This window comes from Methanotorris igneus Kol 5, from assembly GCF_000214415.1.
GTDB classification, from domain to species: domain Archaea; phylum AGJL01; class Methanococci; order Methanococcales; family Methanococcaceae; genus Methanotorris; species Methanotorris igneus.
The window spans coordinates 1,555,177-1,612,847 of the sequence record NC_015562.1 but is presented as its reverse complement, the minus strand read 5'-3'; the positions used below and the strand labels follow the sequence as shown (position 1 = coordinate 1,612,847).

General features: G+C 32.4%; 51 protein-coding genes and 3 pseudogenes (2 of these 54 only partly in view). 21 read left to right on the top strand and 33 right to left on the bottom strand.

Annotated elements, in window-relative coordinates:
• The 8 genes from METIG_RS07930 to trmY form a co-directional block, all read left to right on the top strand.
• Positions 1 to 530: the 3' portion of a ribosome biogenesis/translation initiation ATPase RLI gene (locus METIG_RS07930; RefSeq protein WP_013799697.1), read on the top strand. Its footprint begins 1,237 nt before the window's first position; only the last 530 of its 1,767 coding nucleotides appear in the window; its start codon lies off the left edge, out of view; its stop codon occupies positions 528 to 530.
• Between the two features lie 192 nt (positions 531 to 722).
• Entirely contained in the window at positions 723 to 2,054 is a 1,332-nt protein-coding gene (gene gatA, locus METIG_RS07925) for an Asp-tRNA(Asn)/Glu-tRNA(Gln) amidotransferase subunit GatA (RefSeq protein ID WP_281033983.1), read from the top strand.
• A gap of 36 nt (positions 2,055 to 2,090) precedes the next feature.
• Complete coding sequence (locus METIG_RS07920; protein WP_013799695.1) at positions 2,091 to 3,200, top strand: AAA family ATPase; 1,110 nt, start codon at positions 2,091 to 2,093, stop codon at positions 3,198 to 3,200.
• Positions 3,200 to 3,886 (top strand): DUF3226 domain-containing protein, encoded by a 687-nt coding sequence (locus METIG_RS07915; RefSeq protein ID WP_013799694.1) that lies wholly within the window; start codon positions 3,200 to 3,202, stop codon positions 3,884 to 3,886. Before METIG_RS07920 ends, METIG_RS07915 begins: the two co-directional genes overlap by 1 nt.
• A gap of 77 nt (positions 3,887 to 3,963) precedes the next feature.
• Positions 3,964 to 4,521: a helix-turn-helix domain-containing protein gene (locus tag METIG_RS07910; protein ID WP_013799693.1), complete on the top strand. Its 558-nt coding sequence runs from the start codon at positions 3,964 to 3,966 to the stop codon at positions 4,519 to 4,521.
• A gap of 9 nt (positions 4,522 to 4,530) precedes the next feature.
• Positions 4,531 to 5,163: an AzlC family ABC transporter permease gene (locus METIG_RS07905; RefSeq protein ID WP_013799692.1), complete on the top strand. Its 633-nt coding sequence runs from the start codon at positions 4,531 to 4,533 to the stop codon at positions 5,161 to 5,163.
• A gap of 13 nt (positions 5,164 to 5,176) precedes the next feature.
• Positions 5,177 to 5,488 (top strand): AzlD domain-containing protein, encoded by a 312-nt coding sequence (locus METIG_RS07900; protein WP_013799691.1) that lies wholly within the window; start codon positions 5,177 to 5,179, stop codon positions 5,486 to 5,488.
• 4 nt (positions 5,489 to 5,492) lie between these two features.
• Positions 5,493 to 6,113 (top strand): tRNA (pseudouridine(54)-N(1))-methyltransferase TrmY, encoded by a 621-nt coding sequence (gene trmY / locus METIG_RS07895; RefSeq protein ID WP_048055709.1) that lies wholly within the window; start codon positions 5,493 to 5,495, stop codon positions 6,111 to 6,113.
• Positions 6,114 to 6,254: 141 nt separating this feature from the next.
• Here trmY and METIG_RS07890 read toward each other — a convergent pair whose 3' ends face one another.
• From METIG_RS07890 to METIG_RS07880, 3 genes are all read right to left on the bottom strand, one after another.
• A complete protein-coding gene (locus METIG_RS07890) occupies positions 6,255 to 7,457 on the bottom strand; it encodes a COG1361 S-layer family protein (RefSeq protein WP_013799689.1) in 1,203 nt (400 codons plus the stop codon).
• Between the two features lie 185 nt (positions 7,458 to 7,642).
• The gene (locus METIG_RS07885) at positions 7,643 to 8,923 is read right to left on the bottom strand and encodes an RNA-guided endonuclease InsQ/TnpB family protein (RefSeq protein WP_013799688.1); all 1,281 of its coding nucleotides are present in this window, start codon (positions 8,921 to 8,923) and stop codon (positions 7,643 to 7,645) included.
• Positions 8,913 to 9,542, bottom strand: coding sequence for an IS607 family transposase (locus tag METIG_RS07880; RefSeq protein WP_013799687.1), 630 nt, complete (start codon positions 9,540 to 9,542; stop codon positions 8,913 to 8,915). The genes METIG_RS07885 and METIG_RS07880 overlap by 11 nt, the downstream gene beginning before the upstream one ends.
• Positions 9,543 to 9,848: 306 nt before the next feature.
• On the opposite strand from METIG_RS07880, the gene METIG_RS07875 reads away from it, so the two are divergent.
• Entirely contained in the window at positions 9,849 to 11,039 is a 1,191-nt protein-coding gene (locus METIG_RS07875) for an ABC transporter permease (RefSeq protein WP_013799686.1), read from the top strand.
• The gene (locus tag METIG_RS07870; RefSeq protein WP_013799685.1) at positions 11,039 to 11,716 is read left to right on the top strand and encodes an ABC transporter ATP-binding protein; all 678 of its coding nucleotides are present in this window, start codon (positions 11,039 to 11,041) and stop codon (positions 11,714 to 11,716) included. Before METIG_RS07875 ends, METIG_RS07870 begins: the two co-directional genes overlap by 1 nt.
• A 2-nt stretch (positions 11,717 to 11,718) precedes the next feature.
• Here the strand turns inward: METIG_RS07870 and METIG_RS07865 are convergent, their stop codons facing one another.
• The gene (locus METIG_RS07865; protein ID WP_013799684.1) at positions 11,719 to 12,939 is read right to left on the bottom strand and encodes a U32 family peptidase; all 1,221 of its coding nucleotides are present in this window, start codon (positions 12,937 to 12,939) and stop codon (positions 11,719 to 11,721) included.
• 353 nt (positions 12,940 to 13,292) lie between these two features.
• Here METIG_RS07865 and METIG_RS07860 point away from each other — a divergent pair, with 353 nt between their 5' ends.
• The 5 genes from METIG_RS07860 to METIG_RS07840 all read left to right on the top strand — a co-directional run bounded on the left by METIG_RS07860 (position 13,293) and on the right by METIG_RS07840 (position 17,664).
• Entirely contained in the window at positions 13,293 to 14,156 is an 864-nt protein-coding gene (locus METIG_RS07860; RefSeq protein WP_013799683.1) for a phosphoadenosine phosphosulfate reductase domain-containing protein, read from the top strand.
• Complete coding sequence (locus METIG_RS07855; protein WP_013799682.1) at positions 14,146 to 14,370, top strand: KEOPS complex subunit Pcc1; 225 nt, start codon at positions 14,146 to 14,148, stop codon at positions 14,368 to 14,370. Before METIG_RS07860 ends, METIG_RS07855 begins: the two co-directional genes overlap by 11 nt.
• A 113-nt stretch (positions 14,371 to 14,483) precedes the next feature.
• Entirely contained in the window at positions 14,484 to 15,074 is a 591-nt protein-coding gene (locus METIG_RS07850; protein ID WP_013799681.1) for a TIGR00267 family protein, read from the top strand.
• An 89-nt stretch (positions 15,075 to 15,163) separates the two neighbouring features.
• Entirely contained in the window at positions 15,164 to 15,667 is a 504-nt protein-coding gene (locus tag METIG_RS07845) for a DUF2115 domain-containing protein (RefSeq protein ID WP_013799680.1), read from the top strand.
• Positions 15,668 to 16,332: 665 nt separating this feature from the next.
• Positions 16,333 to 17,664 (top strand): NAD(P)/FAD-dependent oxidoreductase, encoded by a 1,332-nt coding sequence (locus tag METIG_RS07840; RefSeq protein ID WP_013799679.1) that lies wholly within the window; start codon positions 16,333 to 16,335, stop codon positions 17,662 to 17,664.
• 374 nt (positions 17,665 to 18,038) lie between these two features.
• Here METIG_RS07840 and rpsJ read toward each other — a convergent pair whose 3' ends face one another.
• The 20 genes from rpsJ to dcd all read right to left on the bottom strand — a co-directional run bounded on the left by rpsJ (position 18,039) and on the right by dcd (position 43,216).
• On the bottom strand, positions 18,039 to 18,344 hold the full coding sequence (rpsJ, locus tag METIG_RS07835) for a 30S ribosomal protein S10 (protein WP_013799678.1): 306 nt from the start codon (positions 18,342 to 18,344) through the stop codon (positions 18,039 to 18,041).
• 82 nt (positions 18,345 to 18,426) lie between these two features.
• Positions 18,427 to 19,713: a translation elongation factor EF-1 subunit alpha gene (gene tuf, locus METIG_RS07830; RefSeq protein ID WP_013799677.1), complete on the bottom strand. Its 1,287-nt coding sequence runs from the start codon at positions 19,711 to 19,713 to the stop codon at positions 18,427 to 18,429.
• A gap of 483 nt (positions 19,714 to 20,196) precedes the next feature.
• Positions 20,197 to 22,380, bottom strand: coding sequence for an elongation factor EF-2 (locus tag METIG_RS07825; protein ID WP_013799676.1), 2,184 nt, complete (start codon positions 22,378 to 22,380; stop codon positions 20,197 to 20,199).
• Between the two features lie 159 nt (positions 22,381 to 22,539).
• A complete protein-coding gene (locus METIG_RS07820; protein ID WP_013799675.1) occupies positions 22,540 to 23,112 on the bottom strand; it encodes a 30S ribosomal protein S7 in 573 nt (190 codons plus the stop codon).
• Between the two features lie 12 nt (positions 23,113 to 23,124).
• Positions 23,125 to 23,571 (bottom strand): 30S ribosomal protein S12, encoded by a 447-nt coding sequence (locus tag METIG_RS07815; RefSeq protein WP_013799674.1) that lies wholly within the window; start codon positions 23,569 to 23,571, stop codon positions 23,125 to 23,127.
• Positions 23,572 to 23,719: 148 nt separating this feature from the next.
• Positions 23,720 to 24,310: a NusA-like transcription termination signal-binding factor gene (locus tag METIG_RS07810; RefSeq protein ID WP_013799673.1), complete on the bottom strand. Its 591-nt coding sequence runs from the start codon at positions 24,308 to 24,310 to the stop codon at positions 23,720 to 23,722.
• Complete coding sequence (locus tag METIG_RS07805) at positions 24,310 to 24,627, bottom strand: 50S ribosomal protein L30e (protein ID WP_013799672.1); 318 nt, start codon at positions 24,625 to 24,627, stop codon at positions 24,310 to 24,312. Before METIG_RS07805 ends, METIG_RS07810 begins: the two co-directional genes overlap by 1 nt.
• A gap of 219 nt (positions 24,628 to 24,846) precedes the next feature.
• Entirely contained in the window at positions 24,847 to 27,441 is a 2,595-nt protein-coding gene (locus tag METIG_RS07800; protein WP_013799671.1) for a DNA-directed RNA polymerase subunit A'', read from the bottom strand.
• A gap of 40 nt (positions 27,442 to 27,481) precedes the next feature.
• The gene (rpoA1, locus tag METIG_RS07795) at positions 27,482 to 30,151 is read right to left on the bottom strand and encodes a DNA-directed RNA polymerase subunit A' (protein WP_048055594.1); all 2,670 of its coding nucleotides are present in this window, start codon (positions 30,149 to 30,151) and stop codon (positions 27,482 to 27,484) included.
• 100 nt (positions 30,152 to 30,251) lie between these two features.
• Positions 30,252 to 32,093, bottom strand: coding sequence for a DNA-directed RNA polymerase subunit B (rpoB, locus tag METIG_RS07790; protein ID WP_013799669.1), 1,842 nt, complete (start codon positions 32,091 to 32,093; stop codon positions 30,252 to 30,254).
• Positions 32,094 to 32,187: 94 nt separating this feature from the next.
• The gene (locus METIG_RS07785) at positions 32,188 to 33,699 is read right to left on the bottom strand and encodes a DNA-directed RNA polymerase subunit B'' (protein WP_013799668.1); all 1,512 of its coding nucleotides are present in this window, start codon (positions 33,697 to 33,699) and stop codon (positions 32,188 to 32,190) included.
• A gap of 96 nt (positions 33,700 to 33,795) precedes the next feature.
• A complete protein-coding gene (locus tag METIG_RS07780) occupies positions 33,796 to 34,029 on the bottom strand; it encodes a DNA-directed RNA polymerase subunit H (protein ID WP_013799667.1) in 234 nt (77 codons plus the stop codon).
• 192 nt (positions 34,030 to 34,221) lie between these two features.
• Complete coding sequence (gene trpA, locus METIG_RS07775) at positions 34,222 to 35,076, bottom strand: tryptophan synthase subunit alpha (protein ID WP_013799666.1); 855 nt, start codon at positions 35,074 to 35,076, stop codon at positions 34,222 to 34,224.
• A 47-nt stretch (positions 35,077 to 35,123) separates the two neighbouring features.
• Positions 35,124 to 36,329, bottom strand: coding sequence for a tryptophan synthase subunit beta (gene trpB / locus METIG_RS07770; protein WP_013799665.1), 1,206 nt, complete (start codon positions 36,327 to 36,329; stop codon positions 35,124 to 35,126).
• A 418-nt stretch (positions 36,330 to 36,747) separates the two neighbouring features.
• A complete protein-coding gene (locus METIG_RS07765) occupies positions 36,748 to 37,503 on the bottom strand; it encodes an ABC transporter ATP-binding protein (protein ID WP_013799664.1) in 756 nt (251 codons plus the stop codon).
• 11 nt (positions 37,504 to 37,514) lie between these two features.
• Entirely contained in the window at positions 37,515 to 38,561 is a 1,047-nt protein-coding gene (locus METIG_RS07760; protein WP_013799663.1) for a FecCD family ABC transporter permease, read from the bottom strand.
• 136 nt (positions 38,562 to 38,697) lie between these two features.
• Positions 38,698 to 39,744: a methyltransferase gene (locus METIG_RS07755; protein WP_013799662.1), complete on the bottom strand. Its 1,047-nt coding sequence runs from the start codon at positions 39,742 to 39,744 to the stop codon at positions 38,698 to 38,700.
• Positions 39,745 to 39,771: 27 nt separating this feature from the next.
• The gene (locus tag METIG_RS07750; RefSeq protein ID WP_013799661.1) at positions 39,772 to 40,920 is read right to left on the bottom strand and encodes an iron ABC transporter substrate-binding protein; all 1,149 of its coding nucleotides are present in this window, start codon (positions 40,918 to 40,920) and stop codon (positions 39,772 to 39,774) included.
• Positions 40,921 to 41,132: 212 nt separating this feature from the next.
• A complete protein-coding gene (locus METIG_RS07745) occupies positions 41,133 to 42,509 on the bottom strand; it encodes a PFL family protein (protein WP_013799660.1) in 1,377 nt (458 codons plus the stop codon).
• 95 nt (positions 42,510 to 42,604) lie between these two features.
• Complete coding sequence (gene dcd, locus METIG_RS07740; protein ID WP_013799659.1) at positions 42,605 to 43,216, bottom strand: dCTP deaminase; 612 nt, start codon at positions 43,214 to 43,216, stop codon at positions 42,605 to 42,607.
• Between the two features lie 242 nt (positions 43,217 to 43,458).
• On the opposite strand from dcd, the gene METIG_RS07735 reads away from it, so the two are divergent.
• From METIG_RS07735 to METIG_RS09655, 4 genes and pseudogenes are all read left to right on the top strand, one after another.
• Complete coding sequence (locus tag METIG_RS07735; RefSeq protein WP_013799658.1) at positions 43,459 to 44,910, top strand: flippase; 1,452 nt, start codon at positions 43,459 to 43,461, stop codon at positions 44,908 to 44,910.
• Entirely contained in the window at positions 44,904 to 45,560 is a 657-nt protein-coding gene (locus tag METIG_RS07730) for a class I SAM-dependent methyltransferase (RefSeq protein WP_013799657.1), read from the top strand. Before METIG_RS07735 ends, METIG_RS07730 begins: the two co-directional genes overlap by 7 nt.
• A gap of 12 nt (positions 45,561 to 45,572) precedes the next feature.
• A complete protein-coding gene (locus METIG_RS07725) occupies positions 45,573 to 46,643 on the top strand; it encodes a glycosyltransferase family 2 protein (protein ID WP_013799656.1) in 1,071 nt (356 codons plus the stop codon).
• Between the two features lie 238 nt (positions 46,644 to 46,881).
• Positions 46,882 to 47,036: pseudogene (locus tag METIG_RS09655) on the top strand (IS6 family transposase); the annotation flags it as partial.
• A 71-nt stretch (positions 47,037 to 47,107) separates the two neighbouring features.
• Here the strand turns inward: METIG_RS09655 and METIG_RS07720 are convergent.
• Positions 47,108 to 47,473 carry a DUF1616 domain-containing protein gene (locus METIG_RS07720; protein ID WP_013799655.1) on the bottom strand — a complete coding sequence of 122 codons (366 nt, stop codon included), beginning with the start codon at positions 47,471 to 47,473 and terminating at the stop codon, positions 47,108 to 47,110.
• 26 nt (positions 47,474 to 47,499) lie between these two features.
• Between METIG_RS07720 and METIG_RS07715 the strand changes: the two genes are divergently transcribed.
• Positions 47,500 to 49,257 (top strand): hypothetical protein, encoded by a 1,758-nt coding sequence (locus tag METIG_RS07715; protein ID WP_013799654.1) that lies wholly within the window; start codon positions 47,500 to 47,502, stop codon positions 49,255 to 49,257.
• Positions 49,258 to 49,259: 2 nt separating this feature from the next.
• Here METIG_RS07715 and METIG_RS09765 read toward each other — a convergent pair.
• A pseudogene (locus tag METIG_RS09765) lies at positions 49,260 to 49,376 on the bottom strand (glycosyltransferase family 4 protein); the annotation flags it as partial.
• Between the two features lie 262 nt (positions 49,377 to 49,638).
• Here METIG_RS09765 and METIG_RS07710 point away from each other — a divergent pair.
• Positions 49,639 to 49,986: pseudogene (locus METIG_RS07710) on the top strand (IS701 family transposase); the annotation flags it as partial.
• Positions 49,987 to 50,242: 256 nt separating this feature from the next.
• On the opposite strand, the gene METIG_RS07705 reads toward METIG_RS07710, so the two are convergent.
• The 7 genes in view from METIG_RS07705 to METIG_RS07675 are tightly spaced (at most 22 nt apart) and all read right to left on the bottom strand, a layout consistent with a single transcriptional unit that may run on beyond the window.
• A complete protein-coding gene (locus METIG_RS07705; protein WP_013799652.1) occupies positions 50,243 to 51,400 on the bottom strand; it encodes a glycosyltransferase family 9 protein in 1,158 nt (385 codons plus the stop codon).
• A 9-nt stretch (positions 51,401 to 51,409) separates the two neighbouring features.
• Positions 51,410 to 52,534 (bottom strand): glycosyltransferase family 4 protein, encoded by a 1,125-nt coding sequence (locus METIG_RS07700; RefSeq protein ID WP_013799651.1) that lies wholly within the window; start codon positions 52,532 to 52,534, stop codon positions 51,410 to 51,412.
• Between the two features lie 18 nt (positions 52,535 to 52,552).
• Positions 52,553 to 53,626 (bottom strand): glycosyltransferase family 4 protein, encoded by a 1,074-nt coding sequence (locus METIG_RS07695; protein ID WP_013799650.1) that lies wholly within the window; start codon positions 53,624 to 53,626, stop codon positions 52,553 to 52,555.
• A 4-nt stretch (positions 53,627 to 53,630) separates the two neighbouring features.
• Entirely contained in the window at positions 53,631 to 54,329 is a 699-nt protein-coding gene (locus METIG_RS07690; RefSeq protein ID WP_013799649.1) for a glycosyltransferase family 2 protein, read from the bottom strand.
• Positions 54,330 to 54,351: 22 nt separating this feature from the next.
• Positions 54,352 to 55,386: a GDP-mannose 4,6-dehydratase gene (gene gmd / locus METIG_RS07685; protein ID WP_013799648.1), complete on the bottom strand. Its 1,035-nt coding sequence runs from the start codon at positions 55,384 to 55,386 to the stop codon at positions 54,352 to 54,354.
• A gap of 17 nt (positions 55,387 to 55,403) precedes the next feature.
• Positions 55,404 to 56,318 (bottom strand): ADP-glyceromanno-heptose 6-epimerase, encoded by a 915-nt coding sequence (gene rfaD, locus METIG_RS07680; protein WP_013799647.1) that lies wholly within the window; start codon positions 56,316 to 56,318, stop codon positions 55,404 to 55,406.
• A 20-nt stretch (positions 56,319 to 56,338) separates the two neighbouring features.
• A protein-coding gene (locus tag METIG_RS07675) for a hypothetical protein (protein WP_048055593.1) crosses the window boundary here: on the bottom strand, positions 56,339 to 57,671 show its 3' portion. The gene runs 77 nt beyond the window's last position; 1,333 of the gene's 1,410 nt are visible here — the last part of the coding sequence; its start codon lies off the right edge, out of view — the gene reads right to left on this strand; its stop codon occupies positions 56,339 to 56,341.

Genomic DNA, 57,671 nt, shown 5'->3' with positions numbered 1-57,671 from the left:
GAACAGTTGAGGAGCTTTTATCATCAATAACGAACATAAACTCATCCTACTACAAATCAGAGATAATTAAGCCATTACAACTGGAGAAATTGTTGGATATGAACGTTAAAGATTTGTCTGGTGGGGAATTGCAGAGGGTTGCTATTGCGGCATGTTTGAGCAAAGATGCAGATGTTTATTTAATTGACGAGCCATCAGCATTCTTGGATGTTGAGCAAAGGTTGAGCGTATCCAAAGTTATAAGGAGAATGGCGGATGAGAAGGAAGCGGCAATGTTTGTCGTTGACCATGACATATTATTCCAAGATTACATATCAGATAGATTCATAGTATTCAGTGGAGAACCAGGAAGATACGGAAAAGGTTCATCACCAATGAATAAGAGAGATGGGGCAAATATCTTCCTAAAAGAGATGGGAATAACATTCAGAAGAGACCCGGATACAGGAAGGCCAAGGGCAAATAAGGAAGGAAGTCAAAGAGATTTATACCAAAAAGAAATTGGAGAGTACTACTATGTTGATGAATAAAAATAAAAAAGACAAGTTTAAATTTATGAAAAATATTTATATCATATAAGAACCCAAAAGTAATTAATTTGCTTTTCGATAAATTTTTATGCTCAATATTTATTTAATAGTTTTTGTATAGTTTTGTGTGGAAATTTAATGTAATAAAAATTTAAACAAAGGTTTTGGTATGATTATCATTTTTAAACGCACATAAGCACAAATCTTAACAAAAATGGTGATTGCATGATTGTTGAAAGAGTTCAGGAGTATTTGGAAAAAATTGAAAAAATGAAGGATATCAATGCATACATTGAAGTTAACAAAGAGAGAGTCTTAAAAGAGGCAGAAGAATTAGAAAAAAATGAAAAATTAAAAGATAAACCATTATACGGTAAAATTATTGCAGTTAAGGCCAATATCAACGTTAAGGGCTATACTATCTCATGTGCATCAAAAACACTTGAAAATTATATAGCCCCTTATGATGCAACAGTCATTAAAAAGTTAAAGGCAAATGGGGCCTTAATAATTGGAATGACAAATATGGATGAATTTGCATGTGGAAGTAGTGGAGAAACATCATATTACGGCCCAACAAAAAACCCAAAGGCAGAAGATAGAATCCCAGGGGGAAGTAGTTCAGGAAGTGCTGCCGCTGTTGCCGCTGACCTCTGTGACATGGCACTTGGAAGCGATACTGGGGGAAGTATTAGAAATCCTGCCTCACATTGTGGAGTTGTTGGATTTAAGCCATCTTATGGAGTTGTTAGTAGGCAGGGGCTTTGTGATTTAGCAATGAGTTTTGATCAAATAGGGCCTATAACAAAGAACGCTGAAGATGCCTTATTATTAACAAATATAATAAAAGGGAAAGATCCAAGTGATTCAACAACAGTAGAAACACCAAAATTTGAAAAGGAAGATATCAGCAACTACAAGGTTGGTGTCGTTAAGGAATTTATGGAAGTTGCCGATGATAAGATTAGGGATAAGATAGAGAAAGGCATTGAAGTATTTGGAGATTTGGGTTGCGAAATCGTTGAGTTGAGTTATAAGTATGTTGATTTAGCATTGCCAACCTACTACTTAATTAACTATGTGGAGTTTTTCTCTGCAACAAGAAAGTATGATGGGAGAAGGTATGGTTACAGAATAGAAGAAGTTTGTGGAGAAGAGGTTTTGAGGAGAATATTGATTGGAAAACACATCAGTGAAAAAGAATACAGTGGTAAATACTACAAAAGAGCACTGCAAGCAAGAAATGTTATGAGAAAGGAGATGATGAGAATCCTCAAAGATGTTGATGTTATAGTTGGCCCAACAGTTCCAAAATTACCACACAAATTAGGAGAAAAATTGAGTCCAATGGAAATGTATGCTTACGATGTTTTAACAGTCCCAACAAACATCTGTGGAATCTGTGCTGGAGTTGTGCCATGCGGGGATGTAAATGGTATTCCAGTTGGATTGCAAATTCAGGCAAAGCCATTTGAAGACCAAAAAGTATTAAGTGCGATGATTGCATTTGAGAAGGCATTATAAACTATAATTTTTCTTTTTGTTATTGGGGTGATGTAAATGTTTAAAAAAGTTATAATTAACTCATTTAGGAGTATAAATAATCTTGAAATTGATGATTTAAAAAAAGTTAATTTATTTGTTGGTAAAAACAATTGCGGTAAGACATCAGTTCTTGAAGGGATTTATTTACTAAGTAATCCTATGTCGATTTTAAATTTAGTTAATATTAGAAATTTTAGGAAAATGTATATAGATTCAGAAGTTTTTAACAACGCATTATTGACAATTTTTAATAATATGGATACTGACATTCCAGTTAAGATTGAAGGTTTTATAAATTCATATAAGAAAAAAGAACTTACTATAAATTACATAGATGAAAGTAAGATTAGATACGATGAGAATATTGGTGGTTTTCCAATTGGAGGATTACATTTAAATTACATAACATTTGAAGGTTCTAATATAACCGATGAAAAATGTTATGAAGTGTCTATTTGGGAAAGGGGAGAAAGATTAAAAAATAAGATTGTAATTAAAGAAAATAATAGTATAGAATCTGTTGTTCCTTTTCCTGTGGGAGTTAGAATTTCTCAAATAGCTAGCTTAACAAAAGAACAAAAATCAGTATATTTATCACCAAAGATGGATATGAATGATATAGCAGGGTGGTTAAATAAACTTCAAATTTCAAAAGAAATTGGCGAAATAATAGAAATATTACAAGAAATAGAACCATCTATAAAAGATTTGAGAATTGGGGCAGACGGCATTATATATTGTGATGTAGGTGTTAAAAAACTTATACCAATAAATGTAATGGGTGATGGAATTCTAAAATTATTGATTATTTTATCAGCAATATATAATGCAAAGGGTGGGTTCGTATTTATCGATGAAATAGAAAATGGTTTGCATTATTCGTCATTAGAAATTTTATGGAAGGGGATTTTTGAAGCATCAAAGAAATTTAACGTTCAGATATTTGCAACAACACATTCATGGGAATGTATAGAAGCATTTAGCAATGTTCATGAGAATGATGCAGAAGAAGGGGTTGATATAAGGTTGTATAGAATAGAGAGATATGAAAATGAGTTGAAAGCTATTGATTATGATAGAGAAACAATTAAAGAAGCGATTAAAATGAAGTGGGAGATGAGGTAATGGAGAAAATAACGAAAGGAAAGATACTTATTGTTGAAGGGGAAGACGAAAAAAGATTTTTCAAAGAATTTTTAAATTTTTTAGGTATATCCGATGTTCAAATTTTAAAATACGATGGAAAAAATAACCTTAAAAACAGATTGAAAGTTTGGGTCAGAGATTCTAATTTTAGAAATGTGAATATTTTTGGAATTATTATTGATGCAGATAACAATTCACACACATCTTTTCAAAGTGTTTGTGATATTCTAAGAAATGTGGGTTTAAAGCCACCACAAAAAATGTATGTTTTTTCTGATGGATATCCAAGAATTGGGGTTTATATCATGCCAGGTAATTTTGAAAATGGAATGTTAGAAGATTTGTGTATAAGGACTGTTAAAAATTGTCCTTTAATTCAGTGTGTTGATAACTTAATTGAGTGTGCTAAAAATTTATATAATAATGGCTCTGTTAAGAGGTTCTTTGAAAGTTATGAGTACTTTAAGCAGAGAGGATTTTACAGAAACAATTTTTCGAATTCCAATGGGATAATTAGAAATATCGCAAAAGCAAAAGCGTTAGCATATTTATCAATTATGCCAGAGATTGTTTATTCTGTTGGTGTTGGAGCAGAAAAAGGTTATTGGAACTTTGAATCAGAAGAACTTAATGAATTAAGAAGATTTTTAGAATATTTTAGATAAAACTATTTTTTACATTCAACAACAAAAAGGAAAACTTTATATATTCTTTGTTCTATATTACGAACAATAATAACAAAATGTGTGATATAATGAACAACAACATCTCAAAAATTATTGGAGAGAAGATATCAAAATTAAGAAAAGAGAAAAGAATATCATTATCCAAACTTGCAGAACTTGCTAAAATCTCAAAATCAACGTTATCAAGCATAGAATCTGGAAATGCAAATCCAACAATTTCAACGCTATGGGCAATAGCAGATGCATTAAATGTTTCTTTTGGAGAGTTACTACCAAAAGAATTTAATGAAGTCGATGAATTTGGGATAACTATTAAACTAATAGAGCAATCAGAAGGAAAACCAAAAATTGAGGTTTATTTAATGAAATTAAAGCCAAATAGTGTTAGAGAAGCAAAACCGCACAAAAAAGGAGTTATTGAGAAAGTTTTGGTTATTAAGGGAAAGATGGTTGTTGGCTCTAAAAGTTCTCCAAAATGTTTGAAGGTTGGGGAAGAGATTGAATTTTGTGGAGATGTTCCACATATCTATAAGGCATTGGATGAGGAGGTTTCAGCAATTGTTGTGGTGATTTATCCTCCAATGGAAATTGTGAAAATTAAAAGTTTATTTTAGGTTGGGAATATGTTTAAAAGAGGGTTAATTGGGAGTTTTCCAATTGCTATTGGTTATTTACCAGTTGCCATTACTTTTGGTGTCTCTGCATTGGCTTTGGGGTTTAGTAAGGTTGAGATATTGCTCATGTCATGCTTAATATTCGCAGGGGCGAGTCAGTTTGCTTTAATTTCTCTATTACCTTATTCAGTTATTGATGCGGTATCTGTTGCCTTAATTTTAAACTTAAGACATATAATTTATGGCTATCTCATTTCCCAGAAGTTTGAGTTAAAAAAGCAGTTTATAACTGCATTTGGGTTGACAGATGAGGTTTTTGCCTCTTCCATAGTCTCAAAGGAAAAGGATGAAAAATATATATTAGGTTTGGAGGTTGGGAGTTATTTGTCATGGATTTTGGGGACATTGGTGGGAATTTTTGGAGGAGATATTTTATTATCCAATGAAATTATCGCCCCTTCTTTGTTATTTTCATTAACGGCATTGTATTTCATCTTATTAATCCCAAATATTAAAAAATTAGGTTCATCGGCAATAGTTGGAGGAGTTGTTGCATTGGTGTTTTATTATTTTGGTTATCCATCAATTGGTATATTGGTTGCGGGCATTTTAAGCCCGTTGGTAGTGTTAAAAATAAAATAAGATTTGGGATAACATGAAACATTATTTAGCAATATTGGTTGTCTCAATTGGGACATATTTAATGAGATTGTTGCCAATAATATTTAATAAAAGATTTAAAAAATTAAAAGGTGTTAATGAATTTTTTGCCTATTCATCATCTGCCATTATTTCTGCACTTTTTGTTACTTCGTTAGTGTCTTTTCCAATTAAGTTGGAAAGTTTAAGTATAAGTATAATTGCTTTAATATTTGTATTCCTATCATATAAAAAATGGGAAAATTTTGGAATTTCAATATTAATTGGAGTGATTGTTCATTTAATACTAAATGTAATTTTGAGGTGAAATGTTGAGAGAATTTATTTTTAAGGCAAATAAAACAATAACCTCCTCAAACATAAATTTAAAAGACCTTCCAGGAAGTTGTGGGAGGTTAGATTTGGTTTGTAGATGTGTAAGTAGCGCGTTCTTTTTGTCCCATGACATTAGGAGAGATGTTATTTTCTATGCCGTTTTTTATGGAGAGCCAAATCCACCAGTGGCATTGAAGTTTGTTGGAAATGAATTAAAAAAAGTTTCCCCAGATGAGAGAAATATAGCCATATTTATAAAAAAGGCACTAAAAAAATTTGAAGAAACCCCCGAAAATAAAAAAACTGAATGGACAGAGTCCACACCAGGAATTTATGTTGCTAAAAAAGAGTTTAGAGATATCATTTTGGAGAAAAAGAATGAAGGAAAAAGAATTTTATATTTGCATAAAGAGGGAAAAGATTTTGAAAATGTTAAGATTAACGAAAATGAAGACGTTATGTTTGTTTTGGGGGATCATATTGGTATTGGGGAAGAGGATGAGAAATTTTTGGAAGATATCGGAGCAGAAAAGGTCTCTTTATCTCCATTGGAACTGCATGCAGACCACTGCATAGTTATAGTTCATAACATTTTAGATAAAAGATTTAAAAAATAATTTTTAAATTTATTGCATTATATTTTTTAATTTTAAGAATATACGTAAGTTCTATTTATGATCTATACAGAATTTAAGGTTATTTATGCATTTTATCCTTCATTAAAAATTTGATAAGGTAATTCCAAATTTTAACGTATATTATGCACCAAATTCCTCTTTTTTCCTGATTTTTTTAAGAACCATATAGAGTAAAATTAAAACCACTATTACTCCAAAGATATAATAAACCAATAAATTATTTGATTTTTCTACTTTTTTTGGATATACAACCAACTTTTTAATAACTTTATATTCATTGTGATAATCATCAAAGTAAGATAACAAGGTTGTTATTTCTGTGGTTTTATTTATTGCCTTATCTGTTGTAAAGGAAACTACTTCATAGTCATCTTCATCCAAATCTCCAATATAATTAACATTTCTATCTAATTTTAATCCTTTAATTGTCAAAACACAATGTCTTAAAGGGATTGATCCTCTATTTGCCACGCCTATATCAATCTCATATTTTCCATCAACATATTTACATCCATCAAGATATATGAAGATACTGTTGTTGTATGGTTTAATTGTAACTCTTATGTTTATTGGTATTGTTGTGTTATATAAAACCCCATCCTCTCCAATCCAAAAAATTGATACATATATTGGATATACTCCATCTTTAATATCATTTTTTGCATATATTTTGGTAAAAATTCCCACACTTCCTTTAGGGTAGATGGTTCCTAAGTAGAATTGTGTTGGTCCTACAACATCAACATTCTCATTCCCTACCAACCTAACAGATGTATCCTTTGCAATGCCCGTACCCATGTTTTTTATGATGATTTTGATATCTTTTAATTTTGATTGGGTTATTGAATAATTATCCAAGAAAACCTCAAAGTTGGCAACACCATAAACTGGAAGGTAATAGATTTTTGATATATTTATTTTGTTTATTATTTCTTTTTTGTCATATTCAGTTGCCACAACATTTACACATATCTTATAATCCTGAGAACATGCGTTTTCATCCACATGAAGCCTAAAATGTACTATATCACTCTCTCCAGAGTTTAGATGTGAGATTTTAGCAACACCTTTTGTTGGATTAACTTGCTTTATCTCAAATGGATAATAGGGTTTTATAGTAACAGTTATATCCTTTAAGTTGTAGTCATAGTCATTTGTTATTTTAAACCACACATCTACATCATCCCCAGGATGAATGACATTTGGGTATTTGTCTGTGGGAGTTGATCTATCAACCCTATACTGCGGGTTATCTATTGTTAATGCGTAGGTATTTGCAACAAATATGGCAATCATTAAAATAAAGAATATCTTTTTTAACATAACTTCACCCACATATATGATATTTATTATTACAATTTCAAACTATTATAAATATATAATTATTCTACAATCTCTACACTAACCAGATATGCGGGGTCTGTCCATCGTGAGGATTTAGGAGTAAATGTGAATAAAAGTGCTTCCGCTTAAATTAACCCTCACGATGAACTTGGGTGACATCGGTCTCAACTCTCCTCTGGGTTCATTGGAGAGTAAATCATCGACCTCCACCCCAGCCACGGACATAAAAACCTAACGGTTTTTAAGTTCCCGTCGCTTCGCTCCGGGAGAACCCCAACTCCGCCTAAGAGTTTTTTAACTAATTTAACTCCTCTTTTAAAGATATTAAAAGAGCCGACGAACTGCCTATTGAAAACTCCACATTTTTCACATTTTACAACCTGTCCCTCTTGGGACTCCATTTTACTCCCGCATATAGGACAGGTTTTTGAAGTATAGTGAGGATTAACGTAAAAAACAATACTCTTATACTCTAACTTTTTCGCTATCTCTCTCCAACTCGTTCTATCTAAATCTCTGTTAAAGTTCGAATTTTTATACATATTGGGCTTATCCAAATCCTCAAAGATAAAAATTGCATCTGGGAAAAGCTTTGACAATTGGGAGGTTAATTTGTTAATAAAATCTTCAACTCGATTTTTTCTCCTATTATAATACTTTTTTAGCAAGATACTGATTCTTTTTGGGGCTTTTTTATAAATCGACTTTAACTTATCGATAATAACATCATAAACATTCTTTATTCTACGCAGTTCAGATAAATCAATTCTAATCCACCCTTCTTCTGGATGGAATAAATCTAAGGATTTTAGATTGCTATCTACACCGATAACGACTTTTTTATCAAATATATTTAAAGGTTTTTTAAAGGTTATTAATGCTTCACTGTCTTTTAATATTATCTCTCCAATGTCAAAACCTTTAATTTTTTCGAAAAACCATTCATTTTTAATATCTAAGATTAAATACTCTCTCCTCGCTTTTATCGTTATCCTTATCGTTCCATTTTCTTTATCGTATTTTATTAGGGTATTTTTAACTCTAACAAAAGGTCTTTTAAATGTCGGTTTATTTCTTTTTCTTTTACCATCTAAATAATTCGATTTCCAACTCTCTATTGTTGAATAAGCCACTTTAATAGCTCCATCAACATAATGAGAAGCAAAATTCCATCCATTTAGTAAATAATTTCTTAGTTCTCTTTTGAAATCCTTATCTTTTGGAATTTCTGGGATTAATCGGGTGGTTGTGTAGTATTTGTATTTATTTTTAGATTTAAATCGATGTTTAACTTGTTTTTCTTTCCAGTTGATATTTTCCCAGATAATATCAACTGCTTTCTGAGAGGTACTCATAAATCCATCTAACAAGTTTTTTAAATCGTAATTATGTTTAATCTTGTAAGTTAATACGATTTCGGATGGAAGTTTGTTTTTATTTTGCATTATTCTCGCCCACAATTTCTTTAACTGTCTTTATAAGTTTTTTATATTTGTGGGAACGCATTCCGTATAATTTTCTTGCGAAATAGGAGATAATGGTTATTAAATCTTCTACTAACTCTTCTTGTGGAGCCTTACATTTCTTATTAATAACGATTACCTCCGTTCCGTAAGATTTAAAGAATTCTTTTAATGTTTCAAAGCCAAATCTTGTCAATCTATCTGGATAGGCAATTATTACTTTCTCAACCTCCCGGTTTATAACCATTTTTAAAAGTTTTCTGTAGTTTTTTCTTTTTTCGCTTAATCCACTACCAACATCTTTTAATATCTCTATATTCCAGTCCCTATCTTTTGCGTATGATTTTATCGCGTCTATTTGCCTTTCTAAATCGTCTTTTTGTGTGTTAGATGAAACCCTTGCATAGCCGATAATTTTTCTTTGTTCTTTATCTTTAATTCCTAATATTCGTTTTATTTCACTCTCTGGAACCCTCCTCTTTCCCCCCACAGTTCTAACACACTTTATCTTTCCCTCTCTATCCCATCTTTGCAGTGTTTTTATATGAACTCCTAACAATTCACAAGCTTCCTTCATCGTATATAGTCTTTCTAAACTCATACTTACTCACCAATAATAACTAACACTCATCCAATATATAACAGTTTCGGAAGGCAAAACCTAAAAAAAAGGTTTTACCAAAATATGTTAAATCTTTAAGATCTTGCTAAAAGAAACAACAATAAAAAAACATTAAAGGGCGGATTTGTTAAAAATATTAAATGCTTGCCAATTTTGTATTTTTTATTAGTTGATATGTGGTTATGTTGTTTTTGATTAGATGATGTTATATCTTCTTTAAGCATAAATTGAGTATATACTTATTTAGTTTAAAAAGTATAAACTATAACACATCTGGTGGAGATAATGAAATTTATTGACATCATTGCATTTGCTGGAAAAAATTTGACAAAAAAGAAAACCCAAAGTATATTGACAATAATTGGTATTGTTATAGGAATAACAGCTATGGTTAGCCTAATCTCATTGGGCTATGGTGTCCAAAATTACATCCAAGAAGAAACATCAAAATTAGGAGCAAACAAAATACAGATACTTCCAATAAAACATTTTGGAGTTCCACCAATGCACTATTTTAAATATAAAGATGTTAAAGCAGTTATGGATGTTAAAGGTGTGGATAAGGTTTTGTATGGTTGGTATGGTGGGATGAATGTTAAATTTGGTAGGGAAGAGAGATTTGCAAACCTATTTTATGCTGAACCTTCGGCATTAAAGTCAGTTTATGAGGATGTTGGAGGTTATGGTATTGAGAAAGGTAGATGGTTATCAGATGGAGATAAGTATAAATGTGTTGTTGGTTATGGTGTGGCAAATAATCTATTTAGTAAAAAATTAAAGGTTGGGGATAGGATTGTTATAAATGGTAAGAGGTTTAGAATTGTTGGAATTATGAATCAGGTTGGTAATCCTCAAGATGATAATATAATAATAATTCCACTAAAAGTTGGTGAAGAATTGCTAAACAAAAAGGGAGAGTATAACTATATGATGGTAAAGGTGAAAAAAGGAGAAGATGTAAAAAAAGTTGTAGAAGATATAAAAAATGCATTAAAAAAATCCATAGGAAATGATGATTTTAGTGTCTTGACATCAGACCAACTTGCCAAATCCTTAGGGGGAATATTGGATGTGCTAACTTTATTTGTGGTTGGGATTGCAGGGATATCTCTATTGGTTGGTGCTGTTGGAATATCAAACACCATGTATATGAGCATACTTGAAAGAAGGAAAGACATTGGTATCTTAAAGGCCCTTGGAGCAGAAACTACAACAATCTTAGCAATATTTATGGTGGAATCTGGATTTTTAGGTTTATTTGGGGGAATAATAGGGTTGGTTATTGGATTAATTATAGCCAAAATCATAGAAATTGCTGCTAAGAATATGGGTTATGGAATGGTTAAGGCTTGGATATCATGGGAGTTGATTGTTGGGGTTTTATTGTTTTCATTTATTGTTGGGATTGTTAGTGGATTTTTCCCTGCAAGAAAAGGGGCAAAATTAGATCCTATAGAAACATTAAGGGGTCCATGATGTCATTTATTGAGGCAGAGAATATATGGAAATCTTATGGAAAAGGAGAGGCTAAGACAGTAGTTTTAAAGGGCATTAATTTAAAGATAGAAGAGGGTGAGTTTGTAGCAATAATAGGTCCAAGTGGTTGTGGTAAATCTACTTTATTAAATATCTTGGGATTGTTAGATACTCCAGATAAAGGAAATCTATACATAAACAACAAAAAAACTACAAGAATGAGTGAAAATGAGAGAGCCAGATTTAGAAGGAAGATAAGTGGTTTTATATTTCAACAGTTTTATTTAATAAATTCACTAACTGCCTTAGAAAATGTGGAACTTCCAATGATGCTTGAAGGATACAGCAAGAATTATAGAAAAAGAAGGGCAAAACAACTACTTGAATCTGTTGATTTAGGTGACAGGTTGTATTATTATCCTTATCAGTTAAGTGGTGGGCAGCAGCAAAGAGTTGCCATAGCAAGGGCTTTAGCCAATAATCCAAAAATAATATTTGCTGATGAACCAACAGGAAACTTAGATAGTAAAAGAAGCCAGCAGATAATGGATATATTAAAAAATCTCCATGATGAAGGAATAACAATAGTAATGGTTACTCATGAGTTGGAATATACAAAATATGCTACAAAAATTGTAAAAATGAAGGATGGTATGATTGTGGATATCTTGGGATAAAATCAGCCATTGTGGGATGGAAGTAGAACAAATACTTTATCCCCCTCTCTAACAACATGATTCAACTTTACTCCAACATTTTCTCCTTTCCTACCAATTTCAACATTTTTATGGTTTATTTGCATTGATTTTACAACCTCCTCCACACAACCTGTGGTTTTACCAATGATTAGAATCGTGTCTCCAACTCTCAAATCATTTATAAGTTTAATCTCCGCAACTCCAATCTTCTTGTAGTAATTCACTACTCTTCCAACTTCAATTTTTTTGTATTTGGAAATATTGCCTTCCTTTTCATATTGGAAATCGTGAGATTTGTTAATATCTCTGAAATAGAACCCAGTATCATAACCCCTATTATATACCTTTTCAAGTTCCTTTTTAAAATAAGGTAATTTTTCTTTGTATGTTCCATCTAAAACAGAATCTATTGCTTCTCTATAAATCTTTGTTACTCTCATAACATAATCAGCATTCTTTGCTCTCCCTTCAATCTTAAAGCAATCTAAAACTTCCATAAGTTGAGGGATGTACTCAATCATACACAAGTCCTTTGGTGATAAAAGATACTTGCCCTCACAAACAACTTCATGAGTTCCATCAACATGCTCATTTATGAGTTTCCACTTTCTCCTACATGGCTGCAAACAATCCCCACAATTTGCGTGTCTATTGAATAGATAAGAACTTAAAAAACATCTCCCACTTACAGCAACACACAACGCCCCATGAACAAACCCTTCCAACTCCAAATTAATGCCATCCTTCCTTAAATTTTCCCTAATTTCCTTAATTTGGTTTAATGTAAGTTCTCTTGATAAAATAACTCTCTTTGCAAATTTTGAGTAAAACTTTGCTGCCAATGAATTTGTTATATTGCACTGAACGCTTGCATGAACCTTTAAACCATACTCTCTCGCTAATTGCATCGCTCCCAAATCACTAACGATTACAGCATCAACCTCAACACTATTTGCAAAATCAAAAATCTCCTCCAATTTCTTTAAGTCATTTTCATAAATTACGGTGTTCGTGCATAGATAGAGTTTTTTATTATTGTCATGTGCAAATTTAACTCCTTCTTTTAACTCATCTCTTTCAAAGTTCTTAGCAGTTATTCTCATATTCAAATCTTTCAATCCACAATATACTGCATCTGCCCCATTCTTTATTGCCGCTGTTAAACATGCCAAATCCCTTGCAGGTGATAGAAGTTCAACCATAATCTCACCAAATTAACTTTAAATCTTAAAAATTTTAAATTGTCTTTAACTATAAAAAATATAGTCGTTTTTGGAATTCTTTGCACTTATTCTATCACGATAAAATTTCAAAAGAACAATAAATAATTTGTAAATTTCATTAGATAATTATGACTCCACTCATAACACAAACGACTATAAATACTAAAAAAGTGATATTGTTATATTAATAGTTTCAAGTCATCTATTTTTAATAACTTTTTTTAATAACTTTAATAACATTGCTCTATAAAAAATCCACAAAATTTTAAAGTAATCAAAGTATTTAAATTTTGTTGTATTTTAATTTTTAATTACATAAAAAACGTGATAGCATGGAAGAGGTTAAATGTGAAATGTGTCTCCATACAAGCAAAACAAGAAAGATATACGATTACGAAGGAAAAAAGTTATGCAAAGAGTGCATAGTAACTTTAAAATATCCAAGGGATTTTGAAAAAATGAAAAAGGAAGTTGAAGAGTTCTTAAGCAAAAAAAGAATAAACAAAAGATACCACTGCATCGTTGCCCTCTCTGGAGGAAAGGACAGTGTTGTGGCATTGTATTTGGCTAAAGAAAAATTCAATTTAAATCCTCTCTGCGTCACAGTAGATAACAAATACCTTGCAAAAGAAGCAATAGAAAATTGCTACAATGTAACAAGACATTTGGGAGTTGACTGGATTGTATTACAGAGAGATTACACCAAATTATTTGAAGAGGCATTGAACAAAGGAGAATCCCCATGTAGGAAATGTTCTGAGTGGAATATGAGAGAAATTTGGAGGATTGCAAAACTTATGGACATTGATGTTATTATAACAGGTCATGAACTTCCATTTGGAACCACTGCAATTAGGGAAATGAAGGAAGGAATAAAAATGGTTAGGTTGTTGGCTCCCTACAGATTAACAGAAGAAGAAAGGTATAATATATTAAAAAAACTTCCATGGAAAAAACCAAATTTAGGAGGTTATACAACAAACTGTTTGGTATTGGGCGTTGCATTGGAAAGATTTTATAAAAAATACGGGTTTAGTTTTGAGTTTGATAGAATATCCGCAATGGTGAGGTTTGGTTTAATAAGTAGAGAAAAAGCCATGAAGGCATTAGAATGTCCAAAAGTTCCAAAAGAAGTTTATGAAGAGTTAAAAAGAAGAGGACTAAAAATTAATTTTGAGGGAGATGATGAAAGTTAGATTTAAGATGAATATTCCTTCAAAGGAAGAAATCTGTGAGAGTTTAAAAGTAGATAACACCAGTGAGGGCATTATAATAAAAGTAAACTGCAAACAAAATAACATGGAGGTTTATATTGAAACACATTCAATTGGCTCATTAAAAAATGCCTTAGATGACTTATTTGTCAATTATAGCATGGGAGAAAGCATAGTAAAAATTGCAAGGGATTAAAAACTCTCAAAGTATTCTTTATTTTACAAATGTCCCATATAGACATGCCATAAGGATAAATTTTTATACTGTTTGGATATATTATTTTATATAACTTAGGAGGGCTGGTGGAATTGAACAACGATGATGAACAATCCCCACTGTCGCGAGTTTTTAAAAAATTTAAATTTGAATTAAATGAAACAAAACTTAGGTATGTTGTAAGAGGAATTATAGACGGTTCATTATCTACTCTGGGTGTTGTTATTGGGGCAAGTAGTGGAGAACCATCATTAATCATTTCTGCTGGGATTGGTGGAGGAATTGCAAATGGGCTCTCAAACATATTAGGTGCTTTAACTGCTGAGAAAGCATCCTTAGAAAAAGAGAGGGAAATGCAAGAAAGATCCCTACTAAAAGAAAATGGATATTTAAAGAAAACAATATTTTACAAACAGGCCGTGCATGAAACAATAATATGTGGATTTGTGGATGGAATATCAACTATGCTTGGTTCAATGCTCCCAGTTGTGCCCTTTTTTGTATTCGAGCCAAGAATTGCTGTGTTTGTAGCCATAGCAATAACACTTGCAATATTATTTGCACTTGGGATGTTTATTGGAAAAATCTCACGGGAAAACCTTATAGTAGCTGGGCTAAAAATGGTTATTGGTGGGGTCTTAGTTGCACTGGCTGGTTTTGTAATTGAAAGAATCTTTGGATAAACATTTTAATGAAATTTTTATTTTTTATCTATCTTTGATAAATTGAAGCGTGTAATTATTTTAAAAAATTATTTTAAAAAGGGAGTTCTATGAATAGTAGAGAGTTATTCAAAAAACTAAAAAAAGAAGCCAAAGAATTTAGCATATACGATATGATGAAAGCAAGGTGTTTCATGGAGAATGATGCAAAATACCTTCCCCCTCAATATAGAAATGAATTTTTAGAATCACTTGGAATGTATTTCTATAATGTTTTAAATGAAATTAAGAATAGAGATAAAAACTCAGTAGAATCCTTCGAAATTGATGAAGAAAAGTTAGAAAAATTAATTGAGAGAATAGAAAGTTTTAAAAAAATGAACAGTGAAAATGAAGATGCATTTATAAGGTTGTCTAAGATTATAGCCCCTTACTTAATCTTCATTGCGAAAAAGCCAATTCATCCCGAAAATTTAGTGTTCCCTGGAAAAAAGAAAATTATAAAAAAGGGAAATACTTATTACTGCCCAGTTAAAAATAAGCAAAAAAATGAATATTCATTATGTGAGTTTTGTGTATGTAAAGATATTAGTGAATTGGATAGCGATCTATGAAGCATTGCCAAGCATAGCGAGGGGTCTGTCCAACGTGAACAATCATAGACAAATGCCCACGTTGGACTTGGATGTCATCGGCCTCAGTTCCCTCTGGGTTCATCGGGAACATATCATCGGTCTCCATCCCTGTCACGGACATAAAAACCTAACGGTTTTTAAGTTCCCGTCGCTTCGCTCCGGGAGAACCCCGACTCCGCCCATAAGGTTTAACACTCAGTAAAGTCCGCCTCCTTAGGTCTCCAGTATCCACCTTCATCAGAGGCATCATCCTTATATTTACATGTATATAAACGCATATATAAAAATTTCGAAAACGAAAATACATTAATGTCCACATTCGTCAATGAAAAATTAAACAGTTTCAAACGGCAATGCACCCCTTTGATGAAATCGAACCGAAGGTTCGAGCAGCGTCCACTGCAACCTTCGGTTGCAGGGAAGTTGAATAACGTAGTTATTCAACTAAATCTTTGATTTCGCCTAATCGAACCGTAAGGTTCGAGCTGCAAAACCGACAAAGGTTTTGCTTAACTTTCTTAAAGTTTCATGTAGAGATATTAGCGAGTTGATAAAAACTTATGAAACATTAATTTATATTTATCTTAATTTTTTTATTTTAATTTTATCATTAATTTAGAATTAAAAAGAATAAAGGTGAACAAATGAGGACGGTAATAGTTGGTAGCGGAGCAGGAGGATTGACAACAGCTTCAACGATAAGAAAATACGACAAGGATATGGAGATCGTCGTAATCACAATGGATAGGCACGTTGCTTATTCTCCATGTGCTATACCTTATGTTATTGAAGGAGAGATAAAATCATTTGAAGATATAATAATGCACACACCAGAGGACTACAAAAAAGAAAGAAACATTGACATAATTACTAAGGCAAAAGTTGTTGATGTAAACTCAAAAGAAAATAAGGTTGTTTATGAAAAAGATGGAGAAAAGTTTGAATTAGATTACAATTATCTTGTTCTTGCAACAGGAGGAACACCATTTGTCCCTCCAATTGAGGGGAAAGATTTGGAAGGAGTATTTACAGTTAGAACTGTTGAAGATGGAATGAAAATTGATGAATACGCTAAAAAATCAAACAGTGTTGTTGTTGCTGGTGCTGGAGCTATTGGATTAGAGATGGCCTATGCCTTCAAAAAGAGAGGTTTGGATGTTACAGTTGTAGAGATGGCTCCGCAGGTATTGCCAAGGGCATTAGATCCAGATATGGCTGAGAAGGTTAAGGAATATTTGGAAAAAGAAGGAATCAAGATTATTTTAAATAAGCCAGTCGAGAAAATCGTCGGTAAGGACAAAGTTGAGGGTGTTGTTGTTGATAATAAAGTCATTGAGGCAGATATGGTTATTATGGCTACTGGCGTAAGACCAAATATCGAATTGGCTAAAAAGGCAGGATGTGAAATTGGAAAATGGGCAATAAAAGTCGATGAAAAGATGCAAACCTCTATTCCAAATATCTACGCCGTTGGAGATTGTGTTGAAGTTGTTGACTTTGTAACAAAACAGGTGACAATGTCTCCATTTGGAACCACCGCAGTAAGGCAAGGAAAGGTTGCAGCAAAGAATATAGTTGGAATAAAGGCAGAGTTCAATCCAGTTTTAAATGCAATGGTTTCAAAAATAGGAGACTTGGAAATTGGAGGGGTGGGTCTAAGTGCTTTATCTGCAAACCAAAATGGCATTCCAATAGTTATTGGAAGATGCAAAGCACTAACAAGAGCAAGATACTACCCAGGAGGAAAACCAATAGAAATCAAGATGATTTTTGATAAAGATAAAAGAGTAGTTGGATGCCAAATCGTTGGTGGAGAGAGAGTCGCTGAGAGAATCGATGCCATGTCAATAGCAATATTCAAAGGGGTTAAAGCAGATGAATTAGCAAATATGGAGTTCTGCTATGCCCCACCCGTCTCAATGGTAAATGAGCCATTGGCTCTCGCTGCTGAGGACGCTCTGGAGAAGTTTGATTAATCCCCTTTTTCTTTTTTTATTTTAGTGGTAGGAATGGAAAATGATGAATTCACTGAAAAAGAAATAAAAAATTTATAATTATTATGTTTTTATGTTAATTTCATCATCACTACTATATATTATAGTTCTATCAGTTACTGCAGGTTTATGACTTCTTCATCAATATAATGAAATTTATAAATCTTATAACAAAATTTTAGGCAAAAATAATAAATTAGCAAAATTATGAAAAGTGCATCATCAAAATAGACAATCAACAAAAAACTGATAATTAATCCAAAAAATTAATATTAAAAAAGAAAATTGTTGCAATCCCTAAATTGGATTGCAACCGTTTAATGGGCTTTTGCAAAATTAAACGCCCAAAAAAGACCTTATTTGAACTGAATTTCTATTTGAACTGAGTCTGGTATTTTGACTTTCATAATGTGTCTTAATGTTCTTTCATCTGCTTCAATGTCAATTAATCTCTTGTGTATTTTCATGTACCATCTTTCATAGGTCTCAGAACCTTCTCCATCTGGTGCTTTTCTTGTTACAACTTTCAATACTTTTGTTGGTAATGGTATAGGTCCTGATATGTCAACTCCTGTTTTTTCTGCAATTGCTTTTATTTGCCTACAAACTTCATCCAATTCTTTGTGGTTTGTACCACTCAATTTTATTCTTGCTTTTTGCATACTCATCCCCCTTCATTTTTTAAGTGTTTAAAAAGAGGTGTAAATATAAAAAAATAAAAAGAAAAGAGGAAATTAAGCTAATTTATTTGTTTTTTGCTTTAACATCGATTGCCATACCTGCTGCGATTGTCATACCCATATCTCTGATAGCGAATCTTCCGAGTTGTGGGATTTCTTTTACGTTTTCAATAACCATTGGTTTTGTTGGTCTGACTTTGATGATTGCAGCATCTCCAGCTTTAATGAAGTCTGGATTTTCTTCTATAACTTCACCAGTTGCTGGGTTCAACTTCTTCAAGATTTCTGTGAATGTACATGCAACTTGTGCTGTGTGTGCGTGGAAGACAGGTGTGTAACCAACTGTAATGACTGTTGGGTGTTGTAAGACAACGATTTGTGCTGTGAATTCTTCTGCAACTGTTGGTGGGTTGTCTGGGTGTCCACAAACGTCTCCTCTCTTAATATCTTTCTTACTGACACCTCTTACGTTGAAACCAATGTTGTCTCCAGGCTCTGCTTGTGAGATTTGTTCGTGGTGCATTTCGATGGATTTGACTTCTCCTTGAACTCCTGCTGGTTCGAATATAACTTTGTCTCCTGGTTTCAAGATACCTGTTTCTACTCTACCAACAGGAACTGTACCGACCCCTGTAATTGAGTAAACGTCTTGGATTGGGATTCTTAATGGTAAGTTTGTTGGTTTTTCTGGTGGGTTGAATTTGTCTAATGCTTCAACTAATGTTGGTCCATTGTACCATGGCATTTTGTCTGATTTTTTAACAACGTTGTCTCCATGGTATGACGCAACTGGGATAAAGTCAATGTTGTCTGGGTTGTATCCTAAGATTTTCAATAATTGTTCTGAGAGCATCTTTTTCATTGCTTCGTAAGCTTCTTGGCTGTAGTTTACAGTGTCCATCTTGTTAATTGCAACTGCAATTTGGTTGATACCTAATGTTCTTGCTAAGAACATGTGTTCTCTTGTTTGTGGTTGGATACCTGTTTTGTGGTCGTTTACGTCAACGACTAATATAGCAGCGTCTGCTTGTGAAGCTCCAGTAATCATGTTTTTAATGAAGTCTCTGTGTCCAGGACAGTCGACAATTGTAATTTCGTATTTTGGAGTTTCGAATTTCTTGTGAGCAATGTCGATTGTAACCCCTCTTTCTCTCTCTTCTTTTAAACCGTCCATAACGTAAGCAAACTCGAATCCTGCTTTACCTTTTTCTGCAGCTTCTCTTTTTAATTTTTCTAAAACTTGTGGGTCAATTGCTCCACTGTCGTATAAGAGTCTTCCAATTGTTGTTGACTTACCTGCGTCAACGTGTCCAATGAATGCAACGTTTAATACTGGCTTTTGTTTTGCCATATTCCACGACCTCCATTTTTATTTTTTAACTTTTACTTTTTTCTTTACTTTATTTAATTATTGTCATTTATAGCCATATAAAAATGTAAGTAACAGTTCACAAAATTAGAAAATAATTTTATCATTCGGAAAAATTTGGTAAATAGTGAATAGTAGGAAGTGGTATATATATTTTATGGTGGGGTATGGTCGTTTGCGGAATTTTTGTAAGTTATTTATAGTCGTGTGCGGAATAGTTGAATAACCTACGGTTATTCAACTTCCCTGCAACCGAAGGTTGCAGTGGATTTTTAAACTTATTTATACATTAGTGAATTTTTAAATAATCATTATCCTTCCTTAAAATTTGAAATAAGGAATAAATCTTTAAGAATTTACCAATAGTTCATTTCAATCTCTAACGCATACGACTATAATCACAATAAAATTTTGAAAGAAGTTAGGATTATGTTAAAATTCAAATAGAGCACAACCTATTTTTAATTATTCAACTTTCAATCCCTTTCTTTCTCTTATTTGTTTTATTAATTGATCCTGTAATTCAGGCGGTACTTTTTCGAATCCAGCAAACTCTATACTCCAGAGACATCTACCTTGGGTAGCTCCCCTAATTGCTCCAGCGAATCCAAACATCTCTGCAACTGGACATTTTGCTTTGATAATTGCCATGTCCCCTTCTTGCTCCATATCTAATATTTGTCCTCTTCTGTTGCTGATTTCTCTTATTGCGTCTCCCATGTAGTCTTGTGGTGTGCTGATGAATACCATTTGCATTGGCTCTAATAATACTGGTTTTGCTTGCATTATCGCATCTCTGATACCAAACCTTACTGCTGGAATTAATTGTGCTGGACCTCTGTGGATTGCATCTTCGTGGAAGATAGCATCTACTAACTTAACCTTAACTCCTTGACATTTTTCTGCTGCTAATGGACCGTTTCTTACCGCCTCTTTGAATCCTTGTATAATTAATTCTCTGGATTCGTCTAAGTGGATAATACCTCTTGTCATGTTGATTAACATGTTTCCTTCATAGATGGACATTACCCTCTTAGCTTCTTCTTTGTCCAATCCTGCCTCAACTAATGCTTTCTCAACTTCTGGTGTTGTTCTCTTCTTGAAGTCCTCATCTTTAATTTTACCTTCTTTGTATGCTTGTAAGACACTCTCTTCTAATGGTTCAACAACGAAGTAGAGTTTGTTGTGTTTGTTTGGTGACTTACCTTCAACTATTGGTGATTGTGTAGTTACCGTTTCTCTATAAACAACAATTGGGTTACCTACTTCAACCTCAATTCCTGCATCTCTTCCAATTTTTGTTTTTGTAATAACTTCAATGTGCAATTCTCCCATACCGCTGATTAAGTATTCTCCAGTTTCTTCGTTAATTTCAACTTTTACTGTGTTGTCTTCTCTTGCTATTTGTCTTAATACTTCAATTAATTTTGGCAAGTCCTTGTTGTTCTTTGGTTCAATAGCAACTGTAATAACTGGCTCACTAACGTGGGTAATTGCCTCAAATGGTGGCTCAATTATGTTGTTTGGTGAACAGATCGTTTCCCCTGCTGTTGCCTCTTTTAATCCAGTAATAGCACAGATGTTACCTGCTGAAACGCTATCTACTTGTATTCTTTCTGGACCCATGAAGACAGAAACTTGCTGAGCCCTTGCTTTTGATTTTGAAGTTACTAAGTAGATTTCGTCCCCTTGTCTTAATCTTCCACTGAACAATCTACATGCTGAAACAGGTCCAGCGTGTTTGTCCATGATAATTTTTGTAATAACTCCTGCCAATGGACCGTTTGGATCACAGTTGAGCATTGCTTTACCAATTTCTGAATTGAGGTCTCCTTTCCAGATGTTTGGAATTCTGTATTTTTGTGCCTCAACTGGGTTTGGTAAGTGCTTAATAACCATGTCTAAAACTACTTCATGCAATGGAGCTTTTTCAGCAAGTTCTTTTTGTTTGTCTTGTTCGCAGTATTCAATAATGTCTTTGAATGTTATTCCACTCTTTTGCATGAATGGAACTGAAATTGCCCAGTTGTTGTATGCTGAACCAAATGCAACACTTCCATCCATGACGTTAACAAGCCATTTGTCTTTGAATTCTTCTGGAGCCATTTTCTTAATTAAGTTGTTTACATCGGTAATGATTTTCATGAATCTGTTTTGTAATTCTTCTGGTGTTAATTTTAACTCGTTGATTAATCTGTCAACTTTGTTGATGAATAAGACAGGTTTTACTTTTTCTCTCAATGCTTGTCTTAAAACAGTTTCTGTCTGTGGCATTACACCTTCTACTGCACAAACGACGACAATTGTTCCATCAATTGCTCTCATTGCTCTTGTAACGTCCCCACCGAAGTCAACGTGCCCTGGGGTGTCGATTAAGTTAATTAAGTAATCTTTACCTTCGTAGGTGTGAACCATTGAAACGTTTGCAGCGTAAATTGTAATACCTCTTTGTGCCTCTTCCTCATCAAAGTCCAATGCTAACTGCTCTCCTGCTAAATCTTTTGAAATCATTCCTGCTCCAGCCAATAAGTTATCGGATAATGTTGTTTTACCGTGGTCAATGTGAGCACAAATCCCAATGTTTCTAATTCTGTCGTGTTGCTCCATTAAGGTTTTAATTTTTTCAATCATCTTTGCTCTTCTACCCATAATCTCATCCCTCACCTAATTATTTTTACTTTTTGTTTTGTTGTTTTTTATTTAGTATTTTATTTGGATTATAGACATAGTTTTAAATTTTTATTTTTTATTTTTGAGATAAAAGAGTTAATTGAAAAAGCTAAATTGGAAAAATATAAAACATATTGATTATCTTGCTGATTGAGCAACTCTTTCTGTTTCTTCTTTTTTCCTGACAGCGAAGCTTCTTTGAATGTCTCCTTTTGCAGCAGCAATTATTTCTTCTGCTAAGCATTCAGCAATGCTCTTTTTGTTTTTGTGTGATGCCTGCCATGCACCTAATGCGATGTTTCTTAAAGCAATATCTAATCTTCTTGATGGTGATGAGTCAACAGATTGTAAGTAAGTAATTCCACCATAGGAGATTCTTGTTGTTTCTTCTCTTGGACCAGCGTTTTCTAAGGCATCAACTAAAACTTGGATTGGGTTTTGTTTTGTTCTTTTTTCAATAATTTCAAATGCTTCTTCAACAATTTTTAATGCTTTGAGTTTTTTTCCAGTGTTGTGTTCCTTTCTCATTATTTTGTTTGCTAATCTCTCAACAATGCTCATTTTAGCTTTATCAAATTGTTTCTTTGTAAATCTACCTGCTGTGTGTGGAACATAAATTGGTGTTAAGTTTATGTATCTTCTTAAACTTGGATCTCTAACAACAACCTCTGTAGGATCCCACTTACCAAATATTTTAATTTCTTCCAACATCTCACCCCAAATTTATCTTTTAACTTTTTCTTGTCTTCCTCTAACGAGCTCTCTTAATGAGTTCTTACCGACCATAATGACCTTATATTTAACTCCTGGAATGTCCCCTTTTGCTCTTGGCCCTTTTGGTCCCCCAATACCTTCAATAATAACTTCATCGTGTTCATCAATGAAGTTTATAGCGTGGTTTCCTGGACAGAATGCTGTAACAACTCTACCGTTTTTGATTAACTGAACTCTAACACACTTCCTAATAGCAGAGTTTGGCTGCTTTGCCTCTAAACCAACTTTTTCAATAACAATTCCTCTTGCCATTGGAGCTCCTTCTAATGGGTCATATTTTTCTTTTAATCTCAATACTCTTCTGACATAGTTGTAGTCATGCCATCTACATTTCTTTCTTTTCAATCTTAACTTTCTTCCAGCAAATTCCCCTCTTGGTGATTTACTTCCTGACATCTTCTCACCATTTTACGATTGTTTTTTAATTTTAATGTTTTTTAATTTCTTATTTTTATTTTTAGTAGTTCCAATTATAACTTATATTCATGTTCATCATTTAGTTTCATTTATATATTTATTTATTGAATAAGATTTGGTTTAATATCTATTGGTTTTCTTCTGTTGTTGTGTTTGTTGTTTCAGTTTGTTGTTGTTCAGTATTGGTTTCTTCAGTTTTAGTTGCTTGAGCTTGCATTTCTACTGATTCTTTGCTTGTATCTCTAAGTACTTTTTTACCCCCAAATCTTTTTCTGAATGGCCTCCTTCTATTTCCTACAATGACCCTTATATTCTTTACGTCGGTGTGTCTTCTTGCAATTTGCACAGCTCTTTCAATGTTTCTTCCTCTGTTTCCAATAACTGCTCTTCTAAATTTAGGATTTATTCTTACATATGCTATTAATTCCCCATTAATTTTTTTGAACCAAACGTCTTCCAATTCTATTGGAGCAAATATATTTTTGATGAATTTTTTAAGGTCTGATGAATATTCTATGATGTCAATCTTTTTACCAAATTTCTCCATGGCGGTTTTTACGTTTTCTCCACCTTTCCCAATTGCTGCACCTATATCTCCCTCTTTAACAACAAATACAATCCTATCATCATCACAAATACAATCGATGACAGTTGCACCGCTTAATTTTTCAAAATAACCAATTTTCATAATTTCTTCTGTTGTTAACCTAACTTTCATTAAATATCACCTGAATTTCCTTCTTTTATTAAACTCAAAATATTTGAGTTCCCTTCTTCGAGGACAAGAAGTGCAGCAACTGGGAAAGGTTTCCCACAGATAGCCCCTAATTCTAATGATGTTACATTGTGGGTATAAACTGGAATATCTGAGAGTTTTGCATAGTATTTTACATCCTCTTCAAGTTCTTTTGGACAGTTACCAGCAATAATAACCAATTTACCTTCTCCGTGTTTTATGAATTTTATTGTTCTTTTTGAACCTAATATAACTTTTCCAGTATCAACCGCAGTTCTAATTGCCTTATTTATATCCATTTTCACTCCTCCTTCTCATTTTTTACTCCGGAGGATTTTTCCTCCAAAATATTTTGTTTGATTTTAAGCGTAAAGGTTTTGAATGTGTTGGTTATAATAGTTCAAAGTTATTTTTATACTTTTTGTATACGGACATGATTTTGAAATGTCATTTTAAAACAACAAAAATGGTTTAAACAACAGTTAGAATATATCAAAAAATAAAAGAGTTTAAATATATTAATTATCTCTATCTTCGGCAACCTTATTATTTAAGTTAGTAGTATTTATACTTTTACCCTCTTCATAGTCCCTATCAATATACAACTTAACACACCCAGTTCCTAAGTAGATTGGCTTACCTACAATAACGTTTTCAATAACTCCCTTCAACTCATCTTTATAACCCCTAATCGCCGCAGTATATAAATGTTTAACTGTCTCCTCGAATGCCGCCCTCGCCAAGACAGATGCTTTTTCTCCACCGACCCCATGCCTACCTATTGGCTTAACTTCCCCATCTGCTGTCATAATATCTGCCACAAGCATCAAGTGCCTTATATCAACATCAAGACCCTGCTCTTCCAAGGTTGATTTCATCTCATTTATAATTGCATTCCTTGCTGCCTCAATTCCAAGAACTTCCTGAATCTCTATAATGTTGTTTGTTATAGTTCTTGTTTTATCTACACCCTCAATTTTAAAGACCTCTTTCAAGTTAGAACCTTCACTGTAGAGAACGTATTCATCCCCTTCTTTTTTAATTATAACCCTTTCAATATTTGGCACTCCTTTCAACTGCACAGACCTAACTTTTGGCAATCTCTTTCTTAAAGTTTTGAGAGATGGGTTCTTTATTTTTAAATATAACTTATTTCCATCAACCTCAATTTTTAATTTCAACTTTTTCTTAATTGCGTCAACAACATCATCTATGGTTAAATCCCTACTCCTTAACCTATCTTCATCCAACTCAATGGTTATACACTCCCTTATTAAATCAATACTGACACTTTTGGAAACTGTATCGACGGTAGTACTCTCAATTTCCTTTGCGACTTTCTCTGCTTTTGCCCTATCGTATCTATAGTCCTCCTCCAAATAAATTGTCATCATTGGTGTTGATGGTTCCTTTCTCGCATCAACAATCTCAATCATCCTTGGCAAACCAAGAGTAACGTTAAGTTCCGCGACTCCCGCATAGTGGAAGGTTCTCATCGTGTTGTGTGTGATCAAACCTTCGGCCGTCGTGAAAGTTTCCAGACCTTCAACGCTTAAATCATAGACATAGCCATCGTAGTTGACTTCCTCTATCGATACTATTTCATCCCAGATGACATCACTCTCTACGGCTTTTCTAAGAACCTTCAACTCTTCCAATTCAACGTTTTTCGCTCTAGCGAGCTCTTCAAGTTTTGTAAGATGCCTTTGCAAGGTAGTTCTTCCTATCTTCTGCTTTCTGACAAACTTCCTCGCGTAGTGCAACGGATATCCGAGCTTTTTAGAGGCATCTAAAAGTGCCGAACCTATCGATGGGATCACGTCTATTAGATCGTACGTGGTTTTAGATTTCAGCGATTCAACAAGTTTCTCAAGCTTCCTAGCCTTTTCTGGAATGGAGGAACCTATCTCCTCTGCAAACCTCTTAGCGTACCTGTAGGATATCTCGATTCCGTACTGTCCCTTTACCCTTCTCTTAACGCAGAATATTCCGAACCTTGTTAGTAACAGGGCTATTTCGTCTATCAGATCTTTGGATGATGAGAACGCTCTAATCGTCTTTCTTTCAACGCTTACACTTCCGTCTCCGTCGAAATAACCCTGCAATATACCTCTGACGAACTCCTTCTCAGCGCTAAACACGAAGTCTGGAATCTTCTTCTCCTCTGCATTACTACCAAAGTTCTGGACGAACTCACTTAGAACTGAAGAGTACAACCTTATGTCATGACTCTTTGAAAATCCGCTGTGGTTATCGTATTCAGCCGTCTTAATACCAAGTCTCTCCGCCAACTTTCTGACTATTTCGATGACCTCCTTGTTTGTATTCGAGATCGACACGAAGTATTTCGTTGAATAGCCGTCTGCTAGGTATATACCCAAGAAGTATCCGAGGTCGAAGTCCAATTCGAGCTTTCTATCAATAACCTTACCGTTGATCGGCTTTATTGAATCACCAGAAACTGGATAGCTGACGAACTCAGCTAGGTCGATTGCGGATATGCAGTTCAATGGCATGTACCTTATCGCCGGAATCCTATCTCTAACCTTGAGCTTTCTACCCTCTATGGGCACTACTTTATTGTTCTGCCTGACGACGAACGAGTGATAAGGAGTTGCGGTGATTACTCTTCCAGACCTCGTCTTAATCCTTATGAGTTTCCCGCTGAATCTGTGCCTTATAACGCTTGTAATTCTCTTCCAGTGGACTTTTTCGTCCTGATCCAGGCTCAGTGCGTAGACATCTACTGGCAAATCGCAGATTTCATGAACTCCCTGCTTAACGAATCCAAATTTCTCTATGCATTCATCAACAAATCTGCCGATCTCAACTAATCTGACGTTCTCTCCTTCCTTAATTACGATCTTCTCATCATAGGGCAAGGACATCTGAGTACCTGGCTCACCAATGGACTGTGCTGCAACAACCCCAACAGCTTCCCCTGGTTCAACAAGTGTCCTCTTATAAGCTTTAACTGTCTCTTCAATAATTTCATCAATAATTTTTTCATCCGTTATGTTCTCTTTTACAAGTTTGCTTACCAATTCCTCTTTTAATGAAAGTGGCAACTCCGTATTTTCAACTTTTTTCTTAATCATTTCCGCTAACTCCATGTTACCCACCGATGAAAATTATTTGACAAAATTGCCCCAATTATTCTTCATATTTTGCCTTAACTTTGGTTATTATTTTGTCAATATCAACTGCCTTACCATGGTCTGCTTTTGATGGATCTACTCCATCTTCTCCATAGACAAATTGAATTATTGTTCCTCTTGAGTCTCTTACAGTTCCATCATACTCTGCCCTTAAATCTTGGAGAGCGTTAATTAATCTTCTCTGCATGTAACCAGATTGTGCAGTTCTAACAGCCTGGTCAACAAGACCTTCCCTACCTCCCATTGCGTGGAAGAAGTATTCAATTGGAGAAAGTCCTTTCTTATAACTGCTTCTAACAAACCCGTGGGATTTTGCATCTAAGCTACCTTTTTTGAAGTGAGGAAGGACTCTGTTTCTATAACCTCTGAAGATCCTCTGACCCCTAACAGATTGCTGCCCAACACATGCGGACATCATTGTGATGTTCAAGAGAGAACCTCTTGCCCCAGTCCTTGCCATCAGTGCTGCATGGTTATCTTTACTGAGGTATCTCTCTGCAACAGCCCCTGCTTCGTCCCTTGCCTTACCTAAGATTTTCATAATGTATGCTTCCCTACTCTCCTCTAAGCTTCTTCCTGGCAATGGTTCAAGTTCTCCATTTTCATATTTTCTAATAATTTCGTTAACTTCTTCCTCTGCCTTATCAAGGATTTTTTGGATTTCTTTTTCTGCCTCTTCTGGAATATCCTCATCATCAATACCTGTTGTGAATCCTTTTATCATTATTGCTCTTATTGCCATTTTTGTTGAGCTGTCAAGGAATTTTCTTGCTTCTTCTGAACCAAATTCCTTAACTATTGTATCTAATATAATACCTGCCTCTGCCCCAAATCCGTTTTTATCAACAACTCCTTTTATTAACTCTCCATTCTTAATTACAACATAAGCATCGTGTGGACAGTCCTCTTTTTTACATTCATCACACTTCTTACAAATCTTTGCCCTATACTTTAAGTTCAATCCTTTTGGTAATGCTTTGCTGAATATTTTCTTTCCACTGTATAAAGGAATTCCGTTTTCAATCTTATCTGGTTCCCACAACTCGTCCTTAATTCCTCCACTTCTCAAGATGATTGAAGCTTCATCCTTTGTGAAGTATGATGACGTTAAAAGGTAAGCTCCAGTAATGTAGTCGTGAATTGCCCCGATAATTGGCCCTCCAAACCTTGGGGAAAGGATGTGTTTCTCAACTAACATCAATGCCTCTGCCTCTGCTCTTGCCTCTTCTGATTGTGGAACGTGAAGGTTCATCTCATCTCCATCAAAGTCAGCGTTATATGGTGGACAGACACAGAGGTTGTGCCTAAATGTTCTATATGGAAGGACTTTAACTCTGTGTGCCATAATAGACATTCTGTGCAATGATGGCTGCCTGTTGTATAAAACAATATCCCCATCCATTAAATGCCTCTCAACAATCATTCCCTCTTCAATATTTTCTACCCAGAAATCTTTGTTTTTCTCAGTTATTTTTATTTTTACCTCTTCTTCCCTTCCATCTCTCAACTTTACTTTTTTAATGACGTAATTTACCCCTGGGTGTTTTTCAGAACCGTTTTTAAGGAGTTCTCTGATTTTGTCAATGTTGTATTTTGTAACCTTTTCTGGGACAGTCAATTCCTTTGCAACGACCTCTGGAACCCCAACTTCGTTAATACTCAAACATGGGTCAGGGGAAATGACAGTCCTTGCTGAGAAGTTAACCCTCTTACCAGCAAGGTTATGCCTAAACCTACCTTCTTTACCTTTTAACCTTTGAGCCAATGTTCTTAAAGGCCTTCCACTTCTGTGCCTTGCTGGAGGGATACCTGGAGCTTCGTTGTCAAAGTAAGTGTTGACGTGATACTGCAATAAGTCCCACAAGTCCTCAATAATTAAGTTTGGAGCTCCTCCCTCAATATTCTCTTCTAATCTTTGGTTAATTCTTATAATATCAACTAATTTGTGTGTTAAATCATCCTCACTTCTCTCTCCACTCTCCAATGTGATAGAAGGCCTTACTGTAACTGGTGGAACTGGGAGAACTGTTAAAACCATCCACTCTGGTCTCATAACCTCTGGGTTCAATCCAAGTAATATACAATCTTCATCTGGAATCTTCTCAAGAATTTCTCTAACGTCTGAAGGCGTTAATAACTTTTCAGTTTTTCCGTCTATTTGGTAGTAGGTTGTTGGCTTTTCATATTTGATGTCATACTTTATTTCTCCACAGTGTGGACAGACATTAGCTTTTGCTGCCTCTTTTAATACCTCCTCACAAACTTCCCACTTGTCTCCACCATCTTCCTCTAATTTTTTCATTTTTTCGAGATATTCTTTTATCTTGACTTCATTTATCGCTATCCTTCCACAGTGTGGACAAACTGCCTTTAAAATCTTGTAAATATCCTTTGCAAATCCTATATGGATTACTGGCTTAGCCAATTCTATGTGTCCAAAGTGTCCTGGACAAGTTCCTACCCTACCACCACATGTCTTACAAACTAAACCAGGGTCAATAACACCCAATCTTGTATCCATTAAACCTCCATCAATAGGATAACCATCATCATCGTAAGTGTCTGCAGTTACAATCTTAGCAACAGACATCTTTCTAATGTGTTCTGGGGACAACAAACCAAATATAATTTCCCCAATTTCCTTTGGGATTTCATATCTGTCCATCATTTCACCGTTATCCTAAGTTTTATAATCCAAATTAAATACAATTTAAATTTTCTTTGTAATTAACAAAAACAGAAAATGATCAGAAATTTAAAGGAAATTAGTCAACTTTGTCCTTTATTTTCAATTTTGGATATATACACATACTCTTTAACTCATCCAGCAACAACTTGAATGCATAAGGTATTCTGACAGATGGTATCTTTCTGTTGTCATGCAACTCCTCTGTTTCTCCACAAATTGGACAGTATTTAATTCCTCTTCTGTGGTCAAAGATTGCTATTTCACCACAGTTTACACAGATGTATTCGTCATCTGGGTCGGATTCATCAAGTAACCTCTCCTTCAACAACATAGCGGCTCCATGACCAACGAGAACATCCCTCTCCATTTCCCCAAACCTTAAACCACCTTCCCTTGCTCTACCTTCAGTTGGCTGTCTTGTAAGAACTTGGACAGGACCTCTACTTCTTGCGTGGATTTTTCCTGCAACGAGGTGGTGCAATTTCTGGTAGTATACAACTCCAATGAATATCTCAACTTCAAATTTCTTCCCAGTTTTTCCATCATACATAACTTCTTTACCATGATGCTTGAATCCATACTTTTCAAGAGTTTTTCTTAAATCCCATTCCTTCTCTCCACTGAATATTGTTCCGTCAACTCTTCTACATTCCAATGCTCCAACTTTACCCCCAATCATCTCTAAAACTTGCCCAACGGTCATCCTTGATGGAATTGCATGTGGGTTAATTATCAAGTCTGGAACTATTCCACTTTCGGTAAATGGCATGTCTTCTTGTGGAACAATAAGACCAATAACCCCTTTCTGCCCGTGTCTTGATGCAAATTTATCTCCAAGTTCTGGAATTCTTAAATCCCTAACTCTAACCTTCACCAATCTGTTTCCTTCTTTTGTTTCAGTTAGGATAACACAGTCAACAATACCTTCTTCTCCATGTCTTACTGTTACAGAAGTATCTCTTCTTTGAGATTTTGTTTGAAGAGATATCTCATGCTCCTCTAAGAACCTTGGTGGGGATGTTTTACCTATAATGACATCTCCGCTTTTAACTTCACATTCTGGCTCAACTAAACCATCCTCTCCAAGGTTTCTGTAAGCTTCCTCTGCCCTATAACCCCTAACACCTTTTTCTGGAATTTCAAACCTATCAACTTGTCCTCCTGGGTATCTCTTCTCATAGCTGTCATAAGTTCTGAAGAAGGTACTTCTTCCCAATCCTCTATCAATTGCTGCTTTACTAATGATAAAAGCATCCTCCATGTTGTATCCTTCATAACTCATTATCGCTACAACGAAGTTCTGCCCTGCTGGCCTCTTATCGAAGCCTAAAATCTCTTGGTGTTTCGTCCTTACAATTGGAATTTGTGGATAGTGAAGGATGTGCCCTCTTGTATCCAATCTCCATCTAAAATTGCTCATTGGGATTCCAAGAGACTGCTTACCCATTGCTGCTGCCATTGTAATCCTTGGAGCGGAGTTGTGTTCTGGATATGGTGCAACCCCTGCCCCAACTCCAAGTATTGATAATGGGTCAATTTCAAGGTGTGTATGTTCCTCTGTTAATTCATCTTCATAGACAGCAATGTATGCGTTTTCTTCCTCTTCAGCATCCAAATATTCAATAACCCCTTCTTTAACCAAATCAGAGAAGGTTATTTCCCCTTTCTTTAATTTTTCAATATGCTCTTGTGTTAACTTTGGTTTTCCATTTTCTACAACAATCAATGGCCTAACAGCCCTACCACCATCTGTAGATATGTGAATGTCTCCGCTTTCTTCGTTATATGCTATTGAAGTAAATGGGGAGAGCTCCCCATTTCTTCTCTTTTCTCTCAAAAATTTAACTAATTCTTCTGGTTTATCTGTTGTTCCCATTAATTTTCCATTAACGTATACGTTTACTTGTTTTTGAACCAAGGTTTTCACCTTTCAAATTGAGGTTTTTATTTTTAGGAACTGTAAAGAAGTTAAAGAAGTAAATTGATTTGTAAAATTTGGAATATTGTGTAAATTAATTATCAAATGTCTCATTTTGGTTTAATCCAAATTCCTTAAGTAGCTCTATAACTTTACTATCATCTTCATCTGTTGTAACCTTACACATCAATGCGAAGTTCTTAACGAGACCACAGTTTGGACCCTCTGGTGTCTCTGATGGACAGATTTTACCCCACTGTGTAGCGTGCAAGTCCCTTGCCTCGAAGTGAGGTTGGGATCTTGATAATGGTGAAACTACTCTTCTCAATTGAGATATTGTTGCTAAGTAACTTGTTCTGTCCAATAATTGGCTAACCCCTGTTCTTCCACCAACCCAATTACCAGTAGCCATCGCATGCCTAATTCTCTCTGTCAAGACATCACTTCTAACAGCTGCTTGAATTGATGGTTCTTTGTTTCTTAAAGTCTGTCTTTCTAATTGGTATTTTATGTCTTTTACAAGTTGGGAAAATGCATACCTAAACAAGTCCTCCATTAATTCCCCAGCTAACTTTAACCTCTTATTTGCATAGTGGTCCTTGTCATCCTCAACCCTTAAACCTAAGTAAAGTTCAATGGCAGTTTTAGCCATCTTCCCTAAATACCAGCATTTCTTTATTAAATCCTCTTTCTCAACCCCTACGTGTGGGAGGAGATAGTTGCACAAAACAGTTTCTGCCCTTTTTAGTCTATAATCTTTTGGTTGTCCTGGAGCTACCCTTTTACCAATGTATTCTAATGCATCTTCTCTCGTGTAAACGTTATGCTCTTCCCTCATATCTTGCAAGTTTGCAACTAACTGCATAACAATATCTGGATCATCTGAAATCATTTCAATGATGTCTCTATCGCTCTCTGCCCCAAGAGCCTTCATTAATATCATGAGTGGAACATTTCCGGGCATTCCTGGGAAGGTTGCATATAAAAGCCCATCTGGATGTCTCTCAACTGTACATAATGCCCTAAAACCGTGCCTTGTGGAGAATACTTTTGCAACATCAATTATTTTGTTGTTTCTCTCAACTTTCTCACATAAAATCCTGTTTGGAATTAAATCTTCTTGAGTAACCAATACCTTCTCTGAACCGTTAATGATAAAGTATCCAAATGGGTCTTCTGGATCTTCTCCAAGTTCGATTAACTCTTCTCTTGATTTTCCATATAGGTGGCAAATCTTTGAACCGAGCATTACTGGAAGTTCACCAATATAAACCTCTACAGTTTCCCCTTCTCTCTCGTCTTCACCTTCTCCAATTATCGGAGTCATTTCAAGATAGAGAGGAGCTGAGTATGATAAATCCCTAATTCTCGCTTCCATAGGGGTTATTTTCCTAACAGAACCATCAGCCTCTTTTGTTATTGGCTTCCCGACTCTTATTTTCCCAAATTTTATTTTATATCCACCTTTAATTTCTGTCTCTAATATACCAACTTCGTCAACAATTTTTTGAAGTTTGTTCTCTATAAAATCGTTATAAGAGTCGATATGGTGCTTAACTAAACTATGCTCTTTAAAAAATGCATCAACAAGGACACGGGATTCCATAATCAGCCACCTTATATTTTTTAGAGTTTATTTAAAACCAAATAAATTAATCCCAAAACTAACAAATTAAATAAACTAAAATAAAATTCAGTATATTTAAGGTTTCCTAATGACCAACCTATAAGCAACGGTCTCCCCTGCTGTTGGACTTTTTCTTGTAATTTTGATGACGTCACCTTCTTTAGCCCCAATTTCCTTTACAACAGGATCGGTATCAAAAATTTTAGGCAATTGCTGTATTTTTATCCCATACTTCTGCAACAACTTTGGTACTTCTTCTTTTGGGACTATCTCATGTTTTGGAACCAATATGTGGGATGACACTTTCACGGTTAGGCCTCCTTAAAACTTGAAAATAATCTTAATGATTTGCCATAATTTTAATAACAAACATAAAATTTATAAAAATTTATAAATTTATAAATAATATTCCCAAAAACCACACTCAAACGCATCAATTAAGATAATTAATTCTTATATTTATTGTTTTCCATTATCCATATATTTCTATATGCAATTTTATCATTTTTTTGTTTTTACTTTGTTCTTCACCAAAATTTTTTGTTTTGTCCCCTCTTTTAATTCTTTAACAAATTCCTCTAACTCCCTCAAAAATGCCTCTTTATCTTTAATTTCTCCATTTTCATCCAAATACTTCTCAACAATCCTTACTATTGCACTACCAACAATTGCTCCATCCGCATATTGTGTTATCTCCTCAACGTGTTCCCTCTTTGAAATCCCAAATCCAACGCATATTGGAACATTTGAGTATCTTGCCACTCTTTTGACGAGTTCCTTTGTCTCTTCTTGGACTTTCTCCCTAACTCCAGTAATTCCAGTTACTGAAACAACATAAACAAACCCACTACATTTTTCCAAGATTCTCTTTAGCCTCTCGTCTGGAGTTGTTGGAGCAACCAAAAATATCAAATCAACACCATATTTTTTGCAGATGTTGTATAAACTTTCTGCCTCCTCAATTGGCAAATCAGGAACAACTAACCCATCAATCCCACATTCCTTACATCTTTTCACAAACTCCTCTTCTCCCATGTTAAATATTATATTATAATAGGTTAAGAACACCTTTGGAGTGTTTGGAGCTTTCTCATCCAACTCTTTAACAAGTTCAAATGCCTTTAATGGATTCATTCCTTTATTTAACGCCCTTACATCTGCCTTTTGAATTGTTGGACCATCAGCAACTGGATCTGAAAATGGAATACCAATTTCAACAATATCCGCTATATTTGCAATAACTTCAAGTGCTTCTTTTGAAATCTCCAAATTTGGATCTCCTCCAACGTAAAATGCGACTAATGCCTTTTCATTTTTATTTTTTAACTCCTCAAATTTCTCTGCTAATCTACTCATCTTTTCACCAAAATTATAAATTTAATTTAGTCAAAATTTAATTTAGTTTATAATATTTTTCCTAACGCCTTAGCAACCGTCTGCACGTCCTTATCTCCTCTTCCAGATAGGTTTATAACCATTATATCGTCTTTATCCAACTCTTCTGCTAATTTAAATGCATAAGCAACAGCATGGGAACTTTCCAATGCAGGCAAAATACCCTCTAACTTGCACAACAACTGAAATGCCTCCAACGCCTCATCATCGGTAACATATACTGCCTTTATTCTCTCCTCATCCTTTAAGAATGAAAGTTCTGGGCTAACTCCTGGGTAATCTAAACCAGCAGAAATACTGTAACTTTCCTCAATTTGTCCAAACTCATCCTCCTTAACATACATCTTTGTTCCATGCAAAACTCCCACTCTTCCAGCACATAGAGATGCCCCATGTTTTCCAGTTTCTATTCCTTTTCCTCCGGCCTCAACTGCATATAACTCAACGTCATCATCTAAAAACTCATAAAATGCCCCAATAGAGTTACTTCCTCCTCCAACACATGCTAAAATGCAGGTTGGTAATCTACCTTCTTTTTCAAGGATTTGCTGTTTAATCTCTTTTCCTATGACTCTTTGGAATTCCCTAACCATCATTGGATATGGGTGAGGGCCGAGTGTAGAACCAATTAAATAATGAGTATTCCTAACATTTGTAACCCAATCTCTCAAAGCCTCATTTACCGCATCTTTTAATGTTTGGGAACCGCTGACAACAGGAACAACCTTCGCTCCCATTAATTCCATCCTAAAAACATTCAACTTCTGCCTTTCCATGTCCTTTTTCCCCATATAAATTACACATTCCAGGCCTAAATTTGTCGCCGCTGCTGCAGTTGCTATTCCATGCTGTCCCGCACCAGTTTCGGCAATAATTCTTGTTTTCCCCATTCTCTTAGCCAATAATGCCTGACCAATAGCATTGTTTATTTTATGTGCTCCTAAGTGAGCTAAATCTTCCCTTTTGAGATAAACTTTACATCCCAATAACTCACTTAATCTCTTCGCATAATAAAGAGGGGTAGGTCTTCCAACATATTCTCTCAAATAATACTCAAATTCTTCCCTAAAATTACCCTCATTGTTTATCCAAAATCTTGTAAATGCCTCTTCTAATTCCTCAATTGCTGGCATTAAGGTTTCAGGGACAAATTTACCCCCATAAATACCATATTTTCCATTTTTATCCGGATATTTATCCTTATACTTCTTCAAAATAACACCTCTTATTTCATAATTTTAATGGCTCATATATACATATCGACTGAACAAAAATTTAGGCAATGCTCATCTGTATAATTTTTGGCAAAATCTTTTTAGGTTTGCCGTTAAAAATGCCATGGTTTTATCGTGTATTTAAGATTTTTGCTTTTTTAATAGTTGGGTTTTGATAGGATTTTTTAGTATTCAAATCAAATAAAGATTGTATTTTATAAATTCCTATATTGCTATTTTGACAGTTTCGAGTTAAGAGGTTTGATATAGTCGTTCTACAATTAGATGGCAGTTAATCTAACTATAGTCTAAATTAAAATTTTGTTAAATTACCTAAAATTTAAAATTTGATATTATGGTCAGTGCCGTAATTTGTAGAACGACTATAATTTTCCAAGTTGTGTTTATAAAATATTCATTAATAGAGTGGAATAACAACAGGAATCCCATTATAGTACTTCACATCAACACTGACCCCATAAACAGCTTCAATATTCTTAGGGTTTATTACCTCTTTTCCTCCTTCAGCAAATATTTTCCCATCTTTTAACATTATAAATTTATCGGAATATCTTAAAGCAAGGTTCAAATCATGTATTACAATAATTGAGGCAATATTTTTAGATTTAGATATATTTCTTATTACCCTCAATATTTCCAGTTGATTCTTTAAATCTAAGTTGTTTGTCGGTTCATCCAATAAAAGAACTTCTGGCTCTTGAACTATAGCCCTTGCAATTATAACCTTCTGTAGTTCTCCACCACTTAATTCATTTGTATATCTTAAAGCATAATCTTTTAAATCCATAATTTCCAAAATTTCATTCACTAAGTTGATATCTTGTTTAGACACTTCCCATTTTATATGAGGTTTTCTTCCTAAAAGTATGGTATCAAATACTGTCATATAACTTCCATCTGATTTTTGTGGCACATATCCTATTTTCTTTGCAATCTCCAAGTTGCTTAACTCATTTAAGTTATAATTATCAATTAATATAACCCCTCTTTTAGGTTTTAGAATCTTATTTATACACTTTAATAATGTTGATTTTCCACAGCCGTTGGGGCCTAAAATAGAAACAACCTCTCCTCTATTAACTTTAAATTTTACATTTTCCAGTATTTTTCTACTCTTATACGAGAATTCAACCCCATCCACTGAAAGAATCATAATTATCACTTTTATTTCCTATACATTTTAATAAGCAGGTATAAAAACATAGGGGCTCCCATAAATGAAGTTAGTATTCCAACAGGTAACTCTATTGGAGACATCACTGTTCTTGCAAGAGTGTCACTTATTAGCAATAAAACTGCACCAAATAGAGCTGATATTGGGATTAAAAATCTATAATCCCCACCAATAAATATTCTAACTATGTGTGGGCAAATCAAACCAATAAATCCAATAATTCCTAAAAATGCTACATTTACAGATGTTAATAGTGAGGCAATAAGCATCCCAATCAATCTTGTTCTCTCTGTATTAACTCCTAAAGATTTTGCAGTCTCCTCCCCAGCCTCTAATGCATTGTAATCCCAACGCTTATAGATGAAGTAAATTAACGCAGAAATCATAACTGCAACCATAATATATATTTCAGTCCATAAAGGCCTACTTAAATCCCCAAATGTCCAATAAACCATTGCAGCAAGTTGTAAATCATCAGCAAAATATTGTATAAGTGTAGTGCCTGCAGTGAATAAAGAGCTCATAGCAACTCCTGCTAAAACCATTGCCTCAGGAGTTAAGTTTCTTAATTTCGCAAGAAGTAGCACTACAAAAACCCCTATTAATGCCCCAATAAATGCAAATATTGTAATAATATATGGATTATTTATGAATATATGTCCTGTACTCTCTGCACCACCTACACCAAAAATTATTATTGCAAGACATGCTCCAAACATTGCTCCATGCGATATTCCTATAGTGAAAGGGCTGGCTAAAGGATTCCTCAATATGCACTGCATAACTGCCCCTGCAACAGCCAAAGACATTCCTGCAACTATTGCTGCAAAAATTCTTGGTAACCTTATATTCCATATAATTAGGTTTACACTCTGGCTTCCTTTGCCAAAAAATGCACTGATAACTTGGCTAACTGTTAGTTCATAATTTCCAACAATTAGGGAACATATAGAGCTTAAAAATAAAATTATTAGAAGGGCAATTCCAAACATTATTCTTTTTTTAGTGTATTTGCTATATTTTTTTACAACATCCATAATTATCACATAAATTTTATTATTATTTGGATTAGTTTACATTAAAAGATATTATGAGAATATTATTAAAAATTAGATATTTAATAACCAAATGTTGATAATAGAATACCAAAAAATTTTATTCTTAATAAAAATTTCAGATTTTCTTAGCAACAATCATTTTTGTGCTTGAATAGTATTCATTATCTAAGAGCTTAGACATATCCACAATATCCAATATTTCAAATCCAATACTTTTTAAGTAACTTATATACTCACTAAATTTTAAATCTCCTTCAAAAGTATATCTTAATTTATTCTTTTTAAGACCTTTTGGTCTGAAAAAGTTCCACTCCATATTATTTAGATAATCCATAATATTTTCTTCTACTTCTAAAAAAAATTGTTTATTTATAAATAACCCACCTTTATTTAATGAATCATACACTTTTTTGGCAATTTTAGGGTTTTTTCCTCCAGGATTGTAGGAGGTGAAGATTATATCATAACCACTTCCAATATCATCCCCATAAAAATCTCCTGCAATTGTAAAGACGTTTTTTGCATTATACTTTTCAATGAATTTTTTTGTTTCTTCAATAACCTCAGGTAAATCAAATACATAACATTTTAAATTTTCATTCAGCATGCTAAATCCAATTGCATACAACCCATGCCCACCTGCTAAATCTAAGAGTTTTTTGGCATTTTTAAATTCATCATACTTTGACACATAGTCCAAAACTTTTTTCAACTCCCAACATTTGCATTCATCAGCCATTCTCTTAATAACTTTTGAAAACATTTTTCCTAAACTTTCATTTTTATTTTTTAGTTTATTTTCTAAGATTAACTTCAAATTTTCCCAGTTTTTGATATTTTCAAAATAATAATTAAGTGGAGTTATTATATTAAATTCTGAATCTCTTCTTAGATATATATTTGCTAAACCCCTATTCCTATACTTATTATCTTTAAACTCAAGAATACCAAGTTTATGTAAGATTTTTAAAATGTACTCTGTTAGGAAAGGATCAGTTTTTAATCCTCTTGCTAACTCTTCAGCAGATTTAAATTCATCCAAATAATCAAATATATTTAAATCCAATGCAGTTTTCAATAGATAAAATATTCTCGCATTTGAATAAACTTCTTCAAAAAGTTTTAACAACTCTTTTGGATTTTCTTCAGGAAATTTTAGCATCAATCATCACCAAAAAAAGAAGTATATTTATTTAAACTCCAACTTTTTGAACCCTCCAAGTTTCTCTTTCATTACACTATAAACTGGCTTCCCTACAAGGAAAGTATATATCTCATCTGCTTTTTTCTCAGGGTCTATATCTTCAAATCTGTCTGGGTAGATTACTTTTCCTATGAAGTATGCATCTGCTAGTGCTGTGCCTACATTTGTTGTATAGAAGTTGTAGGGCAATAATCCATAAACATTTCCATTTTTAAATGCCTTTAATGAATTATAATAGTCTGGATTTTTCTTATAATCTTCTATAACAAGTTTTAGTCCACCTTCATCAATAAATATTATATCTGGATCCCATTTTAAGAGTTGTTCTTTATTTATGAATACATGGGAAGATTGATTCAATTCATCAACCACATTTTTAGCATTAACTGCCATAAATGGAGGATAATTACAAGACGTACTCTCAATTCCATGCATTCCTTTAAATCCTATTCCTCCAACATAAACCTTTGGTTTTTTACTATCTGGAATATCAGAAGTTCTATTGTTTAAATCAGTTAGGCAATCTTTTATAAATTTAATAACTTCTTCTGCCCTCTCTTCTTTACCCAATATTTTTCCTGCGAGCTCTATTGATTTAAATAAATCTTTATTATTGAATGTTGCCAATCTACCATAACTTAAAACAACAACAGGTATTCCTGTCTTTTGCTGTAAATCATCTGCCTGCTCCTTTGTTATGTAGCATGCAAATATAACATCAGGATTAACTTTAATAATTTCTTCAGGGTATGGTTTTGGGTTGGGTCCTGCTTTTCCAATAGTTGGAAGGTTTGCAAACTCTGGATGGGCTATTCTATATGGTCTCCCATATATGCTCCACTTTTTTTCACTATCCTCTACTCCAACAACCTTGTCTGTTGCATTTAAGTAGGTAATCAATCTCAAACACCCTGGACCAATTGCCACTATTCTATTTACTTCCTTTGGAACTTCAACTTCTCTTCCAAGCATATCTGTTATTTTTATCTTTTCTGTATTTTCACTTAAACTTGTTTTTCCTGTCGATGCTTGTGTTGTTATATTTGAGTTAATGCCGGTTTTATCCATACATCCACAAAGTCCAATGGATGCAACAGCAACTATTAATGAAATTATAATTATTTTTTTCAGCATTTTATCCCTCCATTACATATATTAAAAAATAAAATATTAGTAAATAATAAAATACTCTAAATGGTTATTACACTGGATATAAAACATGGCATATAAATAATTTACTATTTTAACAAAGGTATTAAGGATATTTAGAATTAGTAATTGTGAAACAGGAGGGTGTTAATTGCAATAAAAACAGTAAGAAAACCACACAATCCAAAGATAATTTTTTAGTTCGTCAATGATTGAATTGGGGCAGGTATTCTTCCTCCTCTATTTATGAATTTTTCTGAGGAAAACTCATTAACAGGCATTATTGGAGCTTTTCCAAGCAATCCACCAAAATCAACGTAATCTCCAACGTCTTTTCCAGGAACTGGAATTATTCTAACTGCGGTGGTTTTTTTGTTTATAACCCCAATTGCCATCTCATCTGCAATAATTGCAGCGATTGTTGATGCAGGAGTTTTTCCAGGGATTGCTATCATATCCAAACCAACAGAACAAACACACGTCATTGCCTCTAATTTCTCTATTCTTAATGCTCCCGCCTCAACAGCTTCAACCATCCCTGCATCTTCACTTACTGGAATAAATGCCCCGCTCAAACCACCAACATAACTTGTCGCCATGGCTCCTCCTTTTTTAACGGCATCATTTAGCAGTGCAAGAGCAGCAGTTGTTCCATGGGCTCCACATTTTTCCAATCCCATTGCCTCTAAAATATTTGCAATACTATCCCCTCTTGCTGGAGTTGGGGCTAAGGACAAATCAACAATACCAAACTCAACACCAAGTTCCTTTGCTACCTCTCTCCCAACTAACTCCCCAACTCTTGTAATTTTAAAGGCCGTCTTTTTAATTTCATTGCTCAAAGTTCCCAAATCAGCATCTGGCATCTTCTCAACAACTGCCCTCACAACCCCTGGCCCTGAAACACCAACATTCAAAACTGCATCTCCTTCCCCAACACCATGAAATGCCCCAGCCATGAATGGGTTATCCTCTGGAGCGTTTGCAAATACTACAAGTTTTGCACAACCAATGGCATTTTCAGTTCTTAGAGATGTTTCTTTAATTATTTCACCCATCCTTTTTACAGCATTCATATTTATACCTGATTTTGTAGTTGCAACATTGACAGATGAGCAAACCTTTTCAGTTTTTTCCATCATATATGGGATCGAATCAATTAATGCTTTATCCTCTTTAGTTGCACCTTTATGAACTAATGCGGAATATCCACCAATAAAATCAACTCTGACTTTCTTTGCTGCTTTATCGAGTGTTTTTCCAATTTCAACACATGCGTTTATTTTTTCCTCTCTGCTTAAGTCCCTTATCGCACTACCTATTATAAGGCTTATTGGAGTTACTGCTATCCTTTTGTTTACTATTGGAATTCCATATTTTTCAGAAACTCTATTGGCAACTTCAACAAGGTTCTCTGCAATGGTTGTTATTTTGTTGTAGATGTTCTCTTTCAATGTGTCTAAATCCTCACTTATACAATCTTTCAAATTTATCCCTAATGTTGTTGTCCTAACGTCTAAATTTTCATATTCAATCATCCTTATTGTCTCTATGATTTCTTCAGGAAGAAACATAAGACCACCGCTAATGATTTTTATTATTTTTATTTTTAAATTTTAATCTTTAATCTTTTTAATTTTTTAATACATTATTTATTTAATCTATTTATTTAATCCCTCTGCTTATCTTTGTATATTAAGGATGGCATGACTGTTTTTTGATAAGCGTATTTTGAACTTTTTCTCTCCGAGTAACCAATATCAGCAGGAGATAAAAGTTTGCTAAATATCAACTGTCCTATCCTCTGATTTACATATAAAATAACGGGCCTATCAAATGCAACAATCTCCAACGTTATCTTTCCCTTAAATCCTGCATCAATCCAGCCAGCGGTTTGATGGGAAGTTAAAAAAACTCTTCCCAAACTACTCCTTCCCTGATATTGGGCACAGATATCATTTGGCAATTCAATATATTCATTCGTCGTCCCTAAAACTCCTCCTTCAAAAACATAATCAACATTATATTTTTCTTTAAAATATTCCTCTTTTTCTTCTGTTAGGTTATAATTGAGTGGACAAACCAATATTGAGTTTTTTATCTTTATCCTCTTATATCCTAATTCTTTCTCCAAATCATAAACCTCATCATTATAAACAATAAATTCATCACCCAAAGTTACGTCATAACTACACGGCCCAACGTTATCTGGATTAAACGGCTCTATAATAATCCTTTTTGATTTGACATAATCAAAAATGTCCTTGTCGCTTAATATCATGGTTTTCACCAAAATCAAAATTCTAATTACCAATACAGTTTTCCTTTTCCCGATTGGATGATGTTAAGTTCCTTACAGTATAGTATATATATAATTATGAGGTATGTGTATATTGTATTATAAACTTCTCCAAAATGGGATCTTTCCAGTATCTTTATATTGGGGCATTTTTAATTTTTGGCTATACGTTTAGTTTTGGTGCGAAATAATTTTTAGAATACCACAGGTTAAATGTGAGTAGTATGGGTGTAGCAAAAAGGATTGCTAAAAACACAGGGATTTTATTTGTATCTAACATTATATCCAAATTTTTTGGTTTTGTTTATACAGTTTATATGGCGAGGTATTTAGGGGCAGAAGGGTTTGGTATTTTGTCTTTTGCTCTTGCATTTACAGGAATGTTTGGCATTATTGCTGATTTTGGATTACAACCTCTAACTGTTAGGGAGGTTGCGAGAAATCCAGAGTTAACTGGAAAATATTTGGGGAATATTGCAGTTATAAAATCTATTTTGGGGATAATTACATTTATATTAATTGTTTTAACTATAAATTTAATGAATTATCCAGCAGAAACTGTTTATGTTGTTTATTTAGTAGCATTTTATGTTTTAATTGGTTCCTTTAACAATATGTTTTATTCTATTTATCAAGCCCATGAAAAAATGGAATATGTTGGTATTGGAAATATATTAAATAGTTCTTTGATGTTGTTGGGTGTTTTTACTGCCATGTATTTAGGGTTTAATGTTGAAGGATTTGCGTATATTTATTTAATTTCGGGAATTGGGGTTTTATTATACAATATATGTGTTACATTATGGAAGTTTGTTAAGCCAAAAATTGAAATTGACTTAAAGTTTTGGAAGGAATTATTAAAAGAGGCTTGGCCGTTTGCATTGAGTGGTTTTTTCATTACTGTTTATTACTGGATAGATTCTGTAATGCTATCATATATGGTTGGGAATTTGGTGGTAGGGTGGTATAATGCAGCGTATAGGATTATCTTAGTATTTTTATTTATCCCCATTATTGTAAATGCGGCCATATACCCAATAATGTCTAGATATTATATTACATCAAATAAATCATTAAAAATCATATGTGAAAAATATTTTAAAATAATGCTTACAATTGGATTACCCCTTGGGATTTTAATAACTGTTTTTGCTGAGGAAGTAGTATTATCAATATTTGGGCAAGATTATCATGGAACAATTATTGCATTAAAAATATTAATATGGGGTTTAGTTAGTATTTTCGCAAATGCTCCATTTGTAAAATTATTTGAGTCAATAAATAGGCAATCACTTGTAACAAAAGTAACTGGTTTTGCGATGGTAATGAATATTATATTAAATATATTATTGATACCAAAATTTAGCTATATTGGGGCCAGTATAACGACGTTAGTAACTGAATTTACAATTGCAGTTTTTGTTATTATTCTTGGAATTAAGTTGAAGTATGTGGAATTTGCCAATATATTAAATATTCTAATTAGATTAACTGTTTGTGGAATATTCATGTTTGTATATTTAAAAATAAGTGTATTATTTTTAGGAACCATCATTTCAGCCATTTCTTCGTTGATTGTGTATTCATTACTTTTGTATATAATGGTATTAGACAAAGACGATAAAAAAATATTAAAAAATTTATTTAATAAGAAAAAAAGGTGGATATTATGTTAAAATATGCTACATTAAGCACTAATCCATATAGTTCTCATATGAGGATTGTTCAATTAGTTGGAAATAATAAAAAAGTGTTAGATGTTGGATGTTCTGCAGGACATCTTTCAAAAGTTTTTAAAGAAAATGGATGTGAAGTTGTAGGTATAGAGTTAGATGACGAATCAGCAAAAATAGCAAGAAACTATTGTATAGATGTAATAAAAGGGGACGTTGAAACTATAAATTTAAATTACCCTGATGAATATTTTGATGTTATTGTTTTTGGAGACATATTAGAACATTTAAAAAACCCACAAACTGTTTTAATTAAACTTAGAAGATACCTTAAAAAAGATGGATATATTGTGTGTTCTATACCTAATATTGCCCATATAACTGTCCGTTTAATGCTACTTATGGGAAAATGGGAATACGAAGATGTGGGACTTTTAGATAGAACACATTTAAGATTTTTTACTAAAAAAACTGCAATAAAGTTAGCTGAAAATGCAGGATTTAAAATAGAGGAAGTTTATCCAACCCCATGGATTCCATTTTTTAGATTGAGAAAATTACATCCAATTTTTTTAAAAATAGAATATACTATAACTAAAATGCTTCCTACATTATTTGCACTTCAGTTTGTTATTAAAGCAAGGAAGATTTGAAGGTGAAAAATTATGGACCCAAAAGTATCCATAATAATCTTAAACTGGAATGGCTGGAGAGATACAATAGAATGCTTAGAATCTTTATACAGGATAAATTATGATAATTATAATGTTATTGTAATAGATAATAACTCAGAAGATGAATCCATAGAAAAAATTAAACAATACTGCAATGGAGAGATAGAGGTTAATTCAAAATTCTTTAAATACTCTAAAGAAAATAAACCCATAAAAGTCTTTGAACTTACAGAGGATAAAGCAAGAAATGGTAAATTTTTAGATAAAGAAAAATATGAACAATTAAATCCAAATAGAAGGCTAATATTAATTAAAAATAAAGATAATTATGGATTTGCAGGTGGAAATAATGTAGGCATTAAATTTGCTCTGAATGTTTTAAATCCTAAATATGTTTTACTTTTAAACAATGATACAGTTGTAGATAAGGATTTTTTAATTGAAATGGTTAAAGTGGCTGAAAGTGATGAGAGGATTGGAGTAGTAGGACCAAAAGTATATTTTTACTCAGAACCAAATAAAATTCAAACTGTTGGAGTATCTGTAAAAAAGAACCCATTTAATATAGTGAATATATGGAATTATAATATGATAGGTTATGGTGAGATAGATAATGGACAATACGATGTAATAAAACAAATTGATTCTTTAGTGGGATGTTGTATATTGGTAAAAACAAAAGCAATTAATGAATTTGGACTGTTAGATGAAAAGTTTTTTTTATATCATGAAGAAAGTGACTGGTTGTTTAGAATATCAAAAAAATATCTAATGTATTGTACCCCACTTTCTAAAATTTGGCATAAATATTCTGCGAGTTCAGGTGGTGAGTTTTCACCTACTGTTGTATATTATACAACCAGGAACTCAGTAATATTTGCAAAAAAGCATAATAATTTTTTTAATTATTTATTATTTTTAATTTGGTTTTTAACTTATAAACATGCTCGAAGATTTATTAACTTTGTTTTTTTGAAAAGAAAGCCTTATTTGTTAAAGTATTATTATAAAGGAATTTTAGATGGAATTATAGGGAAGTATGGAAAAAGAGATTTAAGATAATAACATCTAACTTTCTCCAGTATTGTAGGTTTTATTTTAATATCATAATAGACAGTGTCAAGATACGTTTTAATATTTAATCCACAAAAATAGTAAATATGGAGCTCACGATAGAAGCAATAAAGGAACGAATTAAAGAGAAAAAGCTCTTTAAGCGAAATAAGATACTAAGCCCAGATGATGGACGTGGTATCCTTAGGCATTACAGAAGTTAGGCTTATAATTCAGAAGAATTTGATTTAGACTGAGAAACTGTGTAAAAAGCTTCTTTTCAGTGCTTAGAAGAAGAACTAAAAGGTTCTTTAATAGATTTCTTACGAATAGTAGTTTTAAAACGGTTTTATTTGGGTTAAAAGCTTTATAATGTTTTACAATTTTGGTAGAAGTCGTTAAGTTGACACTCCCAAATTTTTGAAAATAGGACGGGATTGATTTTATTAAAGTTAGATTTTAAGTGTTTATGGTTATTTGTAGTTATATGCTCGCATAATAAATAATAGCATTGAAAAAAATATATTCCATAACGATATAGTTAGTAATATAGTATATTCTGAAATAATATAAATTAATGATAAAACAAATCCCAACAATCCAGTTATGCAAATACTCAACCCTAATGATAATCCAAATTTTTCTAAATTATTAAATATTTTGTTATTAAAAAATAATGTGTTTATTAATAAATAACCTGGAAAAAACAAAACCATTAAACTTCCAAAAATAACTCTAAGTATATTATATTTTTCAAAGACCATATAATAACTTACAATAATCAGACATAAAAGTATAAATATTATGTCAATATTTTGTATTAATAAGCGTTTATCCATTATATCACCAAAATCATGGGGATTTTATGAAAATAAATATATATTATAAAATTATATTGATCGTACTATTTACATGTGGATTATATATTAATATTATGACATTAGATTTTCAGTGTGATCCATTTATTCCATCTACTATAATCATGGCAGAAACATTTAGTGAATTTAATAACTATTATGACTCAGTTGACTTTATATCCAATAATGCAAAGTACTCAGCATGGCAAGGACATACAAAAGATTTTATTATATATGAGCCGTTATCTGGAATTATTAATTGTGTTATTTCTAAAGTAACAGGATTGAATACTTATTCTGTAAGTTATCTTATAATACCGTATTTTACATATTGTATCTTGCTATACCTAATATTTAATAAATTATATAATATATTTAGCAAATATTGTGAAATAAACAGTAAAATATACTCTATAATTGTATTTTTTGTACTGATGACTACAATTTATGCGTTTATATGTAAGTATGTAATTGGAAAATTTTATGTCATGGAATATCATGGTATTTTTTTGATTTATGTACTTACTATGTTTTATTTACTTCTAAAATATTTTGAAACAAATTATGTAGAAAATAAAAAAATACTTTTATTGATGGTTATTATATTTATAGCTAATTTATTTACGCATTATAATTTTACAATGACATTTACGGGTGGATTAATTATATTCATCATATCTCTTGAATTATTAAAATATTTGGGGATCAAATTTGATATAAAATTGCAATCAAAATTAAAAATTATCGCCCTAATTTTTATAATAGTATTAACACTTCAAAATTTCTACTTTATAAATTTGGGCAAATCAGGAGGGAATATGTTAGAGACCTTAGGGATTTTAATAAATACATTAATAGATAGAGTTGTAGGTATAAGTTCAGATTCGGGAATAATAACTAATAGTTCAGATTCGGGAATAATAACTAAACAAAGCGGATATATCTTTAGTCAACAGTGGATGTTTGTTAAAAAATGGTGGCATATATTGTTTGTAATTGTATCAGTGATTTTATTCTTATCTACTACAATAAAATGCTTAAATAATAAAGATAAAAAACTAAATATTAATCATATATTATATATATATATTTTAATAATTGGTATAGATGCAACTTGGATGTTTACTTACTTTATAAACTACGGAGGTAATTTATCATTTTATTTGCCAAATGGATGGATTTTGAATTCATTAATTTTAATACCAATATTTTATTTGCATAATTCTAAGGAAAAACTTTGGAAGAATATTGGTAAATTACTGTTGTTAACAAATATATTACTTACATTATTATTAGTATTGGATTCTTCATTTGAATTACATTATGTAGTTAGTGGGCATTCCCCATTTCCTTATCAGGTTAGAGAAGATACTAAAACATGTTCTAACTTTTTAATACATAATATAGATAATCAAGAAATTGTAGTTGGATCTTTAGAATCAAGTTCAGCATTGTATGGATTTATGTCAAGTGATTTAAAATCATTAGAGCATATTTTTCCAAAACCAGCTTTCTCATACTTCTTAATACCCGGTGTAAAATATCATAAAAGTGTTAGTGATATATATAAATCCATGAAAAAAGATCATGTTTCCAAGTTTATATTGACGGATTATGAAATTAACAGTGGTTTTTTTGGTGGATTAACAGTTGCTCCTTTAACCCCAAACGAAACTAAAGAATTAAAAAATTTATTAGAATTAAATGAAAATGTAGTATATGATTCTAAAATGGCAAGAGTTTATGATTTTAACTATGTTGATTGAAATTACTTCATATTATAAACTTCTTCATAAACTTTTAAATGTTCTTCTGCACATTTTTTCCAACTGAATAATTTAGCCCTTTCTAATCCTTTTTTAGAGAGTTCTTCTCTTAGTCCATCCTATCAGAATCCATTATTAAAAAAGTAAAATCTTAATAGAACTTTCGCAAGTATATTCAAATATTTAATTATAATCACTAAATTAAATATATCTATTGCAATCCTATACTATTATTTTGAATAACAAAAATTGTTTTGGGATAATATGCTAAAAAAGATGGGGTCTATCGTTTACATGCTTTTTATATTACTTTCAGAGGTTAATTCGTGTGTAGAGCTATCAAAAACGTTGTGTATTTTCGGAATATATTTTTGGAATAGATATGCTCCACTCGTCTGCCTTTCCAAAAACGGAAAGGCAGTATATTATATAACGAATAACCTATTTATGGATTTCGAAGAATTCCAAGAGGTCAGAAACGCCTCTTGGAGAATCGAAGAATTCCACAGAGGTGTTAAACAGTGCTGCAATATCGGAAATTTCTTCGTTAGAAAGAGACTTCCAATATTGGGGCATATCTCGTTAGCCATGAGAGCTTTTTTTATTTTAGAGAGGGTTAGAATTGATAAAAAGATTACTTGGTATGAGTTTAGAAGAGAACTAAACCGAATAGCCGTTGGGAATGCTATAATCTCTTTATGTAAAGAAGCTGGTTTATTGTTAATCTAAGTATTTAAATGTATTTGCGAAAGTCCTACAAATAAAACCACACCGCTCATTAAGTTTTAAAACCCCATACGAAGTATACTTCGAAAATACCAAATGTAATAAAGAGGTGATAACATGAACATGAACAACGAAATGATTTCAGGATACAACAGTTTTGCCAAAATACTATTTATTGGGCAATCATGGATGAACATGAGCGAATAAAATTACAATTAAAAATTTTTTAAATTTCCAATTCTGTAATTTAAATGGATTTTCAAATTTCATAATTTTCTCTTAATTTTTTATATGCTTCAAATACTATTTCAGGCCTTATATTTTTCATGCAAACATGTTCTTTTAATAAGCATTTAATGCTTTCACATGGATAATAAGGACAACTTTTATCTTGAAAAACAATTTTTTTTGATGTATATGGTTCCCATTCATGAAGATAATTTGTTCCAGAATATATTCCAATTAATGGTTTATTGAATGCTGCTCTTGCATGAACTGCAAAAGTATCAACACTTATTAATAAATTACATAAGTCAATTAATGCAAAATATTCTTTTAAGGATAATTCTCCTGCAATATTAAAAATTCTTTTATTATCTATATTTATATTTTTATTTATTATATAATAATCATTTTTTGAACCACCATATAAGATTATTATATTTTCATTTTCTTTAAGAATTAAGTTGTTTAATTCATTCCAATAATTAAATAACCAATTTTTACATTTATTCCCACTTATGGGATGACATAATATAATAAAATCTTTATCAAAATCTATGGAATTTAGTTTATTTTTTAAATTTTTATAATATTTTTCATCTATTTTTAGTTCTAATTTCCCACTATCAACGGGTAAATTCAACGCCCTTATGGCGTCCAAGGTTCTATCCACCGTATGTTTTGGTTTATTTTCCCAGATAATTTCTTTATTCAATAAAAAACCCAGTCCTTTACACCCATAACCAACAGAATATTTTCCAATTAATGATACTATAATATTATGAAGTGGATTTCCTCTTAAATCGAATACTAAATCGTATTTTTTGTAATATTTTATTATATATTTCAATATTTTCTTCCAGCTATCTCTATCATTTCGAGATAGCCATGGAGTATTTAAAATTTGGATAGCATCTATATATGGGATGCACTCTGCAACATCTTTTGTCATCTCCCTGCATAAGACTGTTATCTCAGAGTTTGGAAAGTTGTTTTTTAGATTTCTAAGGAACGAAGATAATAAAATCATGTCACCAATATGGTCTAATCTGATAACCAATATTTTTTTTATATTTTCTTTTTTAAATTTTTTTCTTTTTTTATAAAAAAATATACAATCTCCAATAAAATCTACTATTTTTATATATTTCATGTATCTTCCTAAATCTTTAGGATTTTTGTAAATTCTTTTCATTCTTTCCCCTCATTTCATATTATAAACTTCCTCATATACCTTCAAATGCTCTTCTGCACATTTTTTCCAAGAGAATAATTTAGCTCGCTCTAAACCTTTCTTAGATAATTCTTCTCTTAACCCATCATTAGTCAAAACATTATACATTTTATTTGCGAGCTCATCAACATCATACGGATTAACCATTATTCCAGCATCTCCAACAACCTCTGGTAATGAGGAGGTGTTAGAGGTTATAACTGGTGTTCCACATGCCATAGCCTCTAATGGTGGAAGCCCAAAACCTTCATAAAGAGAAGGATAGACGAATAAATCCGCTGCATTATACAATGCAGGTAAATCTTCATCTGGAACGTAGCCAGTGAATATCACATCCTTTTGTAAATTTAGTTTTTCTATGGTTTCGAAGATAGATTTGTATTTCCATCTTTTTTCTCCAGTTATAACTAATTTATGTTTTATTCCTTGTTTTTTAAGTTTATAGAACGCTTTTAATAGTGTTGGAATGTTTTTATTTGCAGATAATGCACCCACATATAAAATAACTGGATAATTTAAATTATATTTTCTTTTTATTTTATTTATTTCCTCTTCTTTTAGTGGTTTGTAGTTTTCATTTGCTGCTAAGTGAATAACTTTTATCTTATCTTCTGGAATTTTAAAATGTTTTATTAGATCTTTTTTTGTGTGGTATGAATCTGTTATTATTTTATCAGTAGTTTTTAAAATTAAAGGAAATATATATTTATATCTATAGTAATTTAGTTTAATAGATGTTTTAGGAAATATATATGGGATAATATCATGAACAGTAATTATCTTTTTTTGATATTTCAATTTAACAAATATTGGAATATTCTCTGGACTATGTATTATATCTAAATCCAACTTTTTTCTGTTTAAATAATAGTTTAAATATAGATGCCAGAAATAGAAAGGTTTTTTTGGAAATTTTTCAAATGGATTTTTTATGATAATTTTATTTAGTTCTGGAAACAAATTATTTTCTTTATAATTTATTAAATAAATTCTTCCTTTATCAATTTTTGAAAGTTCATTTATTAAGTTATAAACATAATTTCCTATCCCAGTTAATGGCCTATTTAATCTATCCGAAATAATTCCTATTTTCATTATGCACCTACCTTTAAATTAATTTTTATTTTTAATTACTGAACAAAAAACATCATAATATTCCTGAGAAATTTTGTCCCAGTTGTAATTTTGTAATGTTAATTTTTTGATATTTTCTTTCATTTTTCTATCTTTTTTAACTTTATCTAACATCTCTAATATTTTCTCCACATATGCATCTTCATTTAATGGTTCTACCAAAAATCCCGTTTTTCCATTTATTACGGCATCTCGTATTCCTTCTAAATCCGAAGCTATAACAGGAACTCCATGTGAGGATGCCTCCAATACTACAATTCCAAAACCTTCCATATCTCCATCAACTGGAATATTCGGCATTATAAAGATATCCGCAATATTATAAAGTAGCTCTAAATCATCATCACTTACTTTTCCAAGTAACTTAACATAGTCTTCTAATCCTTTAGAAAGTATGATATTCTCAATAGTTTCTCTATAGGGTCCATCCCCTGCAATAACATATGTGATGTTCTTTTCTTTTTTAATAAGTTTAGGAATTACATTTTCAACAAACCAATGAATTCCTTTTCGCTCTACTAAACGACCAACTGATAATAATATATACTTATGTTCATCAATATTAAATTTGGAGTATGCTTTTTCGTCCATATGATCATTAGGGTCTTTTCCATTTATTCCTATAAGAATAACTTTACACTTATCTGGTGAAACGCCTCTTCTTATACATTCTTTTTTTGTTGCATTGCTTATGCAGATCACTTTATCAGCCATATTTACAAATCTTGGAATAATTAATTGGTATATTTTATTTGAAAAGGTTATATCAAGACCATGAACTTTAATAACAACAGGTTTTTTTAATATCAATTTAATAATCGGGATTATTGGAGAAAGATAAGCATCGCTTAAAAATACAACTTCTATATTCTTTCTATTCAAAACTGCTTTAAATACGGCATAAATATGAAATAATGGAGAGTACTTTCCAAACTTATTTGGAATAACTTCAATATCCATCAAATTTTTTAAATTCTGAATTAGTTCATAATTAAGCCGTTCTGCACCACCGACCTGTGGAGGATAATTTCTTGCAATAAATAATATATTCATAATTTCACCTTCTAATCCACGCCCTCAACATCACAGGAAATGCTGTAAATGGATACTTCAAAACCTTTAAACGAGAAACTCCATGCATTCTTTTTTCAAACACTATTGGAACTTCTTTATATCTCAAACCTTTTTTACCTGCCCTTATTATTATTTCCTGATGAATGCCCCACCTATCTGCCTTTAAATCTAATTGTTTAGCAGAATATTTGCTGACAGCCACTAAACCACTTTGAGCATCAGTAGTTGGTAATCCAGACATGAGTCTTGTTACATAGGTAGAAATTTGATTACATAGTATCCTAATTCTATAGTTAATATTTGCTCCTTCTTTATACTCCCCCAAAAATCTTGAACCTACAACTATGTCAGCTTCATCATTTATTATTGGTTTACATACTGGGAGAATGTCTTCTTTTCTATACTGTCCATCAGCATCAAATATAAAGCAAATATCATAAGGTGAATTTATAAAATATCTAAACCCCTCCCTAATAGCTGCACCTTTTCCCCTATTTTTTTCAAATCTTATAACTTCTGCACCACATTCCTTAGCATATTTTGAAGTATTATCTGTTGAACCATCATCTACAACTAAAATTCCATCTGCAATGTCTTTAATATTCTCAATTACAGTCTTAATGGATTTTTCTTCATTGTATGCTGGAATTAATGCTAAGAGTTTTTTTCCTTTTTTATCCATATTTATCCCAAATTTTGTTTATTTAAATAATTTCCTTATTTTCAATTCTTTTTAAGTCTGCTTTTACCATCATCTCAACCAGTTCATCAAATTTAACCTTAGGTTCCCATCCAAGTTCTTTCTTAGCCTTTGAATAATCTCCAACCAATATATCAACTTCTGCAGGTCTGAAGTATTTTGGATTGACCTTGACTAAAACTTCTCCAGTATCAGCATTTTTTCCTACTTCTTTAACCCCTTTCCCTTCCCACTCTATTTCGATATCTACAACTTTAAATGCCTTTTCTACAAACTCTCTAACAGAATGTGTTTCTCCAGTAGCTAAAACAAAATCATCCGGCTTATGATGTTGTAATATTAACCACATTCCATAAACATAATCTCCAGCAAACCCCCAGTCTCTTTTTGCATTTAGATTACCTAATTCAATGTACTTTTGTAATCCATAATATATCTTCGCAACACCTAATGAGATTTTTCTTGTTACAAATTCAGGACCTCTCATAGGACTTTCATGATTAAACAAAATTCCATTACACATAAACAAACCATAACTTTCCCTATAATTTTTAACGGTCCAAAATCCGGCTAATTTAGAAACTGCATATGGACTTCTTGGGTAAAATGGTGTAGTTTCTTTTTGAGGAATTTCTTGAACTTTTCCATATAGTTCAGAAGTCGCTGCAAAATATAATTTTGACTCTGGAGAATATTCCTTTATAGCATTAACAACGTTTAATGTTCCTCCAATATTTACATCATAAGTGTATTTAGGATTCTCAAAAGAGAAACCAACAAAACTTTGTGCCGCTAAATGATAAACTTCATCTGGTTTAAGTTCTTTTATTGTTCTATCGATAAATGTACTATCAGTAACATCCCCCCAGTGTATGTTTATTTGTTCTTTTTCCTCTTTAGAGAGATGTTCTAAATTACCTAAGGACTTTTTACTATTTCTCCTTACAATACCATGTACTTCATAACCTTTTTCTAATAACAGTTTTGTTAAATAATATCCATCCTGTCCAGTAATTCCAGTAATTAATGCTACTTTCATATTTTCACCTAGATATTTTATATGTAATTATTTTTCTTTAGCCATTCGACATAATCTTTAACAGCGTCTTCAAAAGTCCATTTTGGTTTGTATCCAAGATACTTTTTAGCCTTCGTTAGATCAGCTTCTGTATGGTTTTGGTAAAATTCTTCATATGGATTATCAATATATTCAGGTTCATATTCAAATCCTAAAATACTATTTAAAACTTCAATAATATGGTTAAAACTTACAGCTCTTCCAGTGCCAGCATTTACTATGCAACTTTCTTTAGCTTTCATAGCAAGTAAGTTTATATTTACAATATCCTTTACGTAAACTTGATCTCTTTTTTGTTCCCCCCACTTAAAAATTCTTGGTCTTTTTCCTTCTAACATCTGTTTCATCAATTGCCAAACCATAGAAGCCATTTTACCTTTAAATTGCTCTCTTGGTCCAAATACGTTAAAATACCTTAAACCTACTATATGAGCATCAGGATATTTTTCCATGCACCTCTTTGCTATACAATCACATATCCACTTTGAAAAACCATAAATATTATTTGGCTTTCCAGCATCTTCCTCTTTTTGAGGTGCTGGAGCATTTCCATAAGTAGCAGCTGAAGAAGCGTAGATAAATGTTGTATTGTTTTCAATAGCAAAATTTAAGAATCTTTTAAACCCTTCTGTATTTATTTTCATCATAAGTCTTTGATCAGATACAGTTGTATCGGTTATCGCAGCTTGATGGAATATTACATCCACATCCTTAAATTGATTTAAATCTACATCTAAAATACTTTCAGAAATTATATCCCCTTCAAAACCTATAAGATTCTTAAAATGCCCAGAAAAAAAATCATCTAAAACTACCACCTCATAATTTTTTTGCAATGTTAGAGCAAGATTAGAACCTATAAAACCAGCCCCTCCAGTTATTAAAACTTTCATTTTATCCCTCAAAGAAGTTCTTAGATGAATCCAAATATCATTTTTATTATCAATAGAATTATATTGAAAAATACAACAAAAGTGTTTCTTATATTATCAAATATTGAAGATTTATCATCATTTAAATTTAACTCTTTTATAGCATAATACCCCCCTTTATTTATCTTTATTATAACTTCCCCTTCATCAATTGTATATGGAACATTAATCCAAGAATTTAAAGACTTATCATAGTATAAAACACTAATATTTTTATTTTTTATTTTGATTCTTAATTCTAAAGGTTTTGAAAATTCAGCATCTTCTGGTGTTATTAAGTAAGAAATTGTAGTATTTGGGATAGGCACTTCTTCTATATTTATCTCTCCCTCTTTACTTATTTTTGTTCCATCTTCTATTATTAAAGTAGCATTTCCTACTTTTTTTATAACTGTTCCATAAACAATGTTTTCTTGATTATTATTTTTTTCTGTTTTTTTCTCACTTATAATCTCTTTAATTTCATTAGTATTTTTATTAGATTGTTCTTCTTTATTTTCACTAATTTTATTATAAGTATAAATCAATTTTAATATAACTTCATTTTTATTATTAAATTTATCCTCAGCTTCTATTTTTAATTCATTTTCACCGGGATTTAAATATAACGTCCCAAATAAGTGATTATCTTCTTTTTTGTATTTAATTTCTTTTCCATTTAAATAGATTTTTACAGAATAAGATGATTTATCCTCTACAATAATATCAAAATCTACTTTATCGGTATTAAATTCCCTTTTACTTGGAGAAAGAACAATAATTTTTGGAGGCTCTTTATCCAGAACTTTATCTGTAGTAGTGGTGTTATCAGTTACTGTTGTAGGCGGGGTTGGAGTATCTCCCCCAATTAAAACATCCCTACTAACCCCCCCAATATTCAAATGAACAACAGTTCCTTCTGGAATGTTGTTTGCCTTATAGGAATATTTAAAATTCCCATTCTCATCAGCCTTTATGGTTGTAGAGGCTATGATTTTTAATTTTACAGGTTTTGATGGATCCTTAATTGTTCCTCCAATTTCCATGTCATAAGTCCCAGCAGGCACATTTGATTTGGAAATTACTGCTATTCCATCGCTATTTGCAGTTGCACTCTTTGTAACCCATATACCCATTTTTATATTTATATATAATCTATCTACGTTTTCCCCAATAACTTTAAATGCATTAGGGGTTGATGGAATTTCAACATTATACATTTTATGTAAGAAGTATGGTTGGATTACTATTGAAGGACTAATTTCAAACCATGCCTGACAGTTTATGTCCTCATTAGGATTTGCCTTTCCAGTTATTGTTATAATATCTCCTACT

What these genes read in the sequence shown, in the direction of transcription:
- METIG_RS07725 (WP_013799656.1), top strand. Translation starts at nt 45,573, where the DNA reads ATGGACCCAAAAGTATCCATAATAATCTTAAACTGGAATGGCTGGAGA.
- METIG_RS07785 (WP_013799668.1), bottom strand. Translation starts at nt 33,699, where the DNA reads ATGGAATCCCGTGTCCTTGTTGATGCATTTTTTAAAGAGCATAGTTTA.
- rpsJ (WP_013799678.1), bottom strand. Translation starts at nt 18,344, where the DNA reads ATGCAAAAAGCAAGAATAAAATTGAGTGGTACAAACCACAAAGAATTG.
- METIG_RS07730 (WP_013799657.1), top strand. Translation starts at nt 44,904, where the DNA reads ATGTTAAAATATGCTACATTAAGCACTAATCCATATAGTTCTCATATG.
- METIG_RS07820 (WP_013799675.1), bottom strand. Translation starts at nt 23,112, where the DNA reads ATGTTGGAAGAAATTAAAATATTTGGTAAGTGGGATCCTACAGAGGTT.
- METIG_RS07865 (WP_013799684.1), bottom strand. Translation starts at nt 12,939, where the DNA reads ATGGTTGAACTTCTATCACCTGCAAGGGATTTGGCATGTTTAACAGCG.
- METIG_RS07910 (WP_013799693.1), top strand. Translation starts at nt 3,964, where the DNA reads ATGTGTGATATAATGAACAACAACATCTCAAAAATTATTGGAGAGAAG.
- METIG_RS07690 (WP_013799649.1), bottom strand. Translation starts at nt 54,329, where the DNA reads ATGGATAAAAAAGGAAAAAAACTCTTAGCATTAATTCCAGCATACAAT.
- METIG_RS07860 (WP_013799683.1), top strand. Translation starts at nt 13,293, where the DNA reads ATGGAAGAGGTTAAATGTGAAATGTGTCTCCATACAAGCAAAACAAGA.
- METIG_RS07805 (WP_013799672.1), bottom strand. Translation starts at nt 24,627, where the DNA reads ATGGATATAAATAAGGCAATTAGAACTGCGGTTGATACTGGAAAAGTT.
- METIG_RS07875 (WP_013799686.1), top strand. Translation starts at nt 9,849, where the DNA reads ATGAAATTTATTGACATCATTGCATTTGCTGGAAAAAATTTGACAAAA.
- METIG_RS07840 (WP_013799679.1), top strand. Translation starts at nt 16,333, where the DNA reads ATGAGGACGGTAATAGTTGGTAGCGGAGCAGGAGGATTGACAACAGCT.
- METIG_RS07760 (WP_013799663.1), bottom strand. Translation starts at nt 38,561, where the DNA reads ATGGATGTTGTAAAAAAATATAGCAAATACACTAAAAAAAGAATAATG.
- METIG_RS07810 (WP_013799673.1), bottom strand. Translation starts at nt 24,310, where the DNA reads ATGAAAGTTAGGTTAACAACAGAAGAAATTATGAAAATTGGTTATTTT.
- METIG_RS07720 (WP_013799655.1), bottom strand. Translation starts at nt 47,473, where the DNA reads ATGGATAAACGCTTATTAATACAAAATATTGACATAATATTTATACTT.
- METIG_RS07715 (WP_013799654.1), top strand. Translation starts at nt 47,500, where the DNA reads ATGAAAATAAATATATATTATAAAATTATATTGATCGTACTATTTACA.
- METIG_RS07900 (WP_013799691.1), top strand. Translation starts at nt 5,177, where the DNA reads ATGAAACATTATTTAGCAATATTGGTTGTCTCAATTGGGACATATTTA.
- METIG_RS07750 (WP_013799661.1), bottom strand. Translation starts at nt 40,920, where the DNA reads ATGCTGAAAAAAATAATTATAATTTCATTAATAGTTGCTGTTGCATCC.
- METIG_RS07845 (WP_013799680.1), top strand. Translation starts at nt 15,164, where the DNA reads ATGAATAGTAGAGAGTTATTCAAAAAACTAAAAAAAGAAGCCAAAGAA.
- dcd (WP_013799659.1), bottom strand. Translation starts at nt 43,216, where the DNA reads ATGATATTAAGCGACAAGGACATTTTTGATTATGTCAAATCAAAAAGG.
- rpoA1 (WP_048055594.1), bottom strand. Translation starts at nt 30,151, where the DNA reads ATGGACAGATATGAAATCCCAAAGGAAATTGGGGAAATTATATTTGGT.
- METIG_RS07755 (WP_013799662.1), bottom strand. Translation starts at nt 39,744, where the DNA reads ATGCTAAAATTTCCTGAAGAAAATCCAAAAGAGTTGTTAAAACTTTTT.
- METIG_RS07915 (WP_013799694.1), top strand. Translation starts at nt 3,200, where the DNA reads ATGGAGAAAATAACGAAAGGAAAGATACTTATTGTTGAAGGGGAAGAC.
- METIG_RS07700 (WP_013799651.1), bottom strand. Translation starts at nt 52,534, where the DNA reads ATGAAAATAGGAATTATTTCGGATAGATTAAATAGGCCATTAACTGGG.
- METIG_RS07920 (WP_013799695.1), top strand. Translation starts at nt 2,091, where the DNA reads ATGTTTAAAAAAGTTATAATTAACTCATTTAGGAGTATAAATAATCTT.
- METIG_RS07905 (WP_013799692.1), top strand. Translation starts at nt 4,531, where the DNA reads ATGTTTAAAAGAGGGTTAATTGGGAGTTTTCCAATTGCTATTGGTTAT.
- METIG_RS07705 (WP_013799652.1), bottom strand. Translation starts at nt 51,400, where the DNA reads ATGAAAAGAATTTACAAAAATCCTAAAGATTTAGGAAGATACATGAAA.
- METIG_RS07885 (WP_013799688.1), bottom strand. Translation starts at nt 8,923, where the DNA reads ATGCAAAATAAAAACAAACTTCCATCCGAAATCGTATTAACTTACAAG.
- rfaD (WP_013799647.1), bottom strand. Translation starts at nt 56,318, where the DNA reads ATGAAAGTTTTAATAACTGGAGGGGCTGGTTTTATAGGTTCTAATCTT.
- METIG_RS07745 (WP_013799660.1), bottom strand. Translation starts at nt 42,509, where the DNA reads ATGTTTCTTCCTGAAGAAATCATAGAGACAATAAGGATGATTGAATAT.
- trpA (WP_013799666.1), bottom strand. Translation starts at nt 35,076, where the DNA reads ATGAGTAGATTAGCAGAGAAATTTGAGGAGTTAAAAAATAAAAATGAA.
- METIG_RS07880 (WP_013799687.1), bottom strand. Translation starts at nt 9,542, where the DNA reads ATGAGTTTAGAAAGACTATATACGATGAAGGAAGCTTGTGAATTGTTA.
- METIG_RS07800 (WP_013799671.1), bottom strand. Translation starts at nt 27,441, where the DNA reads ATGGAGTTAGCGGAAATGATTAAGAAAAAAGTTGAAAATACGGAGTTG.
- METIG_RS07825 (WP_013799676.1), bottom strand. Translation starts at nt 22,380, where the DNA reads ATGGGTAGAAGAGCAAAGATGATTGAAAAAATTAAAACCTTAATGGAG.
- METIG_RS07695 (WP_013799650.1), bottom strand. Translation starts at nt 53,626, where the DNA reads ATGAATATATTATTTATTGCAAGAAATTATCCTCCACAGGTCGGTGGT.
- METIG_RS07890 (WP_013799689.1), bottom strand. Translation starts at nt 7,457, where the DNA reads ATGTTAAAAAAGATATTCTTTATTTTAATGATTGCCATATTTGTTGCA.
- METIG_RS07815 (WP_013799674.1), bottom strand. Translation starts at nt 23,571, where the DNA reads ATGTCAGGAAGTAAATCACCAAGAGGGGAATTTGCTGGAAGAAAGTTA.
- METIG_RS07735 (WP_013799658.1), top strand. Translation starts at nt 43,459, where the DNA reads ATGGGTGTAGCAAAAAGGATTGCTAAAAACACAGGGATTTTATTTGTA.
- METIG_RS07870 (WP_013799685.1), top strand. Translation starts at nt 11,039, where the DNA reads ATGTCATTTATTGAGGCAGAGAATATATGGAAATCTTATGGAAAAGGA.
- gmd (WP_013799648.1), bottom strand. Translation starts at nt 55,386, where the DNA reads ATGAAAGTAGCATTAATTACTGGAATTACTGGACAGGATGGATATTAT.
- METIG_RS07855 (WP_013799682.1), top strand. Translation starts at nt 14,146, where the DNA reads ATGAAAGTTAGATTTAAGATGAATATTCCTTCAAAGGAAGAAATCTGT.
- METIG_RS07765 (WP_013799664.1), bottom strand. Translation starts at nt 37,503, where the DNA reads ATGATTCTTTCAGTGGATGGGGTTGAATTCTCGTATAAGAGTAGAAAA.
- tuf (WP_013799677.1), bottom strand. Translation starts at nt 19,713, where the DNA reads ATGGCAAAACAAAAGCCAGTATTAAACGTTGCATTCATTGGACACGTT.